Annotated in this window: 40 protein-coding genes and 1 tRNA gene (1 of these 41 cut by a window edge); 12 read left to right on the top strand and 29 right to left on the bottom strand. The window is 68.6% G+C overall.

From position 1 onward, the window contains the following. On the top strand, positions 1–1,392 hold a 1,392-nt coding region (locus tag H7F49_RS09045; RefSeq protein ID WP_235982040.1), incomplete at its 5' end, for a L,D-transpeptidase family protein. A 45-nt stretch (positions 1,393–1,437) separates the two neighbouring features. Here H7F49_RS09045 and H7F49_RS09040 read toward each other — a convergent pair. From H7F49_RS09040 to H7F49_RS09020, 5 genes are all read right to left on the bottom strand, one after another. Further along, complete coding sequence (locus H7F49_RS09040; protein WP_185683263.1) at positions 1,438–1,773, bottom strand: GIY-YIG nuclease family protein; 336 nt, start codon at positions 1,771–1,773, stop codon at positions 1,438–1,440. A gap of 203 nt (positions 1,774–1,976) precedes the next feature. Next, positions 1,977–3,008, bottom strand: a complete 1,032-nt coding sequence (gene holA / locus H7F49_RS09035; RefSeq protein ID WP_185683262.1) for a DNA polymerase III subunit delta — start codon at positions 3,006–3,008, stop codon at positions 1,977–1,979. After that, a complete protein-coding gene (gene lptE / locus H7F49_RS09030) occupies positions 3,005–3,541 on the bottom strand; it encodes an LPS assembly lipoprotein LptE (RefSeq protein WP_407940298.1) in 537 nt (178 codons plus the stop codon). Before lptE ends, holA begins: the two co-directional genes overlap by 4 nt. Then, positions 3,538–6,096, bottom strand: coding sequence for a leucine--tRNA ligase (gene leuS, locus H7F49_RS09025; RefSeq protein ID WP_185683260.1), 2,559 nt, complete (start codon positions 6,094–6,096; stop codon positions 3,538–3,540). Before leuS ends, lptE begins: the two co-directional genes overlap by 4 nt. Before the next feature lie 134 nt (positions 6,097–6,230). Next, the gene (locus H7F49_RS09020) at positions 6,231–6,722 is read right to left on the bottom strand and encodes a DUF3576 domain-containing protein (protein ID WP_185683259.1); all 492 of its coding nucleotides are present in this window, start codon (positions 6,720–6,722) and stop codon (positions 6,231–6,233) included. Between the two features lie 316 nt (positions 6,723–7,038). On the opposite strand from H7F49_RS09020, the gene H7F49_RS09015 reads away from it, so the two are divergent. Beyond that, entirely contained in the window at positions 7,039–7,755 is a 717-nt protein-coding gene (locus H7F49_RS09015) for a hypothetical protein (protein ID WP_328806634.1), read from the top strand. A gap of 155 nt (positions 7,756–7,910) precedes the next feature. Beyond that, positions 7,911–8,633 (top strand): acetoacetyl-CoA reductase, encoded by a 723-nt coding sequence (gene phbB / locus H7F49_RS09010; protein WP_185683258.1) that lies wholly within the window; start codon positions 7,911–7,913, stop codon positions 8,631–8,633. Between the two features lie 61 nt (positions 8,634–8,694). Here the strand turns inward: phbB and H7F49_RS09005 are convergent, their stop codons facing one another. Beyond that, complete coding sequence (locus H7F49_RS09005) at positions 8,695–9,534, bottom strand: helix-turn-helix domain-containing protein (RefSeq protein WP_185683257.1); 840 nt, start codon at positions 9,532–9,534, stop codon at positions 8,695–8,697. A gap of 63 nt (positions 9,535–9,597) precedes the next feature. Between H7F49_RS09005 and H7F49_RS09000 the strand changes: the two genes are divergently transcribed. Beyond that, complete coding sequence (locus H7F49_RS09000; RefSeq protein WP_185683256.1) at positions 9,598–9,849, top strand: ribbon-helix-helix domain-containing protein; 252 nt, start codon at positions 9,598–9,600, stop codon at positions 9,847–9,849. Here H7F49_RS09000 and H7F49_RS08995 read toward each other — a convergent pair. Continuing rightward, the gene (locus tag H7F49_RS08995; protein ID WP_185683255.1) at positions 9,843–10,088 is read right to left on the bottom strand and encodes a hypothetical protein; all 246 of its coding nucleotides are present in this window, start codon (positions 10,086–10,088) and stop codon (positions 9,843–9,845) included. The two genes, H7F49_RS09000 and H7F49_RS08995, sit on opposite strands and share 7 nt — an antisense overlap. 237 nt (positions 10,089–10,325) lie before the next feature. Then, positions 10,326–11,609 (bottom strand): UDP-N-acetylglucosamine 1-carboxyvinyltransferase, encoded by a 1,284-nt coding sequence (gene murA / locus H7F49_RS08990; protein WP_185683254.1) that lies wholly within the window; start codon positions 11,607–11,609, stop codon positions 10,326–10,328. Positions 11,610–11,861: 252 nt separating this feature from the next. Between murA and galU the strand changes: the two genes are divergently transcribed. After that, positions 11,862–12,731 carry a UTP--glucose-1-phosphate uridylyltransferase GalU gene (gene galU, locus H7F49_RS08985; protein WP_185683253.1) on the top strand — a complete coding sequence of 290 codons (870 nt, stop codon included), beginning with the start codon at positions 11,862–11,864 and terminating at the stop codon, positions 12,729–12,731. 139 nt (positions 12,732–12,870) lie between these two features. Here the strand turns inward: galU and H7F49_RS08980 are convergent, their stop codons facing one another. The 4 genes from H7F49_RS08980 to H7F49_RS08965 all read right to left on the bottom strand — a co-directional run bounded on the left by H7F49_RS08980 (position 12,871) and on the right by H7F49_RS08965 (position 17,793). Next, positions 12,871–13,620, bottom strand: coding sequence for a M23 family metallopeptidase (locus H7F49_RS08980; protein WP_328806633.1), 750 nt, complete (start codon positions 13,618–13,620; stop codon positions 12,871–12,873). Between the two features lie 149 nt (positions 13,621–13,769). After that, entirely contained in the window at positions 13,770–14,594 is an 825-nt protein-coding gene (locus H7F49_RS08975) for a ferritin-like domain-containing protein (RefSeq protein ID WP_185683252.1), read from the bottom strand. Continuing rightward, positions 14,591–15,061, bottom strand: a complete 471-nt coding sequence (locus tag H7F49_RS08970) for a peroxiredoxin (protein WP_185683251.1) — start codon at positions 15,059–15,061, stop codon at positions 14,591–14,593. The genes H7F49_RS08975 and H7F49_RS08970 overlap by 4 nt, the downstream gene beginning before the upstream one ends. After that, positions 15,058–17,793, bottom strand: coding sequence for a bifunctional [glutamine synthetase] adenylyltransferase/[glutamine synthetase]-adenylyl-L-tyrosine phosphorylase (locus tag H7F49_RS08965; protein ID WP_185683250.1), 2,736 nt, complete (start codon positions 17,791–17,793; stop codon positions 15,058–15,060). Before H7F49_RS08965 ends, H7F49_RS08970 begins: the two co-directional genes overlap by 4 nt. Before the next feature lie 137 nt (positions 17,794–17,930). On the opposite strand from H7F49_RS08965, the gene H7F49_RS08960 reads away from it, so the two are divergent. The 4 genes from H7F49_RS08960 (at position 17,931) to H7F49_RS08950 (ending at position 22,181) form a co-directional block, all read left to right on the top strand. Beyond that, the gene (locus tag H7F49_RS08960) at positions 17,931–19,628 is read left to right on the top strand and encodes a M28 family metallopeptidase (protein WP_185683249.1); all 1,698 of its coding nucleotides are present in this window, start codon (positions 17,931–17,933) and stop codon (positions 19,626–19,628) included. A gap of 2 nt (positions 19,629–19,630) precedes the next feature. Further along, positions 19,631–20,620, top strand: coding sequence for an agmatine deiminase family protein (locus H7F49_RS08955; protein ID WP_185683248.1), 990 nt, complete (start codon positions 19,631–19,633; stop codon positions 20,618–20,620). Positions 20,621–20,957: 337 nt separating this feature from the next. Then, complete coding sequence (locus tag H7F49_RS19765; RefSeq protein ID WP_268958956.1) at positions 20,958–21,089, top strand: hypothetical protein; 132 nt, start codon at positions 20,958–20,960, stop codon at positions 21,087–21,089. Between the two features lie 117 nt (positions 21,090–21,206). Beyond that, the gene (locus H7F49_RS08950; RefSeq protein WP_185683247.1) at positions 21,207–22,181 is read left to right on the top strand and encodes a DUF11 domain-containing protein; all 975 of its coding nucleotides are present in this window, start codon (positions 21,207–21,209) and stop codon (positions 22,179–22,181) included. Positions 22,182–22,319: 138 nt separating this feature from the next. Here H7F49_RS08950 and thrS read toward each other — a convergent pair whose 3' ends face one another. Beyond that, positions 22,320–24,311, bottom strand: a complete 1,992-nt coding sequence (gene thrS, locus H7F49_RS08945; protein ID WP_185683246.1) for a threonine--tRNA ligase — start codon at positions 24,309–24,311, stop codon at positions 22,320–22,322. A gap of 137 nt (positions 24,312–24,448) precedes the next feature. On the opposite strand from thrS, the gene H7F49_RS08940 reads away from it, so the two are divergent. Together H7F49_RS08940 and H7F49_RS08935 are read left to right on the top strand one after the other, a co-directional pair. After that, positions 24,449–25,192: an alpha/beta hydrolase gene (locus H7F49_RS08940; protein WP_185683245.1), complete on the top strand. Its 744-nt coding sequence runs from the start codon at positions 24,449–24,451 to the stop codon at positions 25,190–25,192. 18 nt (positions 25,193–25,210) lie between these two features. Then, positions 25,211–26,143 carry a tetratricopeptide repeat protein gene (locus tag H7F49_RS08935; RefSeq protein ID WP_214647733.1) on the top strand — a complete coding sequence of 311 codons (933 nt, stop codon included), beginning with the start codon at positions 25,211–25,213 and terminating at the stop codon, positions 26,141–26,143. Between the two features lie 280 nt (positions 26,144–26,423). On the opposite strand, the gene H7F49_RS08930 is transcribed toward H7F49_RS08935, so the two are convergent. Next, positions 26,424–28,580 (bottom strand): putative bifunctional diguanylate cyclase/phosphodiesterase, encoded by a 2,157-nt coding sequence (locus tag H7F49_RS08930; protein ID WP_185683244.1) that lies wholly within the window; start codon positions 28,578–28,580, stop codon positions 26,424–26,426. Positions 28,581–28,786: 206 nt separating this feature from the next. Further along, entirely contained in the window at positions 28,787–31,135 is a 2,349-nt protein-coding gene (locus tag H7F49_RS08925; RefSeq protein ID WP_185683243.1) for a transketolase, read from the bottom strand. 126 nt (positions 31,136–31,261) lie between these two features. Between H7F49_RS08925 and H7F49_RS08920 the strand changes: the two genes are divergently transcribed. Continuing rightward, the gene (locus tag H7F49_RS08920) at positions 31,262–31,744 is read left to right on the top strand and encodes an Lrp/AsnC family transcriptional regulator (RefSeq protein WP_185683242.1); all 483 of its coding nucleotides are present in this window, start codon (positions 31,262–31,264) and stop codon (positions 31,742–31,744) included. Positions 31,745–31,928: 184 nt separating this feature from the next. On the opposite strand, the gene H7F49_RS08915 is transcribed toward H7F49_RS08920, so the two are convergent. The 14 genes from H7F49_RS08915 to H7F49_RS08850 all read right to left on the bottom strand — a co-directional run. Next, positions 31,929–32,351, bottom strand: coding sequence for a hypothetical protein (locus H7F49_RS08915; RefSeq protein WP_185683241.1), 423 nt, complete (start codon positions 32,349–32,351; stop codon positions 31,929–31,931). Positions 32,352–32,409: 58 nt separating this feature from the next. Next, positions 32,410–34,863 carry a glycoside hydrolase family 3 protein gene (locus H7F49_RS08910; RefSeq protein WP_235982038.1) on the bottom strand — a complete coding sequence of 818 codons (2,454 nt, stop codon included), beginning with the start codon at positions 34,861–34,863 and terminating at the stop codon, positions 32,410–32,412. A 42-nt stretch (positions 34,864–34,905) separates the two neighbouring features. After that, the gene (locus H7F49_RS08905; protein WP_185683240.1) at positions 34,906–36,114 is read right to left on the bottom strand and encodes an MFS transporter; all 1,209 of its coding nucleotides are present in this window, start codon (positions 36,112–36,114) and stop codon (positions 34,906–34,908) included. After that, positions 36,107–37,171, bottom strand: a complete 1,065-nt coding sequence (locus H7F49_RS08900; protein ID WP_185683239.1) for a LacI family DNA-binding transcriptional regulator — start codon at positions 37,169–37,171, stop codon at positions 36,107–36,109. Before H7F49_RS08900 ends, H7F49_RS08905 begins: the two co-directional genes overlap by 8 nt. 3 nt (positions 37,172–37,174) lie before the next feature. Beyond that, positions 37,175–38,134, bottom strand: a complete 960-nt coding sequence (locus H7F49_RS08895) for a glycoside hydrolase family 16 protein (protein WP_185683238.1) — start codon at positions 38,132–38,134, stop codon at positions 37,175–37,177. Continuing rightward, entirely contained in the window at positions 38,131–39,633 is a 1,503-nt protein-coding gene (locus tag H7F49_RS08890; RefSeq protein WP_185683237.1) for a tryptophan halogenase family protein, read from the bottom strand. Before H7F49_RS08890 ends, H7F49_RS08895 begins: the two co-directional genes overlap by 4 nt. Continuing rightward, positions 39,630–40,652: a cupin-like domain-containing protein gene (locus H7F49_RS08885; protein ID WP_328806629.1), complete on the bottom strand. Its 1,023-nt coding sequence runs from the start codon at positions 40,650–40,652 to the stop codon at positions 39,630–39,632. The genes H7F49_RS08890 and H7F49_RS08885 overlap by 4 nt, the downstream gene beginning before the upstream one ends. A gap of 1 nt (position 40,653) precedes the next feature. Continuing rightward, positions 40,654–41,373, bottom strand: a complete 720-nt coding sequence (locus H7F49_RS08880; RefSeq protein ID WP_185683236.1) for a SapC family protein — start codon at positions 41,371–41,373, stop codon at positions 40,654–40,656. Beyond that, positions 41,370–42,920 carry a tryptophan halogenase family protein gene (locus H7F49_RS08875; protein WP_185683235.1) on the bottom strand — a complete coding sequence of 517 codons (1,551 nt, stop codon included), beginning with the start codon at positions 42,918–42,920 and terminating at the stop codon, positions 41,370–41,372. Before H7F49_RS08875 ends, H7F49_RS08880 begins: the two co-directional genes overlap by 4 nt. A gap of 110 nt (positions 42,921–43,030) precedes the next feature. Beyond that, the gene (locus H7F49_RS08870; protein WP_235982037.1) at positions 43,031–45,961 is read right to left on the bottom strand and encodes a TonB-dependent receptor; all 2,931 of its coding nucleotides are present in this window, start codon (positions 45,959–45,961) and stop codon (positions 43,031–43,033) included. Positions 45,962–46,378: 417 nt separating this feature from the next. Then, positions 46,379–46,452 (bottom strand) — tRNA-Gly (locus H7F49_RS08865). Positions 46,453–46,538: 86 nt separating this feature from the next. After that, positions 46,539–47,075 (bottom strand): adenine phosphoribosyltransferase, encoded by a 537-nt coding sequence (locus H7F49_RS08860; protein ID WP_185683233.1) that lies wholly within the window; start codon positions 47,073–47,075, stop codon positions 46,539–46,541. Between the two features lie 87 nt (positions 47,076–47,162). After that, a complete protein-coding gene (locus tag H7F49_RS08855) occupies positions 47,163–47,999 on the bottom strand; it encodes a cytochrome c1 (protein WP_185683232.1) in 837 nt (278 codons plus the stop codon). 29 nt (positions 48,000–48,028) lie between these two features. Further along, positions 48,029–48,597: the end of a cytochrome b gene (locus H7F49_RS08850; protein ID WP_185683231.1), read on the bottom strand. It continues 718 nt past the right edge of the window; the window shows 569 of its 1,287 coding nt (coding positions 719–1,287); its start codon lies off the right edge, out of view — the gene reads right to left on this strand; its stop codon occupies positions 48,029–48,031.

The following is a 48,597-nucleotide window of genomic DNA, read 5'->3' as shown; positions in this document are numbered from 1 at the left end:
GCGCCCGCCACCCCGCGCGCGCCCGCCACCCCGCGCGCGGTCGCCGCCCCGACCGCACCCGCCGCCGCACCCCGGCCCACCGCCCCGGCCCGTCCCGCTGCCGTGCCCGCCTCGGCACCGGCCGCCTCGGTGCCAGCCACTCCGTTTCCCGCCGCAACCGGCGCCACGGACAAGGCCGCCGCCCCGGGGCTCGATCTGCCGACGGCGCCGGTGCCCGAACCGATCATGGTCTGGACCCTGGCCGATGCGAAGGCCCTGCTCGCGGTGATCGACGGGATCGGCGCCGAAGGGCTCGCGCCGGCCGACTACAAGCCCGCCGCGCTGCGGGCCGCGATCGCCGCCGGCGAGGGCGACGCCCTGAACGAGGTGGCGAGCAAGTCCTTCGCCTGGCTGGCCGAGGACCTGCGCGACGGCCGCACCCCGATGAGCGCGCGGGTGCAGTGGTTCGCGGTCGACAAGGATGTCGACGTCAACCCGACCGACGCGATCATGGCCCGCGCGCTCGACAGCCACGACATCGCCGGGACCCTGGCGGCGCTGGCCCCGACCTATCCCGACTATGCCGTGCTCAAGGACGCCCTGGCCCGCACCCCGCGCGCGGACGCCAAGACCCGCGCGCTGATCCGCGCCAACATGGACCGCTGGCGCTGGTTCAGCCGCGATCTGGGCGAATACTACCTGATGACCAATGTCCCCGAGTTCCAGCTGCGGCTGGTGCGGCGCGACAAGATCGTGCGGACGTACAAGACGATCGTCGGCAAGCCCGGCAAGACCGCCACCCCGCAACTGGCCGAAGAGGTCGAGAACGTGGTGTTCAACCCGACCTGGACCGTGCCGCAGTCGATCGTGGTGGGCGAGGGGCTGGGGGCCAAGTACCTCAACAACCCGGCCAAGGCCAAGCGCGACGGCTATGTCGTGACCACCCTGCCCGACGGCATGGTGGTGGTCGTCCAGCAGCCCGGGCCCAACAACTCGCTGGGCATGGTCAAGATCGACATGCCCAATCCGCATGCGATCTACCTGCACGACACCCCGGCCCGCGGCCTGTTCAACACCGTCAGCCGGGCCTACAGCCACGGCTGCGTGCGGACCGAGCGTGCGCTGGAGCTGGGCATGATGCTGGCCATGCTCAAGGCCGGCAAGACCCCCGAGGAGGTCACCGCGATCAGCCAGTCGGGCAAGTACACCAAGGTGCCCCTGACCAGCCCGATGCCGGTCTACATCGGCTATTTCACCATGGCCAAGGACATCAACGGGCAGCTCATCACCTGGCCCGACATCTACCAGCGCGACGGCGCCGTGCTGGCCAGCTTCGCCCAGCCGCGCCAGCCCAAGACCGGCCAGCGCACGATCGACGAGAAGGTCGAGGCAATCGCCGCACCGGGGCTGTGACGGGGGGCGGCGACGTCTCCCCTTGCCCGTCATCCTGAACTTGTTTCAGGATCCATAGCTCCCGGCGCGCGGCGCCTTGAGAGGCAAACCAAGTCCTGGCACCAGATCATGCCAATCGGGATTGTCGCTCTCGATCAGGCCGATCTTCCACTGGCGATGCCAGCGCTTAAGCTGCTTTTCCCGCAGGATCGCCCGTTCCATGTCGCCGAACAGCTCGAACCGGACGAGGTGATGGACCCGGTGCCTTGCGGTGAACCCGGGCGTGTCGCCGTTGCGGTGCTGCCACAGGCGCTTCAGGAGGTTGGAGGTGACGCCGATGTACAGCGTCCCGCGTGGCTGGCTGGCCCGGATGTAGACGCAGGGCTGGCGTTCGTCGCGCATGGTCCTGAGCGTGGGGGGCCATGGACCCTGAAACAAGTTCAGGGTGACGAACTTGGTCCGCTTCGGAGCAAACTGTTGACGTCTAAGGTTCCGTGCTGGGCGCAAGTATCTCCAGGCTCGTCATCCTGAACGTGTTTGGCTTCGCTAGTCTTGTGGCTCGGGATCCATCTCGCCCGGCGCATCGGGCAAGCGGGGACAGCCCCCTACCCCTTCGCCGCCGCCACCCGGCCGATCTCGGCCAGGCCCTGGGCGAGGAACAGCTCGGCGCTCTGGCTGTTGGCCAGGAGTTGCCGGTGCAGGGTGGCGGTGCGGGCGACCAGGCGTTCGAGCCGGCGTCCGCGCCAGCGCTTCAGTTGCTGGGTGAGATCGCGCTCGTCCTTCCAGAAGATCCGGCGCGCGGCCTTTTCCGCCTCGATCACCTGGCGCACGTCGCTCCGCGGTCCCAGTTTGGAGGCCAGGGCCGCCAGTTGCGCGGCGCGGCGTTCCAGCGCCAGCACCACGGCCACCGGGTTGAGCCCCAGTTCGCGCATCCGCCGCAGCTCGCCCGGGATGCGGCCGGCCTCGCCGCCGAGCACGGCGTTGACCAGCGGCATGAAGCCGTCCTCCTCGGTGCTCGCCCCGATCGCCTCGAAGGCGGCGGCATCGGCCGATTTCGGCGCTTCGGGCCCGGCATCGAGATAGAGCGCCAGCTTGGCGATCTCGCTGCGCGCGATCCGCGTGTCGAGCCCGGCGGCGCGCGCGATCCGTTCGGCCATGGCGCCATCGATCCGCACCCCGGCGGCATCGGCCATGGTCCGCACCGCCCCGGCCACCGACTTGAGATCGGGGGGCCAGAAGGTGACGACCAGCGCGTCCGGACGGTCCGCCAGGAGCTTGGCGGTCTTGCTCTTGTCGGTGGCGTTGGTGGCCAGCACGATCACCGGGCAGGCCTCGCCCTGTCCGTCGAGCAGGTTGGCCAGGGCCTCGGCCGCTTCGTCCCCGCTGGCGCGGACCACGATATGCCGGGCCCCGCCGAACAGGGACGTGGACCGCGCCTCGTCCCCCAGCCGTACCGGATCACGACGCAGGTCCGCCCCGGCGAACTCGATCCGCTCGCCGGGATCGTCGAGCAGCGCCACGATCCGCGCGGCGCCGTCCTGGATGCCAGCCTCGTCCTGGCCGCACAGGAAGAACACCCGCGCCTCGCGCGCGGCCCGGGCGACCACGGCGGCGAAGTCCTTCTGGGTGGCCTTCATTTGGGCGCGACGGCGGTCGCCGGCTGGGCTCCGCCCCGCAGCCGCAAGGCCACGGCGGTAACGATGCGCTGGGCCAGCTCCTTCGAGAGGTTCTCCAGCGCGGTGTTCTCGGCGGCGATGGTCGCATATTCCGAGCTCACCACGTCGATCCCGGCATCGGCCCCGGCGGTGGCGTCATAGACGATCTCCCCGCTCGCCAGATCGACCAGCTGGTAACGCGCCCGCAGGATCCGCCGCTCGCGCCCGATGGTGTCGTCCGAGAGCAGGCCGAAGCCCTCCAGCCGGTCATCGAGCCGGACGTCGAGCCGATAGCGCGGTGCGGCCGGCGCGGCCCGATTCGCCGCGGCCAGTCGATCGTTCAGCGCATTGCGCACCAGCCAGCCGGCCTTGCCCTCGATCGCCGGAACCTCGATTCCCGCCAGTCCCCGCGCCACCGCGCCGCTGCCCGCCGCCGCATACATCGGCTGGAGCCCGCAGCCGGCCAGGGTCAGCGAACCGAGGACAACAGCCAGCAGGGCGGGGATGCGCATCATGCGACCACGTTAACGAGCCGGTCCGGAACGACAATGACCTTCTTCGGCGCGGCGCCGGCAAGCATGGCCTGGACCTTGCCGCTGGCCAGCGCCAGGGCCTCGAGCGCGGCCTTGTCGAGCCCCTTGGCGACGGTCAGCGTGTCACGCAGCTTGCCGTTGACCTGCACCGCGATGGTCACTTCATCGTCGACCAGCAGCGCGGGATCGACCGCGGGCCAGGCAGCCTCGGCGATCAGGCCATCCTGCCCCAGGGCCGCCCAGGCCTCCTCGGCCAGATGCGGCATCATCGGCGCGACCAGCAGCAGCAGGGTGCGGATCGCCGCGCTGCGGCTGGCCGAAGGGGCGGCCTTCTCGGTGGCATTGGTCAGTTCATAGATGCGCGCCACGGCCTTGTTGAACGAGAGCGCGGCAATGTCGTCCGCCACGGCGGCGATGGTCTGGTGAGTCTTGCGGGCGAGCGCCTTGTCCTCGCCGGTCGCCGCCGCATCGAACTGGCCGAACAGGCGCCACAGCCGCTGGACGAAGCGCGCGCAGCCCTCGATCCCGGCTTCGGACCACGGCAGGTCGCGCTCGGGCGGGCTGTCGGACAGCATGAACCAGCGGATCGCGTCGGCGCCGTAGGTCGCGACGATCTCGTCGGGATCGACCACGTTCTTCTTCGACTTCGACATCTTGATCACGCGGCCGATCTCGACCGGCTGGCCATCGGCCTTGAGCACGGCGCCCTCGCCGCCGCGCTCGACCTCGCCCGGGGCGAACCAGACCGGCTGGCCATTGGCCGGATCGGTCCGCGAATAGGTCTCGTGCGTGACCATGCCCTGCGTGAACAGGCTGGCGAAGGGCTCCTGCACGTCGATCAGGCCGATGTGGGCCAGCGCGCGGGTCCAGAAGCGGGCGTAGAGCAGGTGGAGGATCGCGTGCTCGATCCCGCCGATGTACTGTTCGACCGGCAGCCAGCGCGCGATCTCGGCCGGATCGAACGGGCGATCGGCGGGCTGGCTGGCGAAACGCAGGAAGTACCACGAGCTGTCGACGAAGGTGTCGAGCGTGTCGGTCTCGCGCCGCGCCGGCTTGCCGCACTGCGGGCAATCGACGTGCTTCCAGGTGGGATGGCGGTCAAGCGGGTTGCCGGGGACGTCGAAGGAAACATCCTCGGGCAGGGTGACCGGCAGCTGCTTCTTGGGCACCGGCACCACACCGCAGATCTCGCAGTGGATGAAGGGAATCGGGGTGCCCCAGTAGCGCTGGCGGCTGACGCCCCAGTCGCGCAGGCGCCACACGGTCTGGCCCTGGCCCCAGCCCTCGGCCTCGGCCCGGGCGATGACCGCCGCCTTGCCCTCGGCCACGGTCATCCCGTCCAGGAAGCCGGAGTTGACGATCACCCCGTCGCCCGCCTCGGCCTCGCCGGCAAAGGGCCGATCCGCATCATCGGCATGGGCGGCGACGACCCGGATGATGGGCAGGCCGTACTTGGTGGCGAAATCGAAGTCGCGCTGATCGTGACCGGGCACGGCCATGATCGCGCCGGTGCCGTAATCCATCAGCACGAAGTTGGCGATGTAGACCGGCAGATCGGCGCCGGTGAACGGATGCTTCGCGGTGATTCCGGTGTCGAAGCCGAGCTTCTCCGCCGTCTCCAGCTCGGCCGCGGTGGTGCCGCCCTGCTTGCACAGCGCGATGAAGTCCTGCGCGGCCGGATTGCCCGCGGCCACGCCCTGGGCGATCGGGTGGTCCGCAGCGACCGCGACGAAGGTGGCGCCGAAGATCGTGTCGGGCCGGGTCGAGTAGACCTCCACCGTGCCGCCGTCCGACAGGTCGAAGCGGAACTGCAGGCCCTGGCTCTTGCCGATCCAGTTCTCCTGCATCAGGCGGACCTTCTCGGGCCACTTGTCGAGGCTGCCCAGCCCGGTCAGCAGATCGTCGGCGAACTGGGTGATCTTGAGGAACCACTGGTTCAGCTTGCGCTTTTCCACCAGCGCGCCGGAGCGCCAGCCGCGCCCGTCGATCACCTGCTCGTTGGCCAGCACGGTCATGTCGACCGGATCCCAGTTGACCGCCGATTCCTTGCGGTAGACCAGCCCCGCGGCATAGAGATCGAGGAACAGGGCCTGTTCATGGCCGTAGTAATCCGGCTCGCAGGTGGCGAGCTCGCGGCTCCAGTCGAGCGCGAAGCCCAGCCGCTGGAGCTGGGCCTTCATCGTCGCGATGTTCTGCCGGGTCCAGCCGCCCGGGTGGACGCCCTTTTCCATCGCCGCGTTCTCGGCCGGCATGCCGAAGGCGTCCCAGCCCATCGGGTGGAGCACTTCGAAGCCCTGCATCCGCTTGGCCCGGGCGAGCACGTCGCCCATCGTGTAGTTGCGCACGTGGCCGATGTGGATGCGGCCCGAGGGATAGGGAAACATCTCGAGCACGAAGGAGCGCGGCTTGGCGCTGGCGTCGTCGGCCCGGAAGCACTGGCGCTCCGCCCAGACGGCTTGCCACCGCGCATCGGCGGCGGCGGCATCGAAACGCTCGGGGGCGGGCGGGTTTTGCTCGGCGGAAGTTTCGGCTGTCATAGCGCCGATCCCATATCGCCTTGGCCCCGCTTGTCGAGGCCTGACGTGTGTTTACCCGACCCCTAGGAACTTGGCGCCGAGGAACCTGGACTTGCGGAACCTGGACTTGCGGGGACCCCGGGCGGGCGAGGCGATCAGCCGCCCACGCCCGAACGGCGCAGGTCGCGCGCCTTGGTCAGGATGATGTCTTCCAGGCGCTGCACCGTCGCGGCCTGGACCGGAGCATCGACCCAGGCCCCGCCCTGCGAGACCTGGCGGCTGGCAGCGACGCGCAAGGCATCGGCCCGCAGATCCTGGTCGAGGATGGTCACGGTCACCTTGACCCGTTCACCCGGGTTGCGCGGGTTGGCGTACCAGTCGGTCACGATCACGCCGCCGGCGCTGTCGGTCTGGAGCAGCGGCATGAACGACAGCGCGTCAAGGCTGGCGCGCCACAGGTAGGAGTTGACGCCGATGGTCGTGACCTTCGAGGCGGCGAGATCGGCCTTCGGGCGGCTCTTCTTGCTGCACCCGCCAAGCCCGACTGCCAGCACCCCGATCAGCGCCGCGGTGACAATCGGGCGGACGAAGCGGTGAGCGGCCTTGCCGCGAGGGGTATCACCATGGGCTGCCACAATGCCGGTCATCGTCTCGTCGTCCTAATCTCTGGCCCGTCAGCATGCGCGCCTGACGGACCTCCTATAGCCCGCACCGACGCAGCGACAAGAGGAACCGCAAGCGGGCACCGCCCCTTGCCATGCGCCGCGGCGCCGTGAACCGGCCCTGAACCGGGGGCGATCGCCGGGGCGGGACGGTCGTGGGTCAAAGGTCGGGGCTTGCCAGACGTTTGGGCAGGGTTCAGAATTGGGGCGGTAGGAATTCGCCCGGGAAACGAGTGGGGCCATGCGACGGATCAGGAGCAGAGCGGAACGGAGAGCACGGGCCGGCGGCCTGAGCCCCGCCGTGCTCCTGTCTTGCGCGGTGGTCTGCCTGGCCCTGCCGAGCGCGGTCCTGGCCTTCTCCAGCGGCTTCGATGCCCGCGTGCAGTCCGTGGCCGAACCGGCCGAGACCCTGGCGGTCCTGCCCCCCGCCACCGGCAGCCCGCTGCTGGCGCGGCCGATGACCGTGCCCGGCCTGACCCGTGGCCAGTTGTTCCGGTTCACCCCGGCAGGCAACACCACCCGGCCCGACCGGTCGGTCACCGTCGCCGTGCGGGTCGATCCCGAAGCCGCCGGCGAGATCACCGTGCTGGCCCCGCCATCGGGCCTGGCGGGCGCCGGGCTCGGCCGCCTGCGCATCGCGCCGACTGCTTACAGCCTGGGCCTGTCGCGCGGGTTCCAGAACTTCGTCATTCCGGGCGAGCTGCGCCGGGCCGATTCGCCCGACCTGTCGGCCTTCAAGCTTGGCCCCAAGGCCACGACCGGTGCGCCCGAGGAACCCTCGCGCCTGGCCGCCCGCCTTGCGCTCGACCAGCGCGAGAAGACCGGCCGCGCGCCGCGCACGCTGGAAGGCAGCGGCGAACAGTCGGTCGACATCGGCGGGTCCTATCGCCTGACCCGCAACATCGATGTGACGGCCGGGGTGCGGTACTCGCAGGATCGTGACCGGCTGGTCACGGTCGTGCCCGATGGCCAGAAGGATGCCCAGGCGGTCTACGTCGGGACCCAGTTCCGCTTCTGAAGTCGTCCGGCGCATCCCTTCGGTCACACCCCGAAGGATGTTTCTCATACTTTCGTCCTGAATACGCATTCACAACTTGTGCAATGCGCGCGGTTTCGTAACGTGTTGGCAGGCCTTCCGATGGGCCGTGACGCAATGGGCGAAGGAGTTCCTGCATGGCACGTGTGGCAATCGTAACCGGCGGAACCCGCGGGATCGGCAAGGCGATCTGCCTTGCGCTGCAGGCGCAGGGGGTCAAGGTCGCCGCCAACTATGCCGGCAACAGCGCGGCAGCCGACGCTTTCACCGCCGAGACCGGCATTCCGGCCTACCGTTTCGACGTGGGCGATCACGAGGCCACCCTGGCCGGCTGCGCCCAGATCGCGGCGGACCTGGGCCCGATCGACATCGTGGTCAACAATGCCGGCATCACCCGCGACGGCGTGCTCCACAAGATGAGCTTCGAGGACTGGAACGAGGTGATGCGGATCAACCTCGGCGGCTGCTTCAACATGGCCAAGGCGACCTTCCCCGGCATGCGCGAGCGCGGCTGGGGCCGGATCGTCAACATCGGATCGATCAATGGCCAGGCCGGCCAGTACGGCCAGGTCAACTATGCCGCGGCCAAGAGCGGTATCCACGGCTTCACCAAGGCCCTGGCGCAGGAAGGCGCCAAGTACGGGGTGACCGTGAACGCGATCGCGCCGGGCTATATCGACACCGACATGGTCGCGGCGGTGCCCGCCCCGGTGCTCGAGAAGATCATCGCCAAGATTCCGGTCGGCCGGCTTGGTCATGCGGACGAGATTGCCCGCGGGGTGGCCTTCCTCGCCTCGGAAGAGGCGGCGTTCATCACCGGATCGACCATGTCGATCAACGGCGGGCAGCACATGTACTGAGCCGGGCATGCCCGCCGCCTGACGGCCGCGGGCATCCTGCGTCATCCGGCGGAAGGCGCGATCAGTCGATCGTGATCCCGGCCATTTTCCAGGTGCCGTCCTGGTAGGCCATCTGCAGGGTCTCGGTCGCCTCGCCCGTGATGCTGTAGCGCGTCCGGAAGCTCACCGCCCAGTACCCGGCAGGCGGCGCCGGGGTGAACTCTGCGCGCAGCCATTCGCGGGACTGCGCGGTGCCGACCCGACCCCGCACCTGGCGCGAGGCCTGGGCCCACCATTCCACCGTGTTCTGGAGCTGGAACGACCGATGGGCCGCCTGCCAACTGGCGCGCCAGTCATCACGGTCGATCAGCGCGAGGACGCGCCGCGCGGACTCCACCGCGGCCGCCTCCGCTGCGGCCGTGCGGATGACCGGCGCGGGGGCGGCGACGGGGGCCGCGGGCGCGACGGGGGCGGTAGGCGCAACCGGGGCGGCGGGGGCCGCCGGTGCGACGGGTGCGATATCCTGTCCCGACAGCGCGGACAGGGCCAAACCGGCCAGGCTGATGATCATGACAACTCCTCCGCCAATCCAGCCGACCCGGCGATCACTGCCGGGGCCTTCCGCTGGTTGCCGGACGGGCTGGACCGGATCACGGACGGCGGCATCCCCGATCGCTTTGTCCCCCAACGATTGGGGGGGTGCCGGCAGGCCCGTGTCACCCTGCTCGAATTCGCGGAGCAGGCGGGCCGCCTCGCGACTGCTGGCCGTGCCCAGCTTGCGCCGCGCCTCGCGCAGGCGTTCGTGGATGGTGTGGACCGACAGGCCCAGGTGCCGCGCGATCGACTTGGCATCGTGGCCGGCGAGCAGGAGCTGCAGGGTCTGCTTCTCCTTGGCGGTGAGCGCGCGAAAGCCGTCGGTCATGGCCACGGCTCTAGAATCCGACGCCCTTGCCGGCCACCCCGAATAATTCGTATCTGCCGGGACATGGCCTCACCCTACCATCCCCCGGTCAAGCGCTCGGTCGAGATTGCCGGGCACAAGACCTCGATCAGCCTCGAGCCGCTGTTCTGGTCCATGCTGGTCGCGGCGGCAGAGGCCGAGGGGGTCCCGGTGAATGCCCTGGTCGGGCGCATCGATGCCGAGCGGATCACCGCTCCGACCCCGCCGGGGCTGGCCGGAGCGATCCGTTGCTGGCTGGCCGCGCGCCTGGGGGCGCCCGGGTCACCGGATCAGTAGGCTCCCGGTGGGTCGCTGGCGGGGAAGGATTCGTCGCTGGCCTGATCGGCCTTGTCCCACTCCGTCGGATCGGAGCGCATCGCCTCCGGCCCGGCGTTGCGCACCTTGGCGAAGTTCGCGCCATTGGTCTCGCCCGCGGCGAAGGCGGCATGATCGGTCTGACCCGGCTGCTGGCGCTGGGCATAGCGGTAGAGGCCGTAAGCCACGGCACCGGCGAAGGCGAGTTTGAAGAGGGCCATCGGAAGCAGACTCCTGCGAAAGGGGCATTTGCCTCCCTAACGCACGAGCCGGCCTTTCCGGTTCCCGGATCAGAGCCTGTCCCGTTGAGGAGGGTCCGCCGCGACGGAACCGGTTCTGGTTCAGCGCGAGGAGAGAGCCACACCGCGCCCGGTGACCGACGATGGCGCTGCGCGGGGCCAAAACCGGCCCGCTCCGCCCCATCGCGGCGCATCCACGTCAAGCGGACAGGCTGACGATCAGTCGCCGCCGACCCGCTCGACCTGGGCGCCGATCAGCGACAGCTTCTCTTCCAGCCGCTCATAGCCGCGGTCCAGATGGTAAAGCCGATGCACCTGGGTTTCGCCCTCGGCCGCGAGCCCGGCGATGACCAGGCTCATCGAGGCGCGCAGGTCGGTCGCCATGACCTCGGCGCCGGTCAGCCGCGGTACGCCGTGGACCACCGCGGTGCGCCCCTTGGTCTCGATATGCGCGCCCATCCGGTTGAGCTCGGGCACGTGCATGTAGCGGTTCTCGAAGATCGTCTCGGTCAGCACCGAGGCGCCCTCGGCCCGGCACAGCAGCGCCATGAGCTGGGCCTGCATGTCGGTGGCGAAGCCCGGATAGGGCGCGGTGGACAGAGTCACCGGGCGCAGCGGGCCGTCGGCCGCGACATAAAGGCCCTCGGCGCGGGGCTCGACCGTCACCCCGGCGTCGCGCAGGGCCTGGACGGTGGCCTCCATCTCCTCGACCACAGCGTGCTGAAGCGTGACCTCGCCCCCGGTGATCGCCGCGGCACAGGCATAGGACCCCGCCTCGATCCGGTCGGACATCACGCGATAGGTCGCGCCGTGCAGCCGGGGCACGCCGTGGATGGTCAGGTCCGACGTCCCGATCCCTTCGATCTGCGCGCCCATGGCGACGAGCAGGCGGCACAGGTCGACGATCTCGGGCTCGCGCGCGGCGTTGTGCAGGGTCGACCGGCCCTTGGCGAGGACCGCGGCCATCAGCGCGTTCTCGGTCGCACCAACCGAGACCACCGGGAAGGAATAGCGCCCGCCCGGCAGGCCGCCGTCGGGGGCGATCGCCCGGACATAGCCGGCGGCGAGCTCGATCTGCGCGCCGAAGGCCTCGAGCGCCTTGAGGTGGAGATCGATCGGACGGTTGCCGATCGCGCAGCCGCCCGGCAGCGAGACCGTGGCCTCACCCATGCGCCCCAGCATCGGGCCGAGCACCAGGATCGAGGCGCGCATCTTGCGCACCAGTTCGTAGGGCGCGACGGTGGAGGTGATCCGGGTCGCGGCCAGGGTCATCACCCGGCCGAAGTCCTCGGGCCGCGAACCGGCGATCGTGGTCGAGATGCCGAACTGGTTGAGCAGGTGCTGGAACCCGTCGATATCGGCCAGCCGCGGCAGGTTGCGCAGGGTCAAGGGCTCATCGGTGAGCAGCGCGCAAGGCAGCAGGGTCAGGGCCGAATTCTTCGCGCCGGAAATCGGAATGGTGCCGGAAAGGCGCTTGCCGCCCTCGATGATGATCTTGTCCATCGGCCCCGTTTAGGGCCCGTCCCGACGCCGTGCAATGGCTGCGGAGCCCCTTGGGGCACGGTCATTCACGGTTCCGCAAGGGCTTTGCGCGATCATGGCCCTGCCGAGGCACCGGGGCCCACCCCCGGTGCGGCACCATTGGTCCCGGGTGACCGTGCGGCGAGTTGCCCAAGCAGACGCGTTCTGCTTTATCGTCCCCGGCCCCGGATCGGCGGTTGCCGGCCATAACATGTTGAAGAGGTTGCCAACACCGTGCCGAAACCCGTTCGCAAGGCTGTTTTTCCCGTCGCTGGCCTGGGCACCCGCTTCCTTCCCGCCACCAAGGCGATCCCCAAGGAAATGCTGCCGATCATCGACCGGCCGCTGATCCAGTATGCCGTCGACGAGGCGCGCGAGGCGGGGATCGAACAGCTCATCTTCGTGACCGGACGCGGCAAGACCGCGATCGTCGAGCACTTCGACACCGCTTTCGAGCTGGAGGCGACGATGGGCGGGCGCGGCAAGGACCTGTCGATTCTCGAACCGACCCGGATCCAGCCGGGCAACCTGGTGACCGTCCGCCAGCAGGTGCCGATGGGCCTGGGCCATGCGATCTGGTGTGCCCGCGCGATCGTGGGGGATGAACCCTTCGCGATCTTCCTCCCCGACGAACTGATGATCGGCAGCCCGGGCTGCATGAAGCAGATGGTCGAAGCCTATGCCGAAGTGGGCGGCAACCTGATCTCGGTGCTGGAAGTGCCCGAGGACGAGGTGTCGAGCTATGGCGTGATCGCCCCCGGGGCCCAGGTCTCGGCCAGCCTGACCGAGGTCAAGGGACTGGTGGAAAAGCCGAAGCGCGAGGAAGCGCCCTCCAACCTGATCATCTCGGGCCGCTACATCCTGCAGCCCGAGGTGATGCGCACCCTGGAAAGCCAGGGCAAGGGCGCCGGCGGCGAGATCCAGCTGACCGACGCCATGGCCCGGATGATCGGCACCCAGCCGTTCCACGCGGTCACCTTTGCCGGACGCCGGTTCGACTGCGGCAGCAAGACCGGCTTCGTCGAGGCGACCCTGGCGCTGGCGCTGGAACGCGAGGACATGGCGGACGAGGTCCGGGCGATGGCACGCCGCCTGCTGGGCTGACGCGCCTGCCCGGCTGCGGCCGGTCTGTCGGCTGTCGAAGGTCCTGATCCGAACGAAAAAGGGCGACCGAAGGGCCGCCCTTTTTGGTTATTCGATCGCCGCCATCAAGGGGCGTGGGCCGTAGTGCCGGGGGAGGACCTCAGTCCTCTTCGCCGTCACCCATGGCAAGGGCGGCGGCGCCAGCCGGGGCCACGGCGCCCGACTGCAGATAGGGGACCGGGTTCACGGCCTCGCCCGCGATGCGGACTTCATAGTGCAGGTGGGGGCCGGTCGAACGGCCGGTCGAGCCGACGTAGCCGATCACGTCGCCCTTGCGGACGCGCTGGCCGGCGGCCACGTTGAGCCGCGACATGTGGCCGTAGCGGGTTTCGATCTGACCGCCATGCTCCAGCGCGACATAGAGGCCATAGCCGGCGAACCAATCGGCCCGCTCAACCACGCCATCGGCCGACGCGCGGATCGGGGTGCCGGCCGGTGCGGCGAGATCGACGCCCTTGTGCGCGCGGCGGCCGCCGAGCACCGGGTGCCAGCGCATGCCGAAATCGCTGGTCAGCTTGACCCCTTCGACGGGGACGAGCGAGGGGATCGACACGGTCTCGTTCGAGAAACCGGGGATCACGCCACCGATCCGGCTGCCGCCGTTCAGCGCCGGAGCAACCAGTTGGGTGCGGGCCGCGCCCTGGTCGAGCGACTGCCAGCTGGAGAACAGGGTGCGGAATTCCTCGTCACCGCTCTGGTGGCGGGCGGCCTGGGCAGCGCGCAGCGGGGCCAGGATATCAGCGTTCGCGCTGGCGTTGGCGAAGGCGGGATTGGCACCGAGCAGCGAGGCTGCGGCGGTAGCAAGACCGGCCAGCAGGCGCAGCTTCGGAACAAACGCAAGAGCAACCACTCAGTCGTACCTTGTCTATCCGGCTCTCACCCGCGGAAACGGGCGGTCCGTGCTGACCCTGTCATTCAGCCCGCATCTGCCCTGGTCGACAGCTGCGGACCGCGATGTCCTGAGATGGTCGGAACCCCCCGCCTTCTCTGTTTCGGGGGCTAACCGGCCCGTTGCAGCGAGGCAACAGCTCCGTAGAAATCCCGCGATAAACCGGCTGACTCCCGCGCCGAGTCGTTGAACGGTGGCTTAACGGCTCCGCGAAAGTGGCTCGAAACCAAGCTTTTCCAGAGTTCCGCCGGGCTTTCGCCGCGCGTTTCGGCGCATGCGACAAAGTGCTTTACGCCGAATCGAACGTGGCGAATCTCGTCGTCAAGGATGCGAGTCAGGATGCGCGCGCCGACCGCATCGCCGCTCGCCCGAACCCGCTCGAGGGTGGCCGGGGTCACGTCGAGGCCCCGCGCCTCCAGCACCATCGGCACCACGGCGAGGCGGGCGGCGACATCGTGCCGCGTGGCCTCGGCCGATTCCCACAGGCCATCGTGCGCGGGCAGATCGCCATAAGCGCCGCCGAGCGTCCGGAGCTGGCGCGCGATCAGCACGAAATGCATCGCCTCGTCCGCGGCCACCGCCAGGAAATCCCCGACGAAGGCCCGCCCCATCGTCGCACCGAAGCGACCGGCCATGTCGAGCGCCAGATCGATCGCGACAAATTCGATATGCGCCAGGGCGTGCCACAGCGCGATCCGCCCGCGATCCGACTGGCCCCGCCCGCGCTTGGGCATGCGGTTGGGCGGCAGCAGCTCTGGCCGGGCTGGCCGCGCCGGGCGGTCCGGCATCGCGCAGTCGAAGGCGAAGTCCAGCCGCCCCAGCCGCCAGTCCCGCGCCACGGCGCGGGTGGCGCGCGCCTTGGCGAAGGGGTCGGCGGTGAGCAGCGCGGCGCGAATCGCGGCCGCGACGGAGAGAGGCGGCGCAGGCGGGGTCAAAGCGCCTTCGCGGCCTCCAGCACCTCGGCGGCGTGGCCCTTGACCTTCACCTTGTCCCACACCCGGGCGATCGTGCCGTCGGCGGCGACCAGGTAGGTGGTGCGGACCATGCCCATGTAGGTGCGGCCGTAATTGACCTTCTCGGTCCAGATCCCCAGCGCATCGGACAGGCCGCCCGCCTCGGCGTCGCTCGCCAGCGGGGCGGTCAGGCCGTGCTTGGCGGCGAACTTCTGGTGCTTGGCCGGCGGGTCCTTCGAAATCCCGAGCAGGGCCGTGCCGGCCGCCGCGAAGTCGGCGGCGAGGGCCGAGAAGTCGAGGTTCTCGGTGGTGCAGCCGGGGGTGTCGTCCTTCGGGTAGAAGAACAGCACGAGCTTGCGCCCGGCGAAGTCAGAGGGCTTGACCGTGCCGCCATCGGGCGTGGTCAGGGCGATGTCGGGGAGCTTGTCTCCCGCACCCGGTTTGCTCATCGATCGATCTCCAGTTGCTCGTCGAACACCTGCCGCCAGGCGGCGGCGACAATGGTCCTCGCCTCCGCCAGCCCCGCGGTCACGCTGTCCCAATTGGCATATCCGGTCGCGGCCGCAAGCGCCGCGCGCGGTCCGGCGCGATGCTCATCGGCCTTGGGCGCGAGCAGGCGGGTGGCGACCAGCAGGCGGGTCAGCCGATCGTGCGCCAGGGCCAGCCGATCCGGCACGAGCCCGACCCCCGCCAGCCCCTTCAGGGCCTGGGGCAGGGCCGGCGACAGTCCCTGCCCGGTGGCGAGCTGAAGGAAGTGGACGATGAATTCCAGATCGACCAGCCCGCCGCGCAGCAACTTCACATCGAGCGGGCCCTTGGGCGGTTTGTGTTCGGCCATGCGCGCGCGCATGTCGAGCACGTCGGTGCGGAGCCGGTCGCGGTCGCGCGGCATCAGCAGGACCTCGCCGACGATCGCCGCCAGGGCCGCGCGGGCAGTGACCGAGCCATAGACCGGCCGCGCCCGGCACAACGCCATGTGCTCCCAGGTCCAGGCCTGTTCGTGCTGGTAGCGCGCGAACGAATCGAGGCTGGCGGCGAGCGGTCCCTGGGTGCCCGAGGGGCGCAGCCGGGTGTCCACCTCGTACAGGGCGCCCTCGGCGGTCGGCACCGACAGGGCGGCGCTGATCCGCGAGGCCAGCCGGTTGAAGTAGAGCGAGGCGCCAAGGGGCCGGCGCCCGTCGGATTCGGCCGCGAAATCGCCGGTGAACAGGTAGATCAGGTCGAGGTCCGAGGCATGGGTCAGGGCTCCGCCGCCGAACCGGCCAAGCCCGAGCACGACCAGCTCGCCGCCCGGGACCCGGCCATGCGCCGCCTCGAACTCGGCGGTCGCCGCAGCGGCCAGCACCTGCAGCGCGGCCTCGGCCACGCGGGCATTGGCGGCGGCCAGCGCGAGCGGGTCGGTCGCGCCCTCGATCAGCTGGACCCCCAGGGTGAAGCGCCGTTCGCCGACCCGGCGGCGGACCCGGTCGAGCAGGCGTTCGTAATCGTCGTCGGCTTCGCCCGCCGAGAATTCGGCGACGAGGTCCTCGACCCCGCCGGGCAGGGCAAAGGCCGAGGCGTCGATCAGCGGATCGAGCAGGTCGGGCCGGGCGGCGAGGGCATCGGCCAGCGGCGGGGCCAGGCTGAGCACCTTGGCGAGCAGTTCGAGCAGCCCGGGCCGCGCCTCGAGCAGGTGGAACAGGTTGAGCGCGGACGGCAGCCGCGTCAGCAACTGCTCCCAGCGGTTGAACGCGCGCACCGGCTCGGGCGAGCGGGCCAGCGCGGCGAGCAGCGCGGGCTGGATCGCATCGAAGGCGGCCCGCGCCGCTTCGGAGCGGAGCGCGCGGACCCGGCCGCCCTTCCAGCCTTCGACCCGTTCGGCAAGGCCGGCGGCGTCCTCGTAGCCGAGCGCGGCGAGCTGTTCGACCAGGCTGCGCGCGGCGCCCTCATCCTGCACCGGCACGACCATGCTCGCCCCGGAGGGGTGGCCATGCGCCGCGATGAGCGTGTCGTAGCGGCTGCCGACCGCCTCGGTGATCACCTCCAGCTCGGCGATCAGCGCCGCACCGTCGGGCAGGCCGTCGAGCCGCGCGACATTGTCGATCGCCGCCGGATCGGTGGGCAGGGCATGGGTCTGCTGATCGAGCACCATCTGTAGCCGGTGCTCCAGCGTGCGCAGGCGGTCATAGCATTCCCCCAGCACGCGGGCGTTCTCGGGATGGATCAGCCCGGCCGCGGCCAGCGCGTCGAGCGTGGCGCGCACCCCGCGCAGGCGCAGGCCCGGATTGCGGCCGCCGTGGATCAACTGGTGGGTCTGGGCGAAGAACTCCACCTCGCGGATGCCGCCGCGCCCGGTCTTCAGGTTGAACCCGGGGCCGGGCCGCGCCGGACCCTCCTTGGCCTCGCGGATCCGCGCGGTCAGGCGGCCGATCTCGGCGATCGCGCCGAAGTCCAGGCTCTTGCGCCAGACGAAGGGCCGGATCGCGGCGAGGAAGGCCTGGCCCGCAGCCACATCGCCGGCGCAGGCGCGGGCGCGGATGAAGGCGGCGCGCTCCCAGGCCAGGGCCGAGCTTTCGTAATGGGTCAGCGCCGCATCGAGCGACAGCGCCGGCGGGCTGACCTCGGAGGCGGGTCGCAGCCGCAGGTCGACGCGAAAGACATAGCCCTCCTCGTCGATCCGCCCCAGGGTCTGGACCACCCGCCGGGCATAGCGCGCCGCCGCCTCGCCGGGCTCCTCGCGGGCGAGATGCGGCATGCGATCCGGATCGAACAGCAGGATCGGATCGATGTCGGACGAATAGTTGAGCTCCTCCGCCCCGTGCTTGCCCAGGGCCAGGGCGATGAACCCGGTCGGCTCGGCGTCGGGCATGCGCTGCAGCAGCGCCTCGCGAATCGCCGCATCGAGCGCGCGATCGGCAAAGGCGGAGAGTTCGGCGGTGACCCGGGCGAGCGGAAAGGCCCCGGCCAGATCGCCGATCGCCAGGGCCAGGGCCAGCGCGCGCCGTTCGCGCCGCAGCGCCACGCCGACATCGGGCGCGCCCTCGCCAGCGGTCCGGGCCAGCGCCAGCGCGCCCTCGCCATCCCCTGCCGCGAGCCGCGCGACCAGTTCGGGCTGGCGCTCGATCAGTCCGGCCAGGAAAGGGGCATGGGCGGCGGCGCGGGCCAGCGCACCGCGCCAGTCGGCGGCGGGCGGGGAGGTCATGTCCGGCAGGCTCGCAGCATGCCCCTGCCCTGCCCGTTCGGGCGTTCCGGATCAAGGCATGGCGCCACGACAAGAGCTTGTCGCCGCGCCCGGACCACGCCTAGAAGGCGCCGCTGGTTTCATCTGAAAGGACCCCGATGCCCCTCTCGCGTTCCGCCCTGGGCTCCGTCGCGCTGACGGCCCTGGCGCTTGCCGCCCTGTCTTCCCCCGTTGCGGCCAAGACCCCGACCCGGAGCGGAACCCGAACCGCGGTGCGCGCCGCTCCCGCGGTCGACGTGCCGCTGATGCGCTCGGTCATTTCGGCGCTGGCGGCGGACAACATGGAGGGCCGTGGCCCCGCCACCCCGGCCGAGCCGCGCGTGCTGGATTACATCATCGCCCAGTTCAAGGCCGCCGGGCTGAAGCCGGGCAACAAGGGCCAGTGGCTGCAGGACGTGCCGACGGTGTCGATCACCGGCAGTCGCTTTTCGCCCCTGACCGTGACCGGCGGCAAGGAGACGCTCAGCTTCGCGCCGGTCAAGGACTTCGTCGCCTTCAGCTATCGCGCCGTGCCCGAAACCGCGATCAGCGACGCCGAACTGGTCTTCGTCGGCTATGGCATCCGCGCGCCGCAACTGGGCTGGGACGATTACGCCGGGATCGACATGAAGGGGAAGATCGCGGTCGTCCTGGTCAACGATCCGGACTTTGCCGCCAGCGACGAGCACGGCCTGTTCAAGGGTCGCCGCATGACCTGGTACGGCCGCTGGCCCTACAAGTACGAGGAAGCGGCCCGCCAGGGTGCGCGCGGGGTGCTGATCGTGCACGACACCTATCCCGCGGCCTATGGCTGGAACGTGATCGAAAGCACCAGCACGCGCAATTTCATCCAGACCCCGAACAAGGGCATGGACCAGACCGAAGCCAATGGCTGGATCCAGAAGGCCACTGCCGAAAAGATCTTCGCCGCCGCCGGGCAGGACTTCGCCGCGCTCAGCGCCGCCGCGGCGAAGCCCGGCTTCAAGGCCGTGCCGCTGGGGCTCAAGGCCAGCTACAGCTTCGCCAACGATGTCAGGACCTCGGTCTCGCACAATGTGATCGGCCTGCTGCCGGGCCGGACCGCGCCGAACGAGGTCGTGCTCTATTCCGCCCACTGGGATCACCTGGGCCGCTGCAAGCCCGATGCCACCGGCGACAACATCTGTAATGGCGCGGTGGACAATGCCACCGGGGTGGCCGGGATCATCGCGCTGGCCCGGGCCCAGGCCCAGGCCGGCCCGGCGCGTCGCAGCCAGGCCTTCATCGCGCTGACACTGGAGGAATCGGGCCTGCTCGGTTCGGAATACTACGCCGCCAATCCGGTCTTCCCGCTGGCCCGGACGGTTGGCGGGGTCAACCTCGACGGGCTGGCCCCGGGGGGCCGCTCGCGCGACATGACCATGTCGGGCGGGGACAAGTCCGACCTCAACGCCCTGTTCCGCAAGCATCTGGCCGCGCTGGGCCTGAAGGAATCGCCCGAATCCAACCCCGAACGCGGCGGCTACTACCGGTCGGACCACTTCAGCCTCGCGAAGCGCGGGGTGCCGGTCTACAGCTTCGGCCGCGGGGAGGATCTGGAAGTGGGCGGCAAGGCCGCCGGACAGGCCGCCGCGGAGGATTACACCCGCAACCGCTATCACCAGCCGAACGATCACTATTCGCCCGCCTGGGACATGAGCGGGATCGCCCAGGAGGTGGACTTCGCGTACCGGCTCGGGCGCGAACTGGCCGATGGGACGATGTGGCCCAACTGGCTGCCCAACGACGAGTTCCGCGCCGTGCGGGACGCCAGCCGGGCTGCGACCAGGGCGAAGTGACGATGACCGTCCGCCTGCAGCTTCCCCCCGAATGGCATCCGCAGGACTGGCTGTGGATCGGCTTTCCGCACGACGAGACCGAGTGGCCCGGCTTCCTCGGCGCCGCGCAGGAGCAGATCGCGGACTTTGCCAATGCCGTCGCGGAAAGCGGGCAGGCGGTGCGGCTGATCGTGCGCGATGCCGCCAACGAGGCCCGCGCGCGCAGCCTGGTGAGCGGCGCGGTGACGCTCGAGCGGCGGCACTATGGCGACGTCTGGCTGCGCGACACCGGCCCGCTGGTGGTCTGCGGGCCGGACGGGCGGCGCGAGGCGCGGCGCTTCGGCTTCAACGGCTGGGGCGGCAAGTACCTGATGGACGGCGACCAGACGATCGGCGCCGAACTGGCCCGCGACGCCGGGCTGGCGGTGACCACGGCGGACTGGATCCTGGAGGGCGGCGCGCTCGACGGCGACGGCACCGGGCTGGTCGTCACCACCGAACAGTGCCTGCTCAACCCCAACCGCAACCCACACCTGTCGCGCGCCGATCTGGAGGCTCGGCTGGCGCGCGATCTGGGGTATGATCGGGTGCTGTGGCTGGGGGACGGACTGATCAACGACCACACCGACGGCCATGTCGACAACCTGGCCCGCTTCGTCGCCCCGAACGTGCTCGCCCTGCCCCGCGCGACCGGTCCGGACGATCCCAATGCCGCGATCTATGCCGATGCCAAGGCGCGCGCCGAGGCTTTCGGGGTGACCGTGCGCGAGGTACCCTCGCCCGGGCGGGTGATGAGCGGTGAGCGGATCGAACCGGCCAGCTACATGAACTTCGCAATCACCAGCCATCTGGTGGTCGTCCCGATCTATGGCACGCAGCACGATGCCGAGGGCGTCGCGGCGGTGGCCGAGCTGTTCCCCGACCGCGCGGTGATCGGGCTGATGGCCGATGCCGTGCTGGCCGGCGGGGGCAGCTTCCACTGCGCCAGCCAGCAGATGCCGGCGGCGGGGTGATAGGAAGCCAAAGGGCGCGCGAAACGGAAATGCTCGGACCCAGGAGCATCCCGCAGCCCCTCCGTAGCCGAACAGCAGGGCCACCATCATCGTCGTCCCGGGCTCGACCCGGGACAGGGCTTCGACTTTGCAATGCCCGCGGCCGAGGCAAGCCCTGCCCCGGATCAGGTCCGGAGCGACGATGGGGTTGTGGTCGGCCTTTTTGCGGCGGCCAAGTCCCCGCGATCCCGCTTAGGCTGATTCGACCGGGGTGTCAGGACGTGTGCATGGGCCGAACACCCATCGGCGTGCCGCTGCCCTTAAGCCTTCGGTAAGACCTTCGCGGCATGATCCAACCATGGCCCGCGCCCTTGCCCTTGCCGTTGCGACTCCGCTCCGCCCTGTCCTGCAGGACCGGCTGCGCATGGTGATCGTCGGTGGCTGCGCGCTGGCCCTGATCCTGGCCGACAAGGCGCTGCCGATCCTCTGACCAGCGCTGCGGCGCTTTCCCCCTGACCTTGACGCCAGCGCCCGTTCCGGGCCGCAGCCGCGCGCGTCCGGCGCAGGGGGCAACCAAAAATTAGGTAGTTTACCCTATTTTTCCGGCATGACCCAAGCTCGCCATGCCTGGCTGGCCGCTGCGGCGGTTGTGCCCCTCGCCTTCGTCAGCCATGGCGCGCATGCGCTCGGCACGGCTGCCGGAACCATCATCACCAACACCGCCAGCGGCACCTTCACCAATGGCGCGACCACGTCGACCGTGCAGTCCAACACCGTCTCGGTCCGCGTCGACGAGGTGCTCGACGTCACCGTGGTGGCGCTCAACACCGGGGCGACGCAGGTGGGCGGCAGTGCCGTGGCCGTGCCGTTCCGCATCACCAACACCGGCAACGGGCCGGAAGCCTTCAGGGTCACCGTCGCCGGCGCCCTGCCGGGCAACCAGTTCACCCCGACGGTGACCGGGCTGGTGCTGGATACCAACAACAACAAGACCTACGATCCCGGGATCGACCAGCCGCTGCTGGCGGGGGCCAACACCGCCGCCCTGGCGGCCAATGCCACGCTGGATGCCTTCGCCATCGTCACCCTGCCCGGCGGCGCGAGCGACGGCCAGACCGCGCAACTGCGCCTGACCGCGGAGGCGGCGACCGGATCGGGCACCCCGGGAACCAGCTTCGCCGGGCGCGGGCAGGGTGGCGGCGATGCGATCGTCGGCGCCTCCACCGCGCTGGCCAATGCGGCGAGCCCGCTGGTCGCCTCATCGATCGCCATGGCCATCACCAAGTCGGCCAGCGTGGCCGATCCCTATGGCGGGACCAAGATCATCCCCGGCGCCGTGGTTACCTTCAATCTCGCCGTGGCCTTCACCGGCAGCGGCAGTGCCAGCGGGGCGCGGATCACCGACACGATCCCGCCCAACACCACTTACCAGCCGGGCACGCTCCGGCTCGACGGGGCGACCTTGACCGACCCGGCCGACGGCGATGCCGGCGCGGCCTCCGCGGCAGGGATCGACGTGAATCTGGGCACGGTCAGCGGCGGAACCACCCGCCAGATCCGCTTCGACGTGAAGATCAACTGAGGCCGAGCGGCGCGCCCAAGCCCACCCATGCTCCATCCCCGTTCGTGTCGAACGACGTCAAGACACGCCGGTGAGCACCGCTCGACTTCGCTCGAGGCGAACGGGGTGGGGTTATGGCTTAGCTTAGCTTAGCTTGCCTCAGCGCAGGTCGGGCGGGGTCGCCTCGGCCTTGAGCAGGGCGATCGCCTCGGCCAGGGGCACGAACTTCTGCCGTTCCTCGCCCAGGGTGCGGATCGCCACGGTGCCTTCATCGGCCTCGCGCTTGCCCACCACCAGCAGGTGCGGGACCTTCTGCAGCGAGTGTTCGCGCACTTTGTAGTTGATCTTCTCGTTCCGGAGGTCGGTCTCGACCCGGATCCCGGCCGCCGCCAGCTGCGCCGCCACGTCCTGGGCATAGCCATCGGCATCGGAGACGATCGTCGCCACCACGGCCTGGACCGGAGCCAGCCAGACCGGCAGCTTGCCGGCGAAGTGCTCGATCAGGATGCCGATGAAGCGTTCGTACGATCCGAAGATCGCGCGGTGCAGCATCACCGGACGGTGCCGCTCGCCGTCCTCGGCCACGTAGCTGGCATCGAGCCGCTCGGGCAGGACGCGGTCGGACTGGATCGTGCCGACCTGCCAGGTGCGGCCGATCGCGTCGGTCAGGTGCCATTCGAGCTTGGGCGCATAGAACGCGCCTTCGCCCGGCAGTTCCTCCCAGCCGTATTCGGGCGTGGCGAGGCCGGCCTCGGCGACGGCGTTGCGCAGCTCCGCCTCGGCCTGATCCCACTGCGCGTCGCTGCCGAAGCGCTTTTCCGGGCGCAGCGCCAGCTTGATCGCATAGGTGAAGCCGAAGTCCTTGTAGATCCGGTCGGCCAGCTCGCAGAAGGCGCGGACCTCGGCGACGATCTGGTCCTCGCGGCAGAAGATGTGGGCATCGTCCTGGGTGAACTGGCGCACCCGCATCAGCCCGTGCAGCGCGCCGTGCGGCTCGTTGCGGTGGCAGCAGCCGTTCTCGTAGAAGCGCAGCGGCAGATCGCGGTAGGACTTTATCCCCTGGCGGAAGATCAGCACGTGCGCCGGGCAGTTCATCGGCTTGAGCGCCATCCACTGCGCATCGTTGGACACGATCGGGCCCTCGTCCTCGGTGTTGGGCACCTCGTCGGGGATCACGAACATGTTCTCGCGGTACTTGCCCCAGTGGCCGGACTGCTCCCACTGGCGGGCGTCCATCACCTGCGGGGTCTTGACCTCGCGGTAGCCGGCGCCATCGATCGCGCGGCGCATGTAGGCTTCCAGCTCGCGCCAGACCTTGTAGCCCTTGGGGTGCCAGAACACCGACCCGTGCGCCTCCTGCTGGAGGTGGAACAGGTCCATCTCGGCGCCCAGCTTGCGGTGATCGCGCTTGGCCGCCTCTTCCAGGCGGGTCAGGTGGGCATCAAGCTGCTTCTTGTTGAGCCAGCCGGTCCCGTAGATCCGGCTGAGCATCGCGTTCTTCTGGTCGCCGCGCCAGTAGGCGCCCGAGACGCGGGTCAGCTTGAAGGCGGCGGGATCGAGCTTGCCGGTGCTGGGCAGATGGGGCCCGCGGCACATGTCGAGCCAGTCGTCACCCGACCAGTAGACGGTCAGCTCCTCACCCTCGGGCAGCTCGGCGGCCCATTCGGCCTTGAAGCGTTCGCCCTGCTGCTGCCACCGGCTGATCAGTTGCTCGCGGCTCCACACCTCGCGCCGCAGCGGCTTGTCGGCGGCGATGATGCGGCGCATCTCGGCCTCGATCGCGGGCAGGTCCTCTTCGGTGAAGGGGCGTTCGGCCGGGGCGAAATCGTAGTAGAACCCGTCGTCGGTGCTGGGGCCGAAGGTGATCTGGGTGCGCGGGAACAGGGCCTGCACCGCCTCGGCCAGGACGTGGGCATAGTCGTGCCGGGCGAGGTCGAGCGCCTCGGCCTCGTCGCGGCTGGTGATCAGCGCCAGGCTGGCGTCGCCGCTGAAGGGTCGGCTGAGGTCGACCAGCTCGCCGTCGATCCGCGCGGCGAGCGCGGCCTTGGCCAGGCCGGGACCGATCGCGGCGGCGACATCGGCCGGAGTCGAGCCCTGCGGCATCTCGCGCACGGAACCATCGGGCAGGCTGATCTTGAGGAGTTCGGACATGCCGACCCCCTAAAGCAGCGCGGGGATGCCTTCAACCGGGTTCCGCGGGCAGGCGCCGGGTTGGGGCGACGGCCAGACCGGCCCCGGGTGGGGGTGGGGGCTTGCCGCCGCAGCAGGCTGCGCGCATCACGGCGGGCATGACCGAGACGCGCTTCCTGACCCTGCCCGACGGCCGCCGCCTGGCCCATCGCTTCACCCCCGGACCTGGCCCGGTGCTGGTGTTCCTGCCCGGCTACAAGTCCGACATGGCCGGATCGAAGGCGGCCGCCCTGTTCGACCACTGCCATGCCCGGGGCCGGGCCTGCCTGCTGCTCGACTATTCCGGCTGCGGCGAGAGCAGCGGATCGTTCGGCGAGGGCACGCTGACCCGCTGGCGCGACGAGGTGCTGGCGCTGGTCGACGCGGTCTGCCCCGGGCGGCCGCTGGTCCTGGCAGGCAGCTCGATGGGGGGCTGGCTGATGCTGTTGCTGGCGCTGGCCCGGCCGGACCAGGTGCGCGCGCTGATCGGCGTCGCCGCTGCGCCGGACTTCACCACCTGGGGCTTCGACGCGGCGCAACAGGCGCTGCTCCAGACCGGGGAAATCCTCTACGAGGACAATCCCTATGGCCCCGAGCCGACCCCGACCTATCCCGGCTTCTGGCGCGATGGCCAGGCCAACCGGGTGCTGGAGGGCCCGATCGGCTTTGCCGGGCCGGTCCATCTCCTGCATGGCCAGCGGGATGCCGACGTGCCGTGGGAGATCGCCTTGCGGCTGGCCGCGGCCCTGCGTTCAGACGCGGTGCAGGTGACGCTGATCAAGGATGGCGATCATCGCCTGTCGCGCGATCAGGACCTGGCGCTGCTGCTGCGCACGGCCGAGGCCCTGCTCGCCACGCTCTGACCGGATGGCCCCGCCCCCATGCCTCTTCCCCTGCTTGCCCTGCCCCTGATCGCCTCCGCGCTGCTCCCCCTGGCGGCACAGGTCGGGCCGTTCACCGCGCCGGGGACCATCGGCACCCCGCTCCCCGAGCCCGTCGCCCGCCCGCCGCGCGCCAGGCCGCCGGCCGGGGCGGCCAAGGCGGCAGGGCCCCGGACCGCGAAGGCGGATGACGGCGCCCGGCTGCGCGAATGCCTCGCCGCGGCGGATGACGACCCCGAGGCGGGGGCCGATCAGGCCCAGGCCTGGCTGGCCACGGCCAAGGGCCATGAGGCGGCGGAAGCGGGGCTGTGCCTGGGCACCGCGCGCAGCCACGACGAGGACTGGTCCGGGGCCGAGCAGGCCTTTCTCGCCGCGCTCGACAGCGCCGGCAGCGACCGGCTGCTGCGCGCCCGGCTGGGGGCCATGGCGGGCAATGCCGCGCTGGCGGCCGGTTCGCCCGAGCGGGCCCTGACCGCGCTCGATACGGCCCGGACCGAGGCGAAAGGACTGGCCGATCCGGCGATGATCGCGCCGATCGCGCTCGACCGCGCCCGTGCGCTGGTCGCGCTGGGCCGTCTGGTCGAAGCGGGTGCGGCGCTGGGCGAGGCGCGCACGGCAGCCCCGGGCGATTCGGAGCCCTGGCTGCTGTCCGCCACCCTGGCGCGGCGCCAGGGGCGTCTGGCCGAGGCCCAGGCCCTGATCGAACGCGCCGCCGATCTCCGCCCGGTCGATCCCGACATCGGGCTGGAGGCCGGGGTCATCGCGATGCTGGCGGGCCGCCCGGAAGCGGCGCGCAAATCGTGGGAATCGGTGGTGGCGATCGGCGCGGATAGCCAGACGGCGGCCACGGCCCGCGGCTATCTGGCGCAACTGGGGCCAACCCCCGCTCCGGCGACCAGGCCGGGCGCGGCGGCGGCCGGTCCCAAACCCTAGACCGGAAGAAGTCCTAGGCCGTAAACTCATAAACAGCGCCATCGAGGTTTGAGGCAGAAAGGCCCAGCGCAAGGCGGATAGGCGCAGGAATAGTGGTTCTATTTCAAGCCTATCCAACGCAGCGATGGGCCTTTCTGGGCAAATCCCTGCGGGACGCCCAAATGGCTTCCATCTCGGCCAAACCCGCCCTTGGAAAGGCAACCAGCCTTCCCCGCGGGCGGCTTCGCCCGATCTGTTCGCCATTTGGGCGCCTCGATGGCGCTGTTTATGAGTTTACGGCCTAGAGCGCGATCCCGGTGATCGCCCCCGCCGGGGTTCCGCGCAGCTTGGCAAGCTCCAGGACGTCGTCCTTGTTGACGGGAAGACCCGCCTTCCACAAGTCGAAGCTGGAGATCCGGCGCAGCGTGCAGAGCCCGCCGGCGCCATCCGGAACCAGCGGAATCTCGAAGGCGACCCCGGTGCGTATGCCGACCACCCGGATCACCTGGGCCACGGCGATCTGGCCGCTCCCCAGATCGACGGCGATCATCTCGCCCGGGACCATGTCGGTCAGGCCTTCGATCAGCGCGCCGGAGGTGGACAGGTTGCGCAGGATGCCGGTCTGGTAGGTGTCGTGATGGACGACCCCGACCGCGCGGTACATGGTCAGCCGGTCGGCGCGCTGGCGGGCCGGGCCCGAAGGCACGATCTGCCAGTTGTCGCTGGCCCTGCTGAGGAACTCCTCGGCCGAGATCGGCTTGCTGTAGATGTAGCCCTGGACATAGTTGACCCGCTGGGCGCGGACCAGATCAAGCTGGTCGAAGGTCTCGACCCCTTCGGCCGTGGTCACCATGCTCAAGGCCTGCGCCATGGTCGCGGTCGCCTCGACGATCGGGCGGTTGCGACTGGCAAATTCGGTGGCCCCGCGGATAAAGCTCTGATCGATCTTGAGCTTGTCGAACGGCGAGCGGCGCAGGTAGCCGAGCGAGGAATAGCCGGTGCCGAAATCGTCGAGCGCGAGCCGCACGCCCAGGTTCTTGAGCCCCTGGAAGATCTGCTGGACCTTCTCGTCATCGCTGACGAACACGCTTTCGGTGATCTCCAGCTCGAGCCGTTCGGGCGGCAGCCGGGTTTCCCGCAGGACCCGCTGGACGATCTTGACGAAGTCCTCCTCCGCGAACTGCACGGGGGAGACGTTGATCGCCACGCGCAGGGACTTGGGCCACTGCATCGCATCGCTGCACCCGCGCCGCAGGGCGAATTCCCCGAGCCGGCAGATCAGGTTCGATTCCTCGGCCAGGGGAATGAACTGGGCGGGCGAGACAAAGCCCTTCACCGGATGGATCCAGCGGATCAGCGCTTCCGCCCCGACCACGGTATCGGTCCGGGCATCCACCACCGGCTGGTAGTAGAGCTGGAACTCGTCACGCTCGATCGCGAGGTGAAGGTCCTCTTCCAGCTCGCGGCGCTCGGTCGCCGCCTTGAGGTAATCGGTGGTGAAGAACCGGAAGACGCCACGCCCGCTGTTCTTGGCCGAATAGAGCGCCAGGTCGGCATTGCGGGTCAGCTCGTCCGCGCTCGTCCCGTCGCGCGGGCTGATCGCGATGCCGATCGAGGCCCCGATCGTGCAGCGCTCCTCACCGATGCGGTAGGGCTGGGACAGCATCTCGATGATGCGATAGGCGAGCTGGCCGAGGAACTCCTGATCGCCCTGATCGCGCAGGACGATCTGGAACTCGTCACCACCCAGGCGGCAGATCGCCTCCTTGTCGCCGACGATGGTGATCAGCCGCTCGGCGACCTGCTTGAGCAGCGCATCCCCCGCAGCGTGGCCCAGGGTATCGTTGACCTGCTTGAACCGGTCGAGATCGAGCAGCATGACGGTGCAGCACCGGCTGCCGGCATCGAACGAGGTGAGGATCTGTTCCAGCACCTTGCCCATGCGGTGCCGGTTGGTCAGCCCGGTCAGCGGATCGTAGCGGACGAGTTGCGACTTTTCCTCGGCATGGAGGTGCTGTTCGGTCACGTCCTTGAGGATGCCGCGAAACCCGCTGTGCTCGCCCAGCGGGTCGAACATCGCCTCGCCGCTGAGCTCCCAGACCCGTTCGCCCCGGCCAATGTTGCGCCGCACCAGGATGCCGTCGAACTTGCTCTTGCGCGCGAACACGAATTGCAGGGTCCGCCCGGATTCGCCCTCGGTCCGCACCACCGGCTCGAACAGGTCGATGAAGCGTCCGCCCGGCCCGGCGTCCTCCCCCAGCAGATCGGGGCGGATATGGGCCGACAGATAGGTCAGGGCACCGGCGGCGTCGGTCATCCAGAAGCCGCCCTGGCCGATCGTCTCGAAGGTCTGGAGAAAGGCTTGTCCCATCTCCGCCAGCGGATTCGGCTCCGGCGCGACCGGGGGCTCGGGTGGCTGCTTCTTGAGCAAGGAGGAACGGCCGATCCGCAGGCTCATCGCATTCCCTTGCACATCAACCGGTTGGGCAACATCGTCCTGGTCCTGGCGAACGGTCCGACCGTCCCGCCCGCAAGGGCCGGCGCCGGCTCCTCCGCCTTAGCTTCAAAGGATTGTGGGCCCGTTCCGTAAACATAGGGTTATGTACGGATTGTCATGGGCGAAGGCCGCCGAGTCGCGCTGGCGGCGCCCCGGAACGTCGGGGATCAGCCCCCGAAATCGAGCAACAGATCGGCCATGGCATCGACGATCGCCGCCGCATCGAGTCGGTAGGTCCGGTACAGATCCGGGATATCCCCGGTCTGGCCGAACCGATCGGTGCCGAGCGGGCTGACGCGCATGCCGCGCACCGCGCCCAGCCAGGACAGCGCGGACGGGGAACCATCCAGCACGGTCACGAGGGCCGCCCCGGCGGGCAGGTCCGCCAGCAGGCGATCGGCGTGGCAGGGGTGGGCGGGCTCGCCCCGCCACCGCGCCGCGCGGCGAGCCGACCAGCCCCGGTGGAGCAGATCGGCCGAGGTCACGTTGAGCAGGCCCAGCCCCGGCATGTCCTCGGCCAACTGCTGCCAGGCGTCCAGCGCCTCGGGCGCAACCGCGCCCGAGAAGACGATCGCCGCTTCGGCACCAGGCCCGGGGCGGCGCAGCCAGTAACCGCCCTGCAGCGCGTCGGCCTGCCAGGAATCGTCGCTCCGCTGCGGCTGGGTCAGGGTGCAGGTCGACAGGCGCAGGTAGACCGAGCCGCCGTCGGGGCGCTGCAGGTGGTCGAACGACCAGTGCATGATCGCTGCCAGTTCGTCCGCAAAGGCCGGTTCGAACAGGGTCAGACCGGGCTGGCCCATGCCGATCAGCGGCGTGTTGATCGACTGGTGCGCGCCGCCTTCCCCGGCGAGGGTCAGGCCGGATGGGGTGCCGACCAGCAGGAACCGGGCGTCCTGGTAGCACCCGTAATTGAGCGCATCGAGCCCGCGGGCGACGAACGGATCGTAGACCGTGCCGACCGGGAACAGCCGCGATCCGAAGTGCGGAGCGCTGAGCCCGAGCGCCGCGAGCAGCAGGAAGAAATTGTTCTCGGCAATGCCCAGCTCGATGTGCTGTCCGGCCGCATGCTGGATCCACTTCTGCGCGGACGGGATCCGGGCGTGCTGGAACACGTCGGCCAGCTCCTGCCGGCGGAACAGGCCGCGCTGGTTGACGAAGGCGCCCAGGTTGGTCGTCTGCGTGACGTCCGGGGCAGTGGTGACAATGCGGTCGGCCAAGGGCTCGCCTGAGCGGGCGAGGTCGTTGAGGATGCGCCCGAAGGCCGCCTGGGTCGATTGCTCCGCGCCATTGGGCACCGGCAGCATGGCCGGCAGCGGGATCGCCGGGACGACCGGCTCGGCCGGTTTGCGCGCCAGGGCCGAACGGGCGACGAAATCCTCCAGCGCGGCGCGGGCATTGTCGCCAAGGCCGGCCCAGGGCTCCCATTCCTCGCCCGGCGCGATCCCCAGCGCCTCGCGCAGCCCCTCGATCTGGGCCGCGTTCATCATCCCCGAATGGTTGTCCTTGTGGCCCGCCAACGGCAGGCCATAGCCCTTGATCGTATAGGCAATGAACAGGGTCGGCCGCTCGTCCTGCGCGCTGTCGAAGGCCTCGATCAGCGTTTCGGTGCAATGGCCGCCCAGATTGGTCATCAGCGCGGCGAGCTGCTCGTCCGAATGGTCGGCGATCAGCGCGCTGACCTGGGGCCGGTCCCCGATGTCACGCAGCAGGCGCTCGCGCCAGGCCGCGCCGCCCAGATAGGTCAGGACGGCATAGTCGGCGTTCGGGCAGTTCTCGATCCATTCGGCGATCGCCGCGCCGCCCGGGCGGGCGAAGGTCTCGCGCTGGCGCTTGCCGTGCTTCAGCGTGATCACCCGCCAGCCGCAGGTCTCGAAGATGTCGTCGAAGCGGCGGAACATACGGTCCGCTGTCGTGCTGTCGAGCGACTGGCGGTTGTAGTCGACGATCCACCAGCAATTGCGCAGATCGTGCTTCACCCCCTCGATCAGGCATTCGTAGATGTTGCCCTCGTCAAGCTCGGCATCACCGAGCAGCGCGATCATGCGCCCGGCGTCCTCCTCGCGCACCTCGCCATGAGCCACGAGGTAGTCCTGGACCAGGCTGGCGAAGGCGGTCATCGCCACGCCGAGTCCGACCGAACCGGTCGAGAAATCGACCGGGATCGCATCCTTGGTCCGGCTGGGATAGGACTGCGCGCCGCCCAGCCCGCGAAACCGCTGCAACCGCTCGAGCGACTGCTGCCCCAGCAGGTAGTGGATCGCGTGGAGCACCGGCCCGGCATGCGGCTTGACCGCGACCTTGTCCTGCGGGCGCAGCGCATGGAAATAGAGCGCAGCCATGATCGCGGTCATCGAGGCGCAACTGGCCTGGTGCCCGCCCACCTTCATGCCGTCGCGCTTGGGCCGCAGCAGGTTGGCATTGTGAATCGTCCAGGCCGACAGCCAGCGCAGCCGCACCTCGAGCTGGTCGAGCAGACGGGCGGTCTCGGCTGGGCGGGTCTGGGCGATCACGGTCATCTCGGGCGCTCCTCGCTTGTTCCCCTGAGGCTAGCACTCGGGCCTCGGCAGGTCCTTGCGAAGGTTGCCACTCCACCGTAACCTGTTGGCAGAATCATTCTCCATAATCGAAAAGGTTGGCAGATCATGCCGGATGTGGCGCTGGATGCGATCGATCGCCGGATTCTCGCCGAGGTCCAGCGCGAGGGGCGGATCTCCAACCAGGACCTGTCGGAGCGGGTTGGCCTTTCGCCCAGCCCATGCCTGCGCCGTTTGCGCCTGCTCGAGGAGCGCGGGGTCATTTCGGGCTATGTCGCGCTGGTCGATCCGGAGCGGGTCGGCATGGCGGTGACGGCCTTCGTCCGCGTCCGGCTCGATCAGCAGGCCGACCGCCAGCTTGCCACCTTCGAGGCGGCCGTGGCCGGCTTTCCCGAGGTGATGGAGTGCTACATCATGACCGGCGACGCGGATTACCAGTTGCGCGTGGTCGTCCCCTCGCTGTCGGCCTTCGAGGACTTCCTGCGCGGCAAGCTGACCCGGATCGAGGGAGTCAGCCAGGTCACCACCAGCCTCGCACTGCGCCCGATCGTGTACAAGACCGCGCTGCCGGTGGGGATGGTCAGCCCATAGCGCCAGCGGAGCGTGATGTCGCGATGCCGCGGCTTTGCCATGGCGCTTGCGCGTCATTCGATCCACGGCACTTCAGGCGACGACTAGACATTCTTGCCCGTGAGCTTGTCACCCTATCCGCTGGCAATGTCAGGCTGCAGGTCCGCGTCGGACGCATGGGGCTTGAGGGATGGCATGTGCGCTATCAGGTCTCGCCCAGGGAGACCCCGATCTCATGCAGCAGACCATCCCGTCCGAACACCATATGGATATAGGTCAAGTCTTCACCATTGGGGTCGATCGGGGCCTGGTAATGGAGGTTGTCGTCTATGGTGAGTTTGACGCGAGCCCTGCGTTCCACCCGCGCGATGGCTTCGGCCTTGGATTTCACGCTTGCGAGACCAAGCGGTAATTGACGCCCAGCCTCCCGGCGCAGGTATCTTTGCCTCGTGATGTCCGTGCCAAAAATCGTCCAGCGCGAACCGTCAGGCCTGAGAACTTCGCAGTCACCTGGCACGCAAGGGCCGCGCGGCTGGCGGCGCGCGAGGCCGATCTGCCGCCGGTCGGTTGCTTCCACGTCGTGTTCATGCTGCCGGCGCAGGTCGCGGATAACCTCAGCAAACTCCACGGAGGGTCCAGCGCTCGATCACAGATCGAGGTCATCCAGGCCTGAAAACCGAACCGCGTCAACGAACCAATTCTGGGCAACTGATGTTGTGGCCTGTCCCTTCGATCCGGGCGTCACGCAGTCGGATCGAGGCTCCCTTGTCGGAGGACATGCGAAGGGGATTACTGACCGCAGTGAGATCGGCCCCTGCTTGTTTGAAGCAATACAGCGGGATGAGCGTGTCAATCACCTTGTCGCCCGGCGCGGACCGCAATTGCGGTCCGATGTCGATCCGTCCACCACCAAGCCCCACGTTGAACGCGCCCGACGGAGCAGCATCGATCTTCCAGCGCAGCCGCAGCACAAAGCCTTCGTCCAGTTCGCGGGTCAGATTGACTGCCGGCCCATCGATCGCCACCGTGCCCGTGCCGGACCAGATGAACTGACGGGCGTCCTCCTGCGCGGTCAGATCGACCGTACGCGTCGCTACGGTGGCTTCTGCGTTCAGCCGCCAGGGCGACGGTACCGCGCCCCGCACCAGATAGGTGTCGGCATTGGCAGCGGCGACCAGATCTATGCCGGGGTCTTCATTGACAGGTCCGACCTTCGCCGAGCGAGCATAGGTCAATCCGTATCCGGCCGGAAACAGCGGCCGGGCAACGGGCGAGCGAGCGTCGCGCGGCCAGGGAAACGGCAGGCGACCGTTGAAATCCGCCCGGGGCCTGCCGTCCTTGCCGGCTACCAGAAGATCGGCCACGCCCGCTCCCTGGCTGCCCGGCAGCCAGGCCGCCACGAAGGCATCGGAGGCATTCATCTGGGGCCCGGTGAACAGGGGCCGGCCGGAGAGGAACACCGAAACCACCTTGATGCTCTGCGCCTTGAGCCGGGCGAGGAGCGCCTGGGTCCCGTCCAGGTCGCGGAAGGCCAGGTCGGCCACATCGCCCTGGAACTCGGCATAGGGGTGCTCACCATAGACCACCACCGCCACGTCGGGGCGCTGGGTCCAGGCGCCATCCCGAGCGATCACCGCCTCGCCACCGGACTGGCGCACCGCCTCGGCAATCGCGCGACCAATCGTCTGGCCCTGGGGGAAGTCCGCAGCCGTGGTATCAGTGCCCTGCCAGGTGATCGTCCATCCCCCCGCCTGCATCGCCATGTTATCGGCAGCGGGTCCGGCGACCAGCACCCTGGCCCCGGGCCGCAAGGGCAGGACTCCACCTTCGTTCTTCAGCAGCACCAATGACTTGGCCACGGCTTCGCGCGCCAGGGCAAGGTGTTCGGGCGTGCCGATCCGTTGCGGGTTGCCGCGTTCGACGGGATCGGGCCCGAGCAGGCCCAGCTTGGCCTTGACCCGGAGAATGCGCCGCACGGCATCGTCGATCCGCGCCTGCGGAATGGTGCCATTGCGCGCCGCGCTCAGCGTCGATGCGAACAGCCCCTTCCAGCTGTCGGGAGCCATTGCCAGGTCGAGCCCGGCGTTGAAGGTGGCAGGGCAGTCGGTGATGGTGCAGCCGGGCAATTGGCCATGCCCGTTCCAATCGCCCACGACCAGGCCCGCAAACCCCGTCCGGCCCTTCAGCACATCGGTGAGCAGCGCGCGGTTGCCGTGGTTCTTGACCCCCTGCCAGCTCGAGAAGCTGGCCATCACCGTCAGGGTCCCGGCCTCGATCGCCGGAGGATAGCCCTGAGCATGGATCGCGATCAGCCGCCGCTCCGGCATGGCCGCATTGCCCTGGTCCACTCCGCCCGCGGTGCCACCATCGGCCAGCCAGTGCTTGGCCGTCGCCGCCACCCGGTTGGCCGGGATTGGCTGCCCCGGAGTCAAATGCCCCTGAAGCCCGAGAGTCATCGCCCTGGCATAGCGCGCGACGAGCGCCGGGTCGGCCGCATAGCCCTCATAGCTGCGGCCCCAGCGCAGGTCCTGCGGCACAGCCAGGGTGGGGGCGAAGGTCCATTCGATTCCGCTGGCGGCGACCTCATCCGCGGTTGCCGCGCCGATCCGCTCGATCAAGTCCGGGTCGTTCGCCGCCCCCAGCCCGATGTTGTGCGGGAAGATCGTCGCGCCCGGCAGGTTCGAATGTCCATGGACCGCATCGACCCCGAACAGGATCGGAATGCCCTGACCGCTCTGGCGCGAAGCCGCACGGAACTCGGCGACCAGGCGGGCCCAGGTCGCACCATCGGCGCGCTCGTCGCCATAGGGTCCGGAATTCCCTCCCGCCAGGATCGAACCGAGCGGAAACTGCGCCAGATCGGCCGGAGTGATCGTGCTGATATCGGCCTGGATCATCTGGCCGACCTTCTGCTCCAGCGTCATGCGGGCCATGATGTCGGCGATCCGCGCCTCGGTCGAAGGATCGGTGAGGGCCTCGGGGCTGCGCGCGGCCGGCCATGCCGCAGGATGGACCGCGGCCGAGTCCGATACCGCTGCTCCGGCGGCCAGAGCGGGTGCAGCCAGCAGGGCCGGAGCCACAAGCAAACAGGGCCTGAACTTCATCACCACTCTCACCCATTCGTTTGTGAACGTTCTCATTCGTTCAGTGACACGGGCGCGGCGCGAAATCAAGCGTGGCGCTCAGGGATGAAGCCGAAGCGAACTTAGCAATCCCACCGCGCAGAGCGAGAGCATCGCCAGCAGTGCGAACAGACCGGGGAACCCGAAGTAGGGCACCAGCGCCAGGGTGAGCCACGGCATGACCAGCGACGGGACCGTGTTGGTCAGGTTGAACAGCCCAAGATCACGGCCGATACGGTCCGAGCGGGGCAGCACCCGCAGGGTCTGTGCCGAGTGAAGAGCCAGGAACGTGGAGGTCGCACAACCAAACAAGGCATAGGCAGCATAGGCAGTGGTCAGGCTCCGCGCGGCGGCCATCGCCAGCAGAGCGACCGAGGCGACCAGGGCGCAGACGACGAGCGGGGCGATGGGCCGGTTACGCCGATCGCCCCAGTGCCCGGCCAGCAGCGCGATTGGCGCTGCGGCCAACAGGACCAAGCTGAGCACCCGGGCCGTGCGGAATTCGTCCATGGTCGGATCGATCCGCCGCAGCCATAGGTAGAGGAACGAGAACAGCGCGGCCTCGGCGATCTGCACGGCCAGCCGGGCCAGCCACATCCGCCGCGCCAGCCGCGCCCGGGCGGCCCGTCCCGGCTGGTTCCCTGGGCCGTCGCCTTCGTCAGGGGGAACGGAGCCGGTCGCCGGGGGTCGCCGTGATGGGCCGAACAGCAGCAACGGAACCACACAGGCCGTGACCATGACCATCACCAGAACGAGCCGCTCACCGGCCGCCGCCAAGCCGGGCAAGGTCACCACGGCGCCTGCCAATCCTCCCATTCCTGGGGCGAAGGCCAGCAGCCCGCCGAGCAGGCCCTTCTGCCGGTCGGGCACCTGCTCGCCCGCCCACGCCGCCAGGGGCGCGAGCATCATGTTGAGGCCAAGCTGCCAGGTGATCACCAGAACGATGATGGTCACGAAGCTGGTGGCATGGGCCATAAGGAGCAGCAGGGCACCCGATATCCCCAGCCCGAGAGTGACCCAGCCCAGGCGATGCCCGGAACGATCGCTCAGATAGCCGAACAGGATGTTCCCCAAGCTAGCCGCCACGGCCCCGGCAAACAGGATGTAGGCCAACCACGATACCGCGATCCTGTCTCCCGCCAGGACTGTAACCTGCAACGGCAGCAGGATGGTGAGGAACGGAACATAGGCGATAGCCCCTCCGCTCCAGGCCAGGGCGTAGAGCAGCAGGGCGCGAAGCGACAGCTCGTCCGGCGCCGGCTCAACCACCCGGGACGGCTGGGCAAGCGGCGACTGACCCGCGTTCGACGAGGTCGCCGGTAATCACCGTAACCGCGGCGGACAGCCCTGCCTGGGTCTGACTGGCGATGATCAGCTCTACCGCCTTGGACGTGGTCGCCGCGATCGGCTGGTCGATGGCGGTCAGCGGCGGCTGGGTGAAGTGGACCAGCGGCGTGTTGTCGAAGCTGATCACCGACAGCGCACCGGGCACATCCAGACCGAGCCCACGGGCCACCTCCAGCGTCGCCAGGGCCATCTGGTCGTTGCTGGCGATGATCGCGGTCGGCGGCGATGCCGCGGTCAACAGATCGCGCGCGGCGCGCTCGCCCGAGGCATAGGTGAAATCGCCCGCAGCGAGCAGTCCGTCGGTGGCCAGCCCGGCCTCCGCCATCGCCGCCTGCCAGCCCGCCACCCGCCAGCCGCTGAGGTTGTATTCCGGAGATCCGGCAATGAAGCCGATGCGGCGATGCCCGTGGTCGATCAGATAGGCTGTCGCGCGGCGTGCCGAACCCTCGTCATCCATCGACAGCGGGATGCCGCTGCCGGTCTCCTGCGAACCGATGCGGGCGAACGGTATGTTCTGGCGCGCCAGAAGCCTGACGAGCTGCGGATTGTCGGAGTGCGGCGGAGTCAGGATGATCCCGTCGGGTTGCAGCGCGGCAATGGCCGAGAGCAGCTCGCGCTCGACATGATCGCTGTGGGTGTCGACCAGTTCGAAGATCATGCGATAGCCGTGTTCAGCGCACTTGAGCATGCCGCCGAGCAGCATCTGGTCGACCCAGTCGGTGCCCTGCCGCGCCTGCCAGTCGGCAATGGTCCGTTCGCGATCGTTGAGCGCGAGGATGAGGTAGGAGCGCGATCCGCTCATCCGCTGGGCCGCGATCGAGGGTACGTAGCCCAGCCGGTCAATCGACGCCTGAACCCGACGCTTCATGTCGGGGCTGACATTGGGCTCGTTGTTGATCACCCGGCTGACGGTTTGCAGGGAAACGCCCGCATCGGCCGCGACATGCTTGATCGTCACCGCTTGTCGGCGTCGTGCCATGGACTAGTGACCCTTACCGCTTACCCGTTCCTCCGCCCGCTTACCGGGTGAATCACCCTTTTGCCAGACGCGAACCCAATCGATTCCGAGTCGCTTGGGAAAGCCGGCGGGATCGACCCCACCCAGGTTCCGACCCTCGGCCAGACGCCCCCCAACGGCCAGGTTGAGGATCAGGTGGAACGGCTGGTCGAAGGGCGCACCGGGCGCATTCGAACCGCTGCTCCACCATTCGCCGGCCGAACGTTCGGAATAGGTGCGGCCGTCGATCTGCCACGTGATCCGGTCGGCCGCCCATTCGATCGCAAAGGTGTGGAACCCGTCGAGCACTTCGGACGCATGGACCGTGGTGCTGGCCTGGGCATTGCCGGGCCAGGGTTTGCCGAAATGGAGCGTGCCCAGAATACGATCTTCGCGCCCCTTGGCGCAATCGGCACAGGGCACGCCCAGGTTGACCGCCTCCAGCAGGTCGATCTCGCCCGATGCTGCCCAGGGACCATAGCCGTCGCGCTCCGGGAGGAGCCAGATCGCCGGCCACAGCCCCTGCCCCTGGGGCAGTCGGGCGCGAACCTCGATCCGACCGAAGCACCAAGCCGCCTTGCCGCGGGTGGTGAGCCGCGCCGAGGTGAATTCGCGGGTTACCGTCGCCGCCGGATCGACCGCATCCCGTCGTTGCCGCCGGGGCAGCGCCGGACCGTTGGCGATCTGGCGGCGCGCGGTGATCACCAGGTGGCCCTCCTCGATCCGCGCGTTGTCACGACTGGCGGTGTAGCACTGCCGCTCGTCGTTGCCCCCGCCCCAGCAATCGTCCTCGAACCCCCAATGGGCAGGATCGATCCGCTCACCGTCAAACTCGTCGGACCAGACCAGCCGCCAGTCCGCCGTCTCGGCCGGTGCCGGCACCGCGCCGCACAGCAGCGCCACGCCGGCCGCCAGTGCGGGCCACGGCCAAGTCTGCGGGCTCATGCCGCAACAGCATCCCGCGCCCCGCAGTACTGGGCGACATATTCGTGGTGCCGCGGCAGGCTGGCCACGGTCCGCTCGACACTTTCGCGCAGCCCGTGGAGCAAATGGTCAAGTTCCGCGTCGCTGAGCTTGGTGGCCACCGGATGGTAGGCCCGGGGCATGATCCCCTGCCCCAGCATGACCTGGACCCAGCTGTTCTCGGCAAACAACTCCTCGTTCTTGCGGAACACCCGGCCGGTCTCGCGGAACAGCTCGATCTTGTGCGACAGGCTGTCGGGGATCGCCATGCCGGCGCACTGCCGCCAGAACGGGCTGTCACGGCGTTCGGTGGCCTTGTAATGCAGGACCAGGAAATCGCGGATCTGGACCATGTCGGTGAGCTGCTGCTCGTTGAACTCGGCCACGTCGCGAGGGCTGACCTCACTCATCGGCATCATCCGGATCAGGCGGAGGATGGCGCGCTGGATCAGGTGGATGCTGGTCGATTCCAGCGGTTCCATGAACCCGCCGGACAGGCCCACCGCAATGCAGTTGCGATACCACTGCTGACGCCGCGCTCCGGTGACGAACCGGATGAAGTTGGGCTCGGTCAGCCGCTGGCCCTCGATCGTGCCGAGCAGCCGCTCCAGCGCGGCGTCGCGGTCAAGGTAGCGGCTGCAATAGACGATGCCATTGCCTTGGCGATGCTGCAGCGGAATGCGCCACTGCCAGCCCGCGTCATGGGCGATGGCGCGGGTATAGGGCACCGGCGGGCGGACGCTCTCGGTCTGCACGGCGATGGCGGAATCGCAGGGCAGGTAATGCGACCAGTCATCGTAGCCGGCATGGAGCGCACCCTCGATGAGCAGGGCGCGGAAGCCCGTGCAATCGACGAACAGGTCGCCCGCCAGGCGCTCACCCGATTCCAGCCGCAGAGCGGCAATGTTGCCGGTCTGCCCGTCCAGCTCGACCTCGGCAATCTTGCCCTCGACCCGGCGGGCGCCATCGGCCTCGGCCAGCCGGCGCAGGTAGGCGGCATAGAGCGAGGAATCGAGCTGGTAGGCATAGTTCATGCGATTGTCGGGCAGGTGCGCGAAACGGCCGGCGTGGGCTGCCTTGAGCTCAAGGCAGTAGTCGTCGAAGCTCCAGTCGTGCCCTTTGGTCAGGCCATGCAGCCAGAAGTGCTGGAACCCGGCGGTCCAGTGATCGCGCCCGGTCAGGCCGAACGAATGGAAATAGCTTTCCCCATCGACCTTCCAGTTCTCGAACTCGATCCCCAGCTTGAAGGTCGCCTGGGTCGCGCGCATGAACTCGGCCTCGCCGATCCCGAGCAGGCGGTTGTAATTGACCAGCGGCGGGATCGTGCTCTCGCCCACTCCGATGGTGCCGATCGCATCGGATTCGACCAGGGTCAGCTCGATCGCCCCGCCCAGCGTGCGGGCGAGCGCTGCGGCGGTCATCCAGCCGGCGGTGCCGCCACCGGCGATCACGATCCGGCGCCTGGAATAGGTCTGGGTCATCGGCTGAGGGTCCTGAGCAGGAAGGATCGAAGGCGTCCGGCGGTCTCGGCCGTCAGCGGGTCGAGCACGCCGCGTCCGCCGGCGGGAATATGGTCGGTGACGGCGGGGCCGTGATCGAACACGTAATGATCGAACAACTGGCGCCACAGCATCCGTTCACGCGGCGGCAGGTCACGGATGGCGAGTATGGCATGGTTCAGCGCGTCCTGCGGCTGACCAAGATAGCGCGGGGTATCGCGCCACCAGTAGTTGAGCAGGATGTTGAACGGGGCCAGCCCCTCGACATGGTGCCACCACATCGAGGGCACGAACAGCACATCCCCCGGTTCGAGTTCAGCGACCTGTGCCGTGGCGAGGGCATCGGCAAAGCGGGGATGGGCCGCGAAATCCGGGGCATGGAAATCGACCATGCTGACCGCCCGTCCCGCCGGGGTGTTGTCGATCGGGCCGAGATAGAGATTGGCGTACTGATCGGGCGGGAAGAGGGTGAAGCGGCGGCGGCCGGCGACGCAACAGGCCAGGTTGTCGGGAAAGTCGTTGTGCGCGGCAATCCGGGTGGGCGTGCCGATCCACAGGCTGACCAGAGGTTCGCGAGAGCCCAGATCGATCCGGTTCTCGCGGTCAACGTCCCGGAAATGGGTCGGTACGTCGATCGAGGCGAGATAGATCGTCGGCGGATCGGCCCGCCCCGCATTGGCGTCGATCCCGGCGAAGATATCGGCCAGGCGCCCCCGGGCCATGCGGAAGTTCATGTCCATCGCATCGTCGTAGAACAGCCGCCCGTCGTGCCCCGGCCCGCCGATCGAGACTGCGAAGGGGACCTCGTGCGCCCGCTCGACCAGGTAACGCCGCACCTCGTGGTCGGAGCGGCGCGCGGCCTGGACCAGCGGCCAGTCCGCCACCAGCCCGCGCATCAGGAAGGGCGCATCCGCCCCGCGAAGCAGCCGGTCGAGTGCGGCACCCGCCACTGCCGGGCGCTCCACCACGCGCGGCAGGTCGGCGAGCGCCGGTGGTGCCACCTCAGCGCGCACGGATCCGGGCGTTCCGACGGGCAACAAGGCCCGCGAACTGCGACAGCGAGGCCATCGCCAGATGAATGCGAAGCAGATCGCCGGTGGCGTGGAGCTCCTGCAGCGCGGGGCCGGCCAGGGCGGCGAGGCGGACCTCGTCGATCGTGTGGAAGCCGACCAGACTGTGCTGCGAGCCATCGTCCAGCGCGACCTCGAGCGAGAAAGGCTCAAGCAGGTCGTGCCTCTCAAGGGCAGCGAAGAAGCTCACCCCTTCGCGATGGGCATGGTCAAGATCGCCCAGCATCTCGGCAATCGCCTCGACGTGGGGAGTCGGGCGCCCTTCATCGTCGAACAGGCGGGTGCCCTCGCCGCCAGTGGCCACGCGCGCGTGGCCCATGTCGATGTGGACCTGCCCTTCACCCCCGCCAGGCCCCGGTCGGCCAACCAGGAAGGGCTGGATCGACATGGCGAGCGGGCGGTAGGGGGCGTCCCAGTGCTCACCCTCGAGGAACAGGTTCTCGCCCGGCTCGAAGCCGAACAGGGCCAGGGCAGAGAACTGGCCAGTTGCCAGGTCGCGCCGGAAAACGATCGGGAAATGGGCCTGCACCCGGCGGAACTCCGCGGGAACGGTCAGGCAGGCCATCGTGTCATCGCCGTACTGCGCGCCGGGCCCGGTGTGGACCCGCAGGGTTCCATGGTCGACCGGGTTGAGGATCTGGTGCTGGCTCATGACGGGATGGACTCGTGTTGCGGGAAACGGGTCGGCGCGGCAGCGGCCAACGCGTCGAGATACCCGCGGGTATCGGGGAGAGCCGCGCTGAGCGCGCGCGCGCGGCCGGCGACATCCCGCAGGGCAGCAGCTCCGGCGGCGGCGGAACCAACCGCGGGAACCGGCACGGGAAATCCCATGCCATACAGCACATACTGATGGCTGGCCGCCGGGAACAGCTCGTCGATCTGGGGGAAATCCCAGGTCGAGGGCGGCTGTTCGCGCCATAGGGCCAGACATTCGGCCAGACGCGGAGGAATGGACCCGGCCGCACGCTGGGCCTGCCAGTAGGGTTCGGGCCGACGGCTGAGCAGATAATGCAGCTTGAGGAATTCGACGATGCGGTCCCAGCGGTAGCGGAACAGCGCATTGAACCGGTCCGCGTGGATCGGCAGACTGTCACGGCTCCGCGGGAAATTCTCGGCGAGCGCCTTCAGCGACAACTCGATCATGACGATCGCCGAGGCCTCGAGCGGTTCGATGAACCCGGCCGACAAACCCACGGCCAGGCAATTGCCCGACCAGAAATGCTCGCGGTGGCCCGTCGCGAAAGTCAGCCGGCGAGGCGAGAGGCTGGCGGGATCGGCCCCCGGCACCCTTTGCCCCACGTAATCGCGCAGAATCGCATCGGCCCGATCGTCCGACAGAAAGCGCGAACTGTAGACGCAACCGATCCCGCGCCGTCCGGGTAGCCCGATGTCCCATAACCAACCCGCCTCGTGCGCGGTGCCGATCGTTTGCGCAGCGATCGGCGAATCCGGCGCGACAGGTACCTGGGCCGCCAGCGCCCGATCGTTGAGCGATTCGCCACTGCGATCGACCCAGCGCGAGCGACAATGGCCATCGATCAGGATCGCAGCCTGGCCCGAACAGTCGAGGAACAGGTCGCCCGGAAGCGCAGCGCGGTTGTGCAGCTCCAGCGCCGCGATGCCGCCGCGGTCGTCCGCGACGACCCCGGTCACCCGCGCTTCGACGTGACGCACGCCCAGCCGCCCCGTGGCGTGGCGCGCCAGCAGCGCTGCGAACTTCGCGGCATCGAGGTGGTAACCGTAGTTCAGCGCCCCGCCATAGTCGGGCATGGCGCGTTGTCGCGGCGCCAGGTTGGCCGCGCAGACCGCGTGCTGGGCCGTCATAGCGGCGGCGAACGGCTGCCGGGGTCCATTCGCCTGCCAGGCGGCGAGCAGATCCCGCATGTCACCCGGCGGGGGCGCGGTGAAGGGGTGGAGATAGCTGTCGCCCGCAGACCCATCGACCCAGCCATCGAACCGCGACCCCTGTTTGAACGCCGCATCGCATTCGCGCAGGAATTCTGGCTCGGGAATCCCGATCATGGCCAGCGTCTGGCGCATGGTTGGCCAGGTCCCCTCGCCCACCCCGATAGTGGGAATATCGGCCGCTTCGACCAGCGTTACGGTAAGGGTGGGCAGGCGCGCGGCGATCAGGCAGGCGGATAGCCAGCCGGCAGTCCCGCCGCCGACAATCACGACCTGTTGCACCGCACCGTTCATGATGCCCGGACCATAGCCGACTGCCGGATCAAGCAAGCAGGAAAAAGAGCCGCGCCCGGCCGGGCGCGGCTCCTTCCGGGAAAGAACCGGACCGTCGCGTCACCCCCCGGTCAGAAGGTGTAGCGGACACCGGCGGCGTAGCGCGCATAACCAGGGGCCGCGAAGAATACGGTCTGATCGTTGCGCATGTGCCCGCGTCGGTCGGCATTGGTGATGTTGATGCCCTCGGCGAAGACCGTGATGCCTTTGCGCACCTCGTAGCTCGCGCTGACATCGAACTGGCCGTAGGATTCCACGTAGTAGGGATCGAAGCCGTAGCCCGAGAGGAACCCAGCGCGCCAGTTGTAGGCAATACGGCCCTGCAGCCCGTTCTTGTCATAGTAGAGCACCGCATTGGCACTGTCGCTCGCCCCGTTCACCGCGAACTGCGATACGGTGTAGCGCTGCGTGTTGTCGAACTTGGTGTCGCTCTTGACCACCGTGTAGTTCAGGATCGTGCCGAAGCCCGTGTCCCACAGCCGGTGCTGCAGCGCGAACTCCCAGCCCCACAGGTTGGCCTGCTGGTTGCTGTTGGTGGGCTGGGTGATGATGAAGTTGACGAGCGGATCGGTCGACTGGCCGATGATCCCGTTGGTTGCCGCATCGAAGCTGGAGGGATACCTTGCCGCGATGTAGGCCACGATCTGGGCCGCCGTGGCGTTGGCCCCAAGCGCCGCGCGAGCTTCCGCCGCCCGAGGACCGGCGGCGGCGTTCGTCAGACCGAACGCAGGTGTATTGACCTGGGTCTGGCTGATGAAGTTGCGCACGTTCTTGCGGAAGAAACCGACCGAGATGTAGCTGTCGCGGCTGTAGTACCACTCGGCCGACAGATCGATGTTCTTCGACTTGTAGGGCACCAGGCCAGGGTTGCCGCTGGCGCCGGTGCTGCCGCCGATGCGGATCGGCGAATCCAGCGTGGTGCCGCCCTGCATGCTGCCGTAATCGGGCCGGGTGATCGTGTGGCTGTAGGACGCCCGCAGCTTCACATTGCTGAACGGCGCCAGATCGAAGTCCACTGCCGGCAGCCAGTTCTCGTACTGACCCTTGAGCGTGGCGAAGGCCGAATTTGCCCCGTAGATGATCGCCGTCTCGTTGCCACCAGTCCAGACCGTGCGGTTTGGAATGGGGACCAGGGCCGAGGAGTCGACCTTGGTTTTCTCATAGCGCAGGCCCAGCCGCAGGTGGCCCTTGGTTCCACCCAGGTCAAACGTGTGCGTGCTTTGCAGATAGGGTGCCCAGGTCCGCTCGTGGACCGTGCGGTCCGCGGTGAACTTGGCCAGGCAGGTTCCGGGAGCCTGCGAGGCGCTGCAGATTCCGATCTGCTTGTCCAGCAGGGTGATCAGCCCGGTCGTATCGATCTTGAAGTAGCTGGGGATGATCCCGGTGCCGTTCGATCCGTTCATCCCGGCCAGGTCGTTGGGCAGGTCGGTCTGGGTGTAGAGGCTGTCGGGCGTCTGCGCCGCGGTCAGGGTCCCGCCCCAGGTGTCGTTCTGGATCACGCCGAAGGCCGAGCGGACCCGGTTGTCGGTCATGGTCACGCCGAAGTCGAGACTGTCGATGAACGAGGCATCGAAGTCATAGCCGCCGCGCAGCGAAACCTCGTTGATCTCGTCACGCATGTAGGCGTTGCGGAAGGCATTGCCCGCCGGACGGATGTTGGCGGCGGTGATTTCCGATCCCGGATACATGCTGACCGAGATGACCGGCATGGGCGTCGTGAAATCGACCTTCTGGCTCTTCACGCCGAAGATCGCGCTGCCCACCGCGATGCCGCTACCATAGGGCAGGGTCGGCTTGCTTTCGGCCGTGGAATGGTGCGCGTCCAGCACCAGGCGCAGGCCGCCCGGGCCATCCCACTTGAGGTTGCCGCCGAGCGACCGGTTGATCGAGCGGTTGGCCGCGACCGCACCTGTGATCGCCAGGTCCTTCCCCTCGCCCGCGCCGAAGGCTTCGGCATAGAAGTTGGGACCGGCCGCCGGACCATTGGTCCAGCTGCTGGAGGTGTTGTTGTGGTTGAACCAGACGCCGATGCTGTTTGTGCGCGCGTCGATGGTGTTCTGCGACAGGGTGTAGTCGATCGTCGCTTCCAGCGTGTCGGTCGGCCGGACCTGTAACACCAGTTGCCCGTTGATGCGCTTGCGATCGAAGGTGGTGAAATCGTAGCCGGCGTTCTGGGTGACCTGGTAAACGGTGTTCGGGCCCGGACGGTTCTGGGTCTGGGCGAAGTTGCCGCGCCAGTCGTTCGCGTCGACCGGGAGCGAACCCCAGTTGTTTTCATTGCCCAGGTAACCCTCGCGCCAACCGGCGTTGAACTGGGCCTGGCTGGCCTTGCGATCCTGGTATGAACCGCTGATCAGGATGCCGATGCGGTTGTCGGCGAAGGTGTCGCTGATGATTCCCGAGATTTCGGGAGCCACCTTGCTGCCCTCGAACCGCGACGTGTCATAGAGCCCCTTGATCCCGATGCTACCCTTGAATCCCGGACGGTCGAGCGGCCGGGCGGTCTTGATGTTGAGCACCGAGCCGATGCCACCCGTCGCCAGGGTGGCGCGCCCGGACTTGTAGACCTCCACCCCGGCAATGCCTTCCGAAGCGAGGTTGGCGAAATCGAAGCTGCGCGATGCCGGCGCGCCGCTGCTGCCGCCCAGGCTGGAGGCGGGCATCTGACGGCCATTGAGCAGGACAAGGTTGAAGTCGGGCCCGAAGCCGCGGACCGTGACGGTTGAACCTTCACCGTTGTTGCGATCGATCGACACGCCGGTAATGCGCTGCAGCGATTCCGCCAGGTTGGTGTCGGGGAACTTGCCGATGTCCTCGGCGCTGATCGAATCGAGCACACCAACCGTTTCGCGCTTGAGGTCGATCGCCTGGCGGAGGCTCGCGCGGATGCCGGTCACCACGATCGCATCTTCAGGGTCAGCCGCTGTAGCCGGAGCAACAGCCTCCTGGGCCGCGACACTGCCGCTGCCAAGGCTGAGCGCGGCGATTGATGCTCCCATCATAAGCCGTGCGAACGCGAGCTTGCGCGGTTCAGTCATTCCGTTCCTCTCCCCTCTACCCGGCGCTCACGCATGCTGCGGCACCGATTGTGAACGTTCACTATATGAGAACGTTCACGGGGTCAATCGGATTGTTGCGGTTGACGGCCCGGTTTGCCCAATCCCACTCGACTGACCCCGGAGTTGCGTGCGACTTGGCAGCCCCAGAGCCCTTTGTCAGAATTCGGTCTGATGAACCGGGACAAATGGTCGCGATCGCCATCGCTCCAGCATCAGGCACCAAGCCGCTTCGCCACCTGAACGGAGCCGCGTTCTGCAGGTGGATTTTTCTTCCGAGGACCCGTATGGCCAGAAAGCTCCGGAATACCGGGATTTTCCACCCGGACTCCAGACTAGATGGTCCAGTTTTGGACAGGAGGATGGAGCGGGTAGCGGGAATCGAACCCGCATAGCCAGCTTGGAAGGCTGGAGCTTTACCACTAAGCTATACCCGCAGGCACCGGAGTGCAGGCGAGTGCGCTTGCCACTGCGGACGGGGTGTCGTCAAGTCGATCTGCTGCGCGGTGGGTGCGCGGTGCGGTCAGTGGCCGGGAAAGGCCATCAGTGCGGCGACGGTGACACCGGCATCGGCCAGGCGGGCGGCGCCGCCCAGGTCCGGCAGGTCGATGACGAACAGCGCGTGATCCACCCGGGCGCCCGCCTGGCGGAGCAGCGCCGTGGCGGCGAGGGCGGTTCCGCCGGTGGCAATCAGATCATCGATGATCACCACCCGCTGGCCGGGCGAAACGGCGCCCGGATCGATCTCCAGCCGGTCCTGCCCGTATTCCAGGGCATAGTCGATCCCCAGGGTCGGGACCGGAAGCTTGCCCGGCTTGCGCACCGGGACGAAGGGCAGGGCGAGCCGCGCGGCGACAGCGGCCCCGAAGATGAAGCCGCGCGCCTCCATCCCGGCGACGGCCTCGGCGCCAGCCGCCTGGGCGCGGTCGGCCAGGTGGCGCACGCTGTGGGCGAAACCGGCGCCGTGGCCAATCAGGGTGGTGATGTCGCGGAACAGGATGCCGGGCTGGGGGAAATCCGGGATCGTCCGGACCAGCGGCTTCAGCTCATCGGGGCTCAACGCGTTCCTCCCCTGTGTTTGCTCCAAGCGAAAGGCCCTCCGCATCGGGGATGCGGAGGGCCATTTCCCTGGCAGTGGCCGTCAGGATCAGTGACCCTTCTTGCCCGCCCAGATGTTGCGGTAGGCCATATAGGCCAGGGTGGTGGCGAAGAGCAGGAAGCCCAGCACCGCCCAGCCGGTCTGCTTGCGCTTGTCGAGCTTGGGCTCGGCGGTCCAGGTCAGGAACGCCGACACGTCCTGCGCCATCTGGTCAACCGTGGCCTTGGTCCCATCGGTATAGGTCACCTGGTCATCCGAGGCGATCGGAGCCGGCATCGCGATGTTCAGGTTGGCGAAGTAGGGGTTGAAGTAAAGGCCATCCGGCGTCTTGGCATCGGGGAACAGCTTGAGCAGTTCCTGGCCCTTCTCGTTCTTGTAGCCTTCCTGTTCGGCATAGCCGGTCAGCAGCGAGGCGACATAGGCGGCGCCGCCGTGACGGGCCTTGGTGATCAGCGAGAGGTCCGGCGGATTGCCCTGGCCGGCATAGACGACCGGCGGGAAGTGGTCGGTGGGCAGGCCGTCGCGGGTGTTCACCTCACCCGTGGCCGGGTTGTAGACCGGGATCTGGAAGCCCTTGGCGACCGCCTTCACCTCGTCGTCGTTGTAGCCGATCGCCTTCAGGTCACGGAAAGCGACCTGCTTGAGCGCGTGACAGGCGGCACAGACTTCCTTGTAGACCTTGAAGCCACGCTGCAGCTGCTGCTTGTCGAAGGTGCCGAAGGCGCTGTCCGACGAGAAGCTGTAGTGCTTCGGGTGCTGGTGGAACAGAGCCTCGGCCGTCGCGGCCGGCGGCTCCTTGATGAACGAGGCGGCGCCGTTGCCGAAGGACCACAGCAGGGCGAGCGAGAAGAACGCCCCGACGAGGATCGAGATGATGCGGATCATGGGTCTGTCTCTTTCCGTCTCGCTGCGGCTCAGTGCGCCGCCGCCGGGGCGAGCGTGGCCGATTCATCCTTGCCGAGGACGGCTTCGGTGATCGAGAACGGCAGCGCTTCGGGCCGCTCGATCGCCGAGACGATCGGCAGGATGATCAGGAAGTGGGCGAAGTAATAGATCGACGCGATCTGGCTGATCATCACGTAGGGTTCGGCCGCCGGCGCACCGCCGCAATAGCCGAGCACCAGCACGTCGATCACCAGCGCCAGGTAGAACTTCTTGAACACCGGGCGGAAATGGCCGGAACGAACCGGCGAGCGATCGAGCCAGGGCAGGAAGAACCACACCAGGATCGCGCTGAACATGGCGAGCACGCCCATCAGCTTGGCCGGAATGATGAAGAAGTCCGAGGTGAAGGCGCGCAGGATCGCGTAGAACGGCCAGAAGTACCATTCGGGCACGATGTGCGCCGGGGTGCTCATCGCGTTGGCCGGGATGTAGTTGTCCGGGTGGCCGAGCGCGTTGGGGAAGAAGAACAGCATCGTGCAGTAGCCGAGCAGGAACACGCCCAGCCCGAACCCGTCCTTCGCCGTGTAGTACGGGTGGA

The organism is Novosphingobium aerophilum (genome assembly GCF_014230305.1).
Taxonomy (GTDB): Bacteria; Pseudomonadota; Alphaproteobacteria; order Sphingomonadales; family Sphingomonadaceae; genus Novosphingobium; species Novosphingobium aerophilum.
Note: the sequence above shows the minus strand (reverse complement) of the source record. Positions and strands in the feature narration are given on the sequence as shown.

Bases quoted from the DNA above. Each gene is read 5' to 3' on its own strand.
- H7F49_RS08995 (WP_185683255.1), bottom strand. From the start codon at position 10,088: ATGGCCCTCTTCAAACTCGCCTTCGCCGGTGCCGTGGCTTACGGCCTC.
- H7F49_RS08855 (WP_185683232.1), bottom strand. From the start codon at position 47,999: ATGATCCGCATCATCTCGATCCTCGTCGGGGCGTTCTTCTCGCTCGCC.
- H7F49_RS08910 (WP_235982038.1), bottom strand. From the start codon at position 34,863: ATGAGAACGTTCACAAACGAATGGGTGAGAGTGGTGATGAAGTTCAGG.
- H7F49_RS08875 (WP_185683235.1), bottom strand. From the start codon at position 42,920: ATGAACGGTGCGGTGCAACAGGTCGTGATTGTCGGCGGCGGGACTGCC.
- H7F49_RS08900 (WP_185683239.1), bottom strand. From the start codon at position 37,171: ATGGCACGACGCCGACAAGCGGTGACGATCAAGCATGTCGCGGCCGAT.
- leuS (WP_185683260.1), bottom strand. From the start codon at position 6,096: ATGACAGCCGAAACTTCCGCCGAGCAAAACCCGCCCGCCCCCGAGCGT.
- H7F49_RS08870 (WP_235982037.1), bottom strand. From the start codon at position 45,961: ATGATGGGAGCATCAATCGCCGCGCTCAGCCTTGGCAGCGGCAGTGTC.
- holA (WP_185683262.1), bottom strand. From the start codon at position 3,008: ATGAAGGCCACCCAGAAGGACTTCGCCGCCGTGGTCGCCCGGGCCGCG.
- H7F49_RS09000 (WP_185683256.1), top strand. From the start codon at position 9,598: ATGGCCTCACCCTACCATCCCCCGGTCAAGCGCTCGGTCGAGATTGCC.
- murA (WP_185683254.1), bottom strand. From the start codon at position 11,609: ATGGACAAGATCATCATCGAGGGCGGCAAGCGCCTTTCCGGCACCATT.
- H7F49_RS08890 (WP_185683237.1), bottom strand. From the start codon at position 39,633: ATGACCCAGACCTATTCCAGGCGCCGGATCGTGATCGCCGGTGGCGGC.
- H7F49_RS09005 (WP_185683257.1), bottom strand. From the start codon at position 9,534: ATGACCGACGGCTTTCGCGCGCTCACCGCCAAGGAGAAGCAGACCCTG.
- lptE (WP_407940298.1), bottom strand. From the start codon at position 3,541: ATGATGCGCATCCCCGCCCTGCTGGCTGTTGTCCTCGGTTCGCTGACC.
- H7F49_RS08950 (WP_185683247.1), top strand. From the start codon at position 21,207: ATGACCCAAGCTCGCCATGCCTGGCTGGCCGCTGCGGCGGTTGTGCCC.
- H7F49_RS09020 (WP_185683259.1), bottom strand. From the start codon at position 6,722: ATGACCGGCATTGTGGCAGCCCATGGTGATACCCCTCGCGGCAAGGCC.
- H7F49_RS08935 (WP_214647733.1), top strand. From the start codon at position 25,211: ATGCCTCTTCCCCTGCTTGCCCTGCCCCTGATCGCCTCCGCGCTGCTC.
- H7F49_RS08895 (WP_185683238.1), bottom strand. From the start codon at position 38,134: ATGAGCCCGCAGACTTGGCCGTGGCCCGCACTGGCGGCCGGCGTGGCG.
- H7F49_RS08960 (WP_185683249.1), top strand. From the start codon at position 17,931: ATGCCCCTCTCGCGTTCCGCCCTGGGCTCCGTCGCGCTGACGGCCCTG.
- H7F49_RS08930 (WP_185683244.1), bottom strand. From the start codon at position 28,580: ATGAGCCTGCGGATCGGCCGTTCCTCCTTGCTCAAGAAGCAGCCACCC.
- thrS (WP_185683246.1), bottom strand. From the start codon at position 24,311: ATGTCCGAACTCCTCAAGATCAGCCTGCCCGATGGTTCCGTGCGCGAG.
- H7F49_RS09040 (WP_185683263.1), bottom strand. From the start codon at position 1,773: ATGCGCGACGAACGCCAGCCCTGCGTCTACATCCGGGCCAGCCAGCCA.
- H7F49_RS08965 (WP_185683250.1), bottom strand. From the start codon at position 17,793: ATGACCTCCCCGCCCGCCGCCGACTGGCGCGGTGCGCTGGCCCGCGCC.
- H7F49_RS08940 (WP_185683245.1), top strand. From the start codon at position 24,449: ATGACCGAGACGCGCTTCCTGACCCTGCCCGACGGCCGCCGCCTGGCC.
- H7F49_RS08880 (WP_185683236.1), bottom strand. From the start codon at position 41,373: ATGAGCCAGCACCAGATCCTCAACCCGGTCGACCATGGAACCCTGCGG.
- H7F49_RS08925 (WP_185683243.1), bottom strand. From the start codon at position 31,135: ATGACCGTGATCGCCCAGACCCGCCCAGCCGAGACCGCCCGTCTGCTC.
- H7F49_RS08920 (WP_185683242.1), top strand. From the start codon at position 31,262: ATGCCGGATGTGGCGCTGGATGCGATCGATCGCCGGATTCTCGCCGAG.
- phbB (WP_185683258.1), top strand. From the start codon at position 7,911: ATGGCACGTGTGGCAATCGTAACCGGCGGAACCCGCGGGATCGGCAAG.
- H7F49_RS08955 (WP_185683248.1), top strand. From the start codon at position 19,631: ATGACCGTCCGCCTGCAGCTTCCCCCCGAATGGCATCCGCAGGACTGG.
- H7F49_RS19765 (WP_268958956.1), top strand. From the start codon at position 20,958: ATGGCCCGCGCCCTTGCCCTTGCCGTTGCGACTCCGCTCCGCCCTGTC.
- H7F49_RS08970 (WP_185683251.1), bottom strand. From the start codon at position 15,061: ATGAGCAAACCGGGTGCGGGAGACAAGCTCCCCGACATCGCCCTGACC.